At 53.0% G+C, this 40,608-nt stretch carries 36 protein-coding genes and 1 CRISPR repeat array (1 of these 37 cut by a window edge); of the genes, 14 read left to right on the top strand and 22 right to left on the bottom strand.

Annotated elements, in window-relative coordinates:
• The 4 genes from BM485_13520 to BM485_13535 all read right to left on the bottom strand — a co-directional run.
• Positions 1-257, bottom strand: the 5' portion of a protein-coding gene (locus BM485_13520; protein ID OKY74469.1) for a hypothetical protein. The gene continues 145 nt to the left of window position 1, outside the view; the window shows 257 of its 402 coding nt (coding positions 1-257); its start codon is at positions 255-257; the stop codon falls past the left edge of the window.
• A gap of 130 nt (positions 258-387) precedes the next feature.
• The gene (locus tag BM485_13525) at positions 388-2,616 is read right to left on the bottom strand and encodes a hypothetical protein (GenBank protein OKY74512.1); all 2,229 of its coding nucleotides are present in this window, start codon (positions 2,614-2,616) and stop codon (positions 388-390) included.
• Positions 2,617-2,727: 111 nt separating this feature from the next.
• Entirely contained in the window at positions 2,728-5,034 is a 2,307-nt protein-coding gene (locus BM485_13530) for a hypothetical protein (protein OKY74470.1), read from the bottom strand.
• A 13-nt stretch (positions 5,035-5,047) separates the two neighbouring features.
• Positions 5,048-6,358, bottom strand: a complete 1,311-nt coding sequence (locus BM485_13535) for a hypothetical protein (protein OKY74471.1) — start codon at positions 6,356-6,358, stop codon at positions 5,048-5,050.
• 274 nt (positions 6,359-6,632) lie between these two features.
• Here BM485_13535 and BM485_13540 point away from each other — a divergent pair, with 274 nt between their 5' ends.
• The 6 genes from BM485_13540 (at position 6,633) to BM485_13565 (ending at position 11,580) form a co-directional block, all read left to right on the top strand.
• Positions 6,633-6,944: a 50S ribosomal protein L21 gene (locus BM485_13540; protein ID OKY74472.1), complete on the top strand. Its 312-nt coding sequence runs from the start codon at positions 6,633-6,635 to the stop codon at positions 6,942-6,944.
• A gap of 78 nt (positions 6,945-7,022) precedes the next feature.
• Complete coding sequence (locus tag BM485_13545) at positions 7,023-7,286, top strand: 50S ribosomal protein L27 (protein OKY74473.1); 264 nt, start codon at positions 7,023-7,025, stop codon at positions 7,284-7,286.
• A gap of 38 nt (positions 7,287-7,324) precedes the next feature.
• On the top strand, positions 7,325-8,353 hold the full coding sequence (locus BM485_13550) for a GTPase ObgE (GenBank protein OKY74474.1): 1,029 nt from the start codon (positions 7,325-7,327) through the stop codon (positions 8,351-8,353).
• Positions 8,350-9,567 carry a glutamate 5-kinase gene (locus BM485_13555; protein ID OKY74475.1) on the top strand — a complete coding sequence of 406 codons (1,218 nt, stop codon included), beginning with the start codon at positions 8,350-8,352 and terminating at the stop codon, positions 9,565-9,567. Before BM485_13550 ends, BM485_13555 begins: the two co-directional genes overlap by 4 nt.
• Before the next feature lie 21 nt (positions 9,568-9,588).
• Positions 9,589-10,848 carry a glutamate-5-semialdehyde dehydrogenase gene (locus BM485_13560; GenBank protein OKY74476.1) on the top strand — a complete coding sequence of 420 codons (1,260 nt, stop codon included), beginning with the start codon at positions 9,589-9,591 and terminating at the stop codon, positions 10,846-10,848.
• A 78-nt stretch (positions 10,849-10,926) separates the two neighbouring features.
• Positions 10,927-11,580, top strand: coding sequence for a nicotinate (nicotinamide) nucleotide adenylyltransferase (locus tag BM485_13565; protein OKY74477.1), 654 nt, complete (start codon positions 10,927-10,929; stop codon positions 11,578-11,580).
• Here BM485_13565 and BM485_13570 read toward each other — a convergent pair.
• On the bottom strand, positions 11,577-12,320 hold the full coding sequence (locus tag BM485_13570; protein OKY74478.1) for a GTP cyclohydrolase: 744 nt from the start codon (positions 12,318-12,320) through the stop codon (positions 11,577-11,579). The genes BM485_13565 and BM485_13570 overlap by 4 nt on opposite strands.
• Positions 12,317-12,496 (bottom strand): hypothetical protein, encoded by a 180-nt coding sequence (locus BM485_13575; protein ID OKY74479.1) that lies wholly within the window; start codon positions 12,494-12,496, stop codon positions 12,317-12,319. Before BM485_13575 ends, BM485_13570 begins: the two co-directional genes overlap by 4 nt.
• 15 nt (positions 12,497-12,511) lie before the next feature.
• Between BM485_13575 and BM485_13580 the strand changes: the two genes are divergently transcribed.
• The 7 genes from BM485_13580 (at position 12,512) to BM485_13610 (ending at position 19,919) form a co-directional block, all read left to right on the top strand.
• A complete protein-coding gene (locus BM485_13580) occupies positions 12,512-12,910 on the top strand; it encodes an RNA-binding protein (protein ID OKY74480.1) in 399 nt (132 codons plus the stop codon).
• A 105-nt stretch (positions 12,911-13,015) separates the two neighbouring features.
• Positions 13,016-13,630, top strand: coding sequence for an IMP cyclohydrolase (locus BM485_13585; protein ID OKY74481.1), 615 nt, complete (start codon positions 13,016-13,018; stop codon positions 13,628-13,630).
• Between the two features lie 11 nt (positions 13,631-13,641).
• Positions 13,642-14,208: a phosphoribosylglycinamide formyltransferase gene (locus BM485_13590; protein OKY74482.1), complete on the top strand. Its 567-nt coding sequence runs from the start codon at positions 13,642-13,644 to the stop codon at positions 14,206-14,208.
• A gap of 48 nt (positions 14,209-14,256) precedes the next feature.
• The gene (locus tag BM485_13595; GenBank protein ID OKY74513.1) at positions 14,257-14,778 is read left to right on the top strand and encodes a bifunctional pyr operon transcriptional regulator/uracil phosphoribosyltransferase; all 522 of its coding nucleotides are present in this window, start codon (positions 14,257-14,259) and stop codon (positions 14,776-14,778) included.
• Positions 14,779-14,807: 29 nt separating this feature from the next.
• Complete coding sequence (locus BM485_13600; protein ID OKY74483.1) at positions 14,808-16,163, top strand: hypothetical protein; 1,356 nt, start codon at positions 14,808-14,810, stop codon at positions 16,161-16,163.
• The gene (locus tag BM485_13605) at positions 16,160-18,346 is read left to right on the top strand and encodes a hypothetical protein (protein OKY74484.1); all 2,187 of its coding nucleotides are present in this window, start codon (positions 16,160-16,162) and stop codon (positions 18,344-18,346) included. Before BM485_13600 ends, BM485_13605 begins: the two co-directional genes overlap by 4 nt.
• A gap of 352 nt (positions 18,347-18,698) precedes the next feature.
• Positions 18,699-19,919, top strand: a complete 1,221-nt coding sequence (locus BM485_13610) for an IS256 family transposase (protein ID OKY74485.1) — start codon at positions 18,699-18,701, stop codon at positions 19,917-19,919.
• 34 nt (positions 19,920-19,953) lie between these two features.
• Here BM485_13610 and BM485_13615 read toward each other — a convergent pair whose 3' ends face one another.
• The 16 genes from BM485_13615 to BM485_13690 all read right to left on the bottom strand — a co-directional run bounded on the left by BM485_13615 (position 19,954) and on the right by BM485_13690 (position 38,751).
• Positions 19,954-20,565 carry a hypothetical protein gene (locus BM485_13615; GenBank protein OKY74486.1) on the bottom strand — a complete coding sequence of 204 codons (612 nt, stop codon included), beginning with the start codon at positions 20,563-20,565 and terminating at the stop codon, positions 19,954-19,956.
• Positions 20,565-21,809 carry an ATPase gene (locus tag BM485_13620; protein ID OKY74487.1) on the bottom strand — a complete coding sequence of 415 codons (1,245 nt, stop codon included), beginning with the start codon at positions 21,807-21,809 and terminating at the stop codon, positions 20,565-20,567. Before BM485_13620 ends, BM485_13615 begins: the two co-directional genes overlap by 1 nt.
• A 364-nt stretch (positions 21,810-22,173) precedes the next feature.
• Entirely contained in the window at positions 22,174-23,727 is a 1,554-nt protein-coding gene (locus BM485_13625; GenBank protein OKY74488.1) for a transposase, read from the bottom strand.
• A 198-nt stretch (positions 23,728-23,925) separates the two neighbouring features.
• A complete protein-coding gene (locus tag BM485_13630; GenBank protein OKY74489.1) occupies positions 23,926-25,167 on the bottom strand; it encodes an AAA family ATPase in 1,242 nt (413 codons plus the stop codon).
• 98 nt (positions 25,168-25,265) lie between these two features.
• On the bottom strand, positions 25,266-26,258 hold the full coding sequence (locus BM485_13635) for a hypothetical protein (GenBank protein ID OKY74490.1): 993 nt from the start codon (positions 26,256-26,258) through the stop codon (positions 25,266-25,268).
• Positions 26,259-26,518: 260 nt separating this feature from the next.
• Positions 26,519-26,794, bottom strand: coding sequence for a CRISPR-associated endonuclease Cas2 (locus BM485_13640; protein OKY74491.1), 276 nt, complete (start codon positions 26,792-26,794; stop codon positions 26,519-26,521).
• A 2-nt stretch (positions 26,795-26,796) separates the two neighbouring features.
• Positions 26,797-27,798 carry a CRISPR-associated endonuclease Cas1 gene (locus tag BM485_13645; protein ID OKY74492.1) on the bottom strand — a complete coding sequence of 334 codons (1,002 nt, stop codon included), beginning with the start codon at positions 27,796-27,798 and terminating at the stop codon, positions 26,797-26,799.
• Between the two features lie 294 nt (positions 27,799-28,092).
• A CRISPR array of direct repeats spans positions 28,093-29,374; the repeat unit is 37 nt; unit sequence GTCTCAATCCCTTCGTAATCAGGTCAATGTCGCCAAC.
• A 223-nt stretch (positions 29,375-29,597) separates the two neighbouring features.
• Positions 29,598-30,188, bottom strand: coding sequence for a hypothetical protein (locus tag BM485_13650; GenBank protein ID OKY74493.1), 591 nt, complete (start codon positions 30,186-30,188; stop codon positions 29,598-29,600).
• Positions 30,160-30,564, bottom strand: coding sequence for a hypothetical protein (locus tag BM485_13655; GenBank protein OKY74494.1), 405 nt, complete (start codon positions 30,562-30,564; stop codon positions 30,160-30,162). The genes BM485_13650 and BM485_13655 overlap by 29 nt, the downstream gene beginning before the upstream one ends.
• Positions 30,551-31,615 carry a hypothetical protein gene (locus BM485_13660; protein ID OKY74495.1) on the bottom strand — a complete coding sequence of 355 codons (1,065 nt, stop codon included), beginning with the start codon at positions 31,613-31,615 and terminating at the stop codon, positions 30,551-30,553. The genes BM485_13655 and BM485_13660 overlap by 14 nt, the downstream gene beginning before the upstream one ends.
• Positions 31,616-31,648: 33 nt before the next feature.
• Positions 31,649-32,533 (bottom strand): hypothetical protein, encoded by an 885-nt coding sequence (locus BM485_13665; protein ID OKY74496.1) that lies wholly within the window; start codon positions 32,531-32,533, stop codon positions 31,649-31,651.
• A gap of 3 nt (positions 32,534-32,536) precedes the next feature.
• The gene (locus tag BM485_13670; protein ID OKY74497.1) at positions 32,537-32,956 is read right to left on the bottom strand and encodes a hypothetical protein; all 420 of its coding nucleotides are present in this window, start codon (positions 32,954-32,956) and stop codon (positions 32,537-32,539) included.
• On the bottom strand, positions 32,949-34,094 hold the full coding sequence (locus tag BM485_13675) for a type III-B CRISPR module RAMP protein Cmr4 (GenBank protein OKY74498.1): 1,146 nt from the start codon (positions 34,092-34,094) through the stop codon (positions 32,949-32,951). Before BM485_13675 ends, BM485_13670 begins: the two co-directional genes overlap by 8 nt.
• Complete coding sequence (locus tag BM485_13680) at positions 34,087-37,221, bottom strand: hypothetical protein (GenBank protein ID OKY74499.1); 3,135 nt, start codon at positions 37,219-37,221, stop codon at positions 34,087-34,089. Before BM485_13680 ends, BM485_13675 begins: the two co-directional genes overlap by 8 nt.
• Positions 37,205-38,446 carry a hypothetical protein gene (locus BM485_13685; GenBank protein OKY74500.1) on the bottom strand — a complete coding sequence of 414 codons (1,242 nt, stop codon included), beginning with the start codon at positions 38,444-38,446 and terminating at the stop codon, positions 37,205-37,207. Before BM485_13685 ends, BM485_13680 begins: the two co-directional genes overlap by 17 nt.
• On the bottom strand, positions 38,443-38,751 hold the full coding sequence (locus BM485_13690) for a hypothetical protein (protein ID OKY74501.1): 309 nt from the start codon (positions 38,749-38,751) through the stop codon (positions 38,443-38,445). Before BM485_13690 ends, BM485_13685 begins: the two co-directional genes overlap by 4 nt.
• Before the next feature lie 265 nt (positions 38,752-39,016).
• Between BM485_13690 and BM485_13695 the strand changes: the two genes are divergently transcribed.
• Positions 39,017-40,282: an IS110 family transposase gene (locus BM485_13695; protein ID OKY74502.1), complete on the top strand. Its 1,266-nt coding sequence runs from the start codon at positions 39,017-39,019 to the stop codon at positions 40,280-40,282.
• The last annotated feature ends 326 nt before the right edge of the window (positions 40,283-40,608 follow it).

Below are 40,608 nucleotides of genomic sequence, written 5' to 3' on the forward strand. Positions count from 1 at the left end.
GCCATCCGCAGATCGACATAACCCAGGGAAAAAGAACCGTCCACGGCAAAGGCACCGATGCCGTCGAGAGAAAGCATGTAGCCGTCAGCGCCTTGCGGCGCGTCAATGGTAATTACGCCGATTCCGCGGGTGACTTCGGTCTTTCCCGTTTTGTCGTGGACATGGACGACGGCGCAACCCGATGTGGTCCATAGCAGAAACAAGGTCAGGTTGAGATGACAAAATACTTTTTTTCGATTCCAGTTGCGCCCCGGCAAAGTCGTTTCCCCCTTCTCTTTTTCTACTTCATTTTGATGGTATATGGCAAGGGCGGAAAGAGACGGGCAAATGTTTGCGGCCAGGTGCGGCCAAGCTCAGGGGTTTGGCGACGCCGTCGTTGCCCTGGCGTTATTTTTCCGTGAAGACGAAAACGCCGTCCCAGTCCGGAGGGGGAGGTGAATGGCGGAAGAGTTCGATTCGTTTCAGATACAGGAGGTACACCTTTTCTTCATGTGTCCGGCAGAGGGATTGGAGGATCGTGGCCGACCGATCAAAATCCTGCCCCTGATAGGCATGAATCGCCTCCGAAAACAAATCGGCACGCTTGCGATCATTTTCCTCCGGTTCCCCTTCACACAGGGGTTCGTAAATGGTGACCGGCAGTTTTTTTCCTTTGACCCGAACCCGGTCGATGAAGCGGCAGAAAAAGCGGTCGCCCAAGGCAGCCCTGGTGGTTTCACTGATAAGGATGCGACACCCGTAAACCTTGGTCAGGCCCTCCAGCCGCGAGGCCAGGTTGACGTTGTCGCCGATTACCGTGTAGTCGAAGCGCTGGCTGCTGCCGAAGTTGCCCACATTGACATCACCGGAATTCAATCCGATGCCGATTTCCACCTTGGGCAGTTGTTCCTTGTCCAGTTCCAGCTGCAGTTCCTGTAAGCGTTTGATGGATGCAAGCGAGGCCCGCACCGCCTTGGCCGCATGGTTGCCGTCAGCAAGAGGCGCACCCCAGATGGCCATGACCGCGTCGCCGATATATTTATCCACCGTGCCGTCATGGGCCAGCAGCACGTCGGTCATGGCGGTGAGATAGCGGTTCATGAAGCGCCCGAGCTGATCCGGGGTCATTTTTTCGGAAATGGAGGTGAAATCACGAATGTCGCTGAAGAAAACAGTAAGGTTTCTCACCTGGCCGGACAGGGAAAGGCTGGCCGGGTCCTTGATGATTTCGTTCACCACCTGGGGCGAGACATAGTGGCCGAAGGCGTCACGCAAAAACCGCTTTTCCCGTCCGGCAAAGAAGTAATTGGACAGGGTCACTCCCAGAAAAATCGTGCTGAGGGACAACAGGGGATAGGTGATACCGACAATTTGATTGTGGCGGAAGAAGAAATAGGAGCCGCCTAGCGTTGCCAGAATGGCGAACATGCCGCCGATCCCTCCGGCCAGGGGGGTGGAGTAAGACAGCAGGGCGCTGAGCAGGATGCCGATGACAACAACAAGGGTATAGGTCATGCCGATTTCCGTGTAGCGGTCATAGGTCAGCGGATCGGCCTGCAGGAGGTTGTCGATGATCGTTGCCTGGATTTCCACCCCGGGGAAAATATTGGAAAAGGGGGTGGCTCGCAGGTCAAGCAGTCCGGCGGCCGAGGTGCCGATAAGAACGTATTTGTCGCGCAGTTGATCGCGGTGCCGGCCTTGCAGGATGTCGGCGGCGGAGAGAAAAGGAAAGGTGTGGACCGGACCACGGAAGTTCACGGTAATCTGTCCCTGGTCGTCGGTTGGGATAAAACGCCCGCCGACGGTAATGCCCAGGATGGCGTTCCTGTTGTTTTGCAGCTGTCGGGAAAGATGGATGGTGATTTCCTCTTCCCCTGCTCCGACCCGCATGGTTTCGAGCGCCAGGGAGGGATACGGGACATTGTCCAGGATCATGAAAAGCGGGACTTTGCGGATGGTGCCGGACGGGTCGGGGAAGACATTGAAGAATCCCTCGCTTTCACTTTGCGCCACCTCGCTGACGTTGACAATGGCGCGCCCGGCAGGGATGAAGTTTATGGCGGCAAAAGGGGGAGCGGTGGGAGCAAGGCGGATGGTGCAGGAAGGGAAGGGTTTGGGGTCGGCCGAGCCTGCATGCCGGTCCGTCTCGAAAACGTAGCCGAGAACACTTGGTATCGCCGCCAGGGTATTGCCGAGAATCAGGTCATGGTCAAGGGCCGGGTTCTCTAGCAGCAGCTGCCGTTTTTCCCCGGAAACAGGGGAGTCGAGCAGGCTGATTATGTTGTCAAGGTGATTTTTGGGAGAAGTCCGGTCTGCTTCGGCAAAAACAAAATCAAAGCCGATGACCCTGGCGCCGGCTTGTGAAATCCTGTCCGCCAGGTCGGCGATGATATTGCGGGGCCAGGGCCATTGGCCGATGCGGGCCAGGCTGTCATTGTCGATGTCGACGATAACCACGGCGTCGCTGGTGGCTGTTTTCCCCCGCATGGAAAACAGGGCGTCGGTCAGACGGTTGTCAAAGGAGGCGAGCAGTTGCGGTTTGTTGCTGCCGAATGAGTAATAGAGCACGACCGCGGCAAGAACCAGCAGGCAGCCGATTTTAAAGGGTGAGGGTTTGAGAAGTGTGGGAAGTTTCAAATCGAACACTCAATCTTTTGCGTCATGGTCTGCCGCCGTCAAGCGGAGGGCGTGGCCCGTTTCCCCCGGAGCGGGAAGACCGGCCGATGCGGGGCCGGGACTCCGGTTTTTCTAACGATTACCGCCGAAGATGCCCACGTAGCTCCTCGTGTCGAATCCGGCATGGAAGTTTCCACCGATGGATTCGGCATGGGGGCCGAAAAACGCCCCGTTGAATTCGCTGTCGTAAACCGTCTTTGTCGGATGGGAGACAAAGCCGTGAAAGCCGCCGGTGGTGGCATAGTCCATCGCTGTGTTGGCAACATTAAAAGTGGTGCCGTCATCAATTTTGATGACCCCTTGAATCGCGCTTGCCGCATTTAAGTTGGCGAAATCCACATCAATGGCAAATGAGCCCTTGAACTCTTGCACATCGGTGTCGATCCGGGTGGCAAGAACAGGGCCGCCATAGTGACCAATGAAGTGGGTATTCGCCAGATTCTGCAATTCGGTGAGCGGGGTCGGTTCGCCGGCGATCCATCTGGAGCCTGGCGCATGGGCGTGGTAGGGCTCGCGGCTTGCCGGATCGGTATAGGCAACCTCCCAGAAACCCCAGGAAATGTAGTCGCCGATCTCGTTGATGTCCGGATCGGCCGTGACCAGGTAATTGGTGTATTTTTTCAGTCCGCCGGTGGAGCCGTTTGTTTCAACGCAAGCGCCGGATGGGCATCCCATCACGGCGGCAAAGTTGTCTTCCAGGATAAAGGCTGAGGGCAGGGCGCCGCCGATGTCGATGCCGACGAGGGCCGCGCCGCCGCCGGTCACATCCGAGGCGGAAAGTTTGCCGGTTATCGTGCCGTTGTCCTTGTCCAGGGTGAAGTAGAATTCGTTAAATCTTCTGTTCATGAACAGCCGTCGGTTGGAGTCGATATTCGTCATGTTTTCGGCGACACTTGTCACAAATCCTTTCCATGCCCGGATTTCACGGGGTGAAACGGCGTCATCCGGGGTGTCTTCCACTTCCCTTGTGGTCGTTCCCTGGGCCGACCAGGTGTCAAAAAGCGGTTGGCTGGGCGGCGCGATTTCATAGCCGGAGCCCGAGGCGCTGAAATTCAGAAAGTCGTAGTTTTCCCCGAGAATGAGGCCGCTGCCGCTGCCGTTCAAGGCGGTTATCGTCGGGAAGGGTTGCGTCGGATCGGCGGAATCCAGTTGGTCCGCCCCGGTTCCGAGGATTTTCACATTGACGATCTCGTTGCCGCGGATGTCCCCGATAAAGAAGACGGACGGGCCGGCCATGAGTCCTCCGATCCGGCCCAACGCCTTGCCGGAATGCCAGTTGATTTCTATCCAGACGGGATCGGAAAAGGTGTCGATCGTGCCATCCACCAGATTGGCGGTGCCGCTGATATCGCCCACGTAACCGGTGAGGCCGTCGGTGGGAAGCACGGGCGCCGGTGCAACGGGGTCAATGATCGGACTCGTCTCGTTGGGTGGCGGCACTTCCACGACGGGAGCGACAACCGGTTCGGTGGTGACCGCCGCAACGGTTGTTTCTCCCGCCAGGGCGATATCCGTTGTCGTGGCCGCATCATCGGTTTCCGGCAGCGCAGCCGGTTCCGTTTCCCCCGTGCTTTCATCGGTGGAGGCTGTTTCTTCGGCCACGGCAGGCGCGGCCTCCTCTTCATCGGTTGTTTCGTCAGCGGCAGCCGAGGATGATTCGCCTTCCTCCTGTTCTTCTCCGGTGGTTGTTTCCTCCGTTTCCTCCCCGTTGTCTTCCGCCTCATCACTCGCCTTTTTATTCAAAGAGGCAACTTCCTGTTCGCTGAATTTCGCGGGAGGTGTCGGGGCGCTTTCCGTCGACGCCTTGGTGCCGAAGCCGGGCTGGGAAATCTCAACCGTGCCGAAGGGATTGGTCACCGTAATTCCCTTGCCGCCTTGAAACACCACGGAAAGCGATTTCCCGGTCACGGTACCGGCATACATCGAGCCCCTGATGCCGATGGTGGCGGCCGGCGTTTCGGTGGTGAAGTTTTCCGGGGAATGCTTGGTAATGGCGCCGCCCATCACCCGAAAGACCCCTTCCTTCACTTTTGTTTTCAGTTCCCCCTCCTTCTTGTCCGGTTGCCAGCTGTACTGGGAGATCTGCATTTCGCTGTTGTCGGAGAGGCTGTAGATGGTGTTGTCGGTGAAGAGGATCTGGATGCGTCCACGCGGACCGGTTTTGATGCTGTCCGCGGCATGGATCGGGTCTTTTACGGCAAGCGGTCGCGATTTTCCGGCGGCGTCAATGGCCTCCACCTTGCCCCGTAGGGCCACCACGGTTGCGACCGGGCCGGCATTTTCCTCCGCCCGGCATATCGGCGGTAAGGAAAAGAAACAGAGCAGCAGGCCGAAAAGGAGAACGGAGAAGAGAGGGGAGCGCGGTTCGGCATTGTTCATGGCTGATTCTCCTTTAGAAAAATCCCAGGGTCAGGCCAAGGGAAACAAGATTTTTACGGTAGGTATAGAGGCTGATATTGGAATCGGAATCAAGATAGGTATAACTGAGTTGTCCGGAAAGATTCGTCCGTTTTTTTCCGGATTGCCAAAGCAATTTTGAAACACCGACCTTCAGTTCCTGAACGGTGTCGTTGCGTTTTTTGAGAAAGAAGATGTTTTCGCCGTCGTATTCGGTCGTTTTTGCGCCGATCCCGGCGAAAATCGTTGTATCCAGGAACATCAGGCGTTCATAGCTTAGGATCCAGCCGATACGATCATAACTGTTCACCTCGTCGTCGGCGTTTTCAATTTCATTGAACAGGTAAGCGCTTATCCGGTTCGGGCCGATGGTCAGCACCGGGTTGAAATTGATGTTGATATTGGTGGCGTCGAGATAGGGATCGGAATGGTTGTCTTTTTCCTCGATCTGGCCGCCGAAGGTTATCAGCATCCGGGGCAGCAGTGGAACAGTCAGCAGGCTGCCGAGGCCCAGCGAGTCGAGATAGCGGTCATGTTCCACATCGATATGCTTGATGATGCCGTGGTTGTTCCACATGAACCGGTCGGTTTTCCACACCGGCCCGCTTTTCATTTCATAGTAATAAACATCCAGGTCATGCCATGTTTCATAAAAGGCGTTGTAGTTGGTGAAGGCCGTTTTCCAGGTGTATGCGGGCGTGTTGGGGCGATAAACATGATTGATCACCGTTGTGGTCGAGAAGATCTCGTCATCCCGGGGTTTGGCGGTTGCCCCGGTGAGCTGAATGCCGCCCAGGACGATATCGCTTACCGGCGACAGGTAGACGTTGTCATCCAGGCTGAGGCCCAGGGAAAAGCTGCCGCTGAAGAGATGGCGTTTTTCCATCTCGTCAATGGCCGTCATATAGTGCTCGATATTTCGCCAGACCGCTTCCGGCGGTTTGGTCGCCAGCACTTCCCGGAAATATTGGCGGGCCAGCTCCCGGAAACCCAGGCGGAAATGACAGCGGGCTATTTCGAGTTTGACCCTGGTCGCATTGGGATCCGCGATAAGGACCCGTTCAAAGGCCATCAGGGCGGCTTCATAATCTCCCAGCTCATACAGGACGAGGCCGAGATAGAAGTTGATGTCGGGGTTGGCGGGGTCATTCCTGAACGCCGCGGAAAGGAATCTGTCGGCTTCCCGGTAATTGCCGGCGAGGAAATTTTTTTTCCCTTCCTGAAAATCCGCGGATTGTGACGAAGCCGCCGCAAGAGATGAAAGAGGCGCGAAGATGAAAAAAAGAAAAATAAAGAAGAGGCGCATACGTTCACTTTTTATAAAATAGTTGTGTGTTGCAATGGGTAAAATACTTTGATTCATAACATAGCAGAAGGCAACGAGGAAATAAACCGGGTGAGGTTGAAATTTGTCGGATCACAAGGCGGAGAACAAGAAGAAAAATCAAACTTGACAAATCCGTCCATTGTGGTATTTATCACTGTTTCTGTGTCTTAGTATATAAATCTGCGTTTGCGGAGCCGGTTCAGTTGGTTGCGCTCGGGATAGAAATCATTTCGTTTTGAAGTTGGAGGATAATATGTACGCTATAATTCGTACCGGCGGTAAACAGTATCAGGTGGCGGCAGGCGAAAAACTTCGCGTTGAAAAGCTTGCCGGTGAGGTGGGCGACACGGTGGAACTCAATGATGTTCTGCTGGTTGCCGCCGGTGATGATGTCAAGATCGGCCGGCCTGTTGTTGACGGCGCCAAGGTGACGGCCCGTATTGTCGAGCAGGATAAAGACAAAAAGGTGCTGATCTTCAAGAAGAAACGCCGCAAAGGATACAAGTTGCGAAAAGGCCATCGCCAGCCGTATACGGCGCTGGAAATTAAAGAAATAACCATTTAATAAACGGAAATTCTTAATCATTGCGTGGCAGGGTGCCGTTCATGGCCGCTGCCCGCACTATTTTTAAGAGGTTGCATTGTGGCTCATAAGAAAGCAGGCGGTAGTTCAAAGAACGGCAGGGACAGTAATGCCCAGCGTCGTGGTGTGAAAAGATTCGGTGGCCAGGAAGTTCGGGCCGGAAACATCCTGGTGCGTCAGCTCGGCACCAGGATTCATCCCGGCACCAATGTCGGACTGGGCCGGGATTATACTCTCTATGCAATGGTCGATGGTGTTGTCGCATATGAGAAATTCGGTAAAGATCGCAAAAGAGTGAGCGTCTATCCGGTCGAAACCGCTTAAGGTTTTCTGATGTTTTCCTCCGTCAAGGTGACGTATACATGGCATTCGTGGATGAAGCCAAATTTTTTGTCAAGGCCGGCGACGGAGGAAATGGATGTATCAGCTTCCGTCGGGAGAAGTTCGTGCCCAAGGGTGGACCTGACGGTGGTGACGGTGGGCGTGGCGGTTCGGTCATTATGGAGGCGTCCGACCGACTCAACTCACTGATCGACTTCCGTTACCGGTCCCACTTTATCGCCCAGAACGGGACAGGTGGGCAAGGCAAGAAGATGCATGGCCGGAAGGGCAGCGACTGCCTCGTCACTGTTCCTGTCGGCTCAATTATCAAGGACGCGGAAACAGGCGAAGTCATAGCCGATTTCGTCACCAGCCACCAGCGTATCGTGGTGGCGCAGGGCGGCAAGGGCGGCGGCGGCAATGTGCATTACGCCACCGCCACCAACCGGGCCCCGCGCAAGGCCGGTAAAGGTCGCCCCGGCGACGAACGCTGGCTCCTTATCGAACTCAAGCTGCTCGCCGATGTCGGTTTGATCGGCCTTCCCAATGCAGGAAAATCGACCCTGCTTTCCCGGCTGTCCGCCGCCAATCCCAAGGTTGCCCCATATCCATTCACGACGCTGGAGCCGCAGCTCGGCGTCCTGCGGTTTGAATATGGCCTGCAGTGCATTATCGCGGATATTCCAGGCCTCATCGAAGGCGCGCATCACGGTGCGGGCCTTGGGCATAAGTTTCTCCGCCATATTGAAAGGACCCGTATTCTGCTGCACGTCATAGACGCTTCCGGCCAGGAGGGTGATCCGCTCGATCAGTATCATACCCTGGAGCAGGAGTTGCACCTCTATAATGAAGCCTTGCTCGGCCGGCACCGTCTTGTCCTTTTAAACAAAGTCGATCTCATTGAGGAACAATCCGCTGTTGATGAGCTGCGTGACAGGTTCGGCAAAGAAGGCATCGATGTGCTGCCTATTTCCGCCGTCACCGGACACGGCTTAGGTGAATTGCGGGATCAGATTGCCCATCTCCTGGAGGAGATGCGCGAAAGTGAGGACGTGGAAGAACCGACATGACATTTCAGGTGGCCCGGGAAAAGGGCGGCGAATTGCGTAAAAGTTATCTCAGTGCGGCAAAAAGGGTAGTGGTCAAAGTAGGCAGCGCCGTGCTCACCACCGGATCAGGCCTTAATCAGGCCGTACTTGACAATCTGGCCGAGGAACTGACCTTTCTCAAGGAAAGCGGCCGGGAGGTTATTCTGGTCAGTTCCGGAGCAGTGGCCTCGGGCCGGAAAAAGCTGGGCCTCGGCAATCGCGTGCTGCGCATGCGGGAAAAACAGGCTGCCGCAGCCGTGGGGCAATCGAGCCTCATGCATTCATACGAAGATCTGTTTGACCGCCATGATCAGAAGGTGGCCCAGGTACTGCTCACCCATGACGATTTCGCCCATCGGGATCGTTATCTTAATGTCAGAAACACCATCTTTACCCTGTTTGAATGGGGAATTCTCCCCATAATCAATGAAAACGATACCGTATCGGTCAAGGAACTCCGTTTCGGCGACAACGATACCCTGGGCGCCATGGTGGCCAATCTCATCGATGCCGACGCCTTTATCTGTCTGACCGACGTTGATGGTCTGTATACCGGCAATCCCTGTACCAATCCCCAGGCAACCAGGGTGCATACCGTGGCCGAGGTTGACGAGGAAGTGGAAAACATGGCCGGAAATATCTGCGGTTCAAGCCTCGGTACCGGCGGCATGCGCAGCAAGATACTTGCCGCCAAAATGGTGGCGGCCAAGGGCGGATGTTCGTTTATCGGTCCGGGCCGGGAGCCGGGGGTTCTGCGCAAGCTTTTTGCAGGTGAGCTGGTGGGCACCTTTTTTCTCCCCCTGGAGCGGAAGTTGGCCAGCAGGAAGCACTGGATCGCCTATACCCTTCGGCCCAAAGGCTATCTCGTGCTTGACACCGGCGCCTGCCGGGCCTTGTCCGATCAGGGCAAGAGTCTGCTGCCCTCGGGCATCCGCGAGGTGCGGGGGAAATTCGGGGTGGGAGATCCGGTGCACTGTCTTTCGCCTGAAGGAAAGGCCATTGCCGCGGGTCTGGTCAATTACGACTCAGCGGATATAGAAAGGATTCATGGCTGTCATACCTCGAAAATAGAGGAGTTGATCGGCTACAAGGACAGCGACGAGGTGATTCACCGGGATAATCTGGTTATGCTCGGCATTCGGAATTCAAACACGGTGAATCAGGAAGAAGTTGAAGCAACAGGCTTCAAGGAATAATTGAATTGCCGGGAGCAGAAGATGAGCACGATCCAGGAAACGATTAAGAAGATGGCCGGGCAGGCAAAGGCCGCCTCCCGTAAAATGACCGCTTTATCCACGGAAAGCAAGAACCGGGTTCTCCTCCGCATGGCCTGCGCCCTGGACGAGCAGAAGGATTACATCCGCCGGGAAAACGACAAGGATCTCGCTGCCGGGCGCGCCAAAGGGCTGTCCGCCGCCATGCTTGATCGTCTCAGCCTTTCCGACAAGGTCATGTCCTCCATGATAAACGGCCTCAAGGAGGTTGCCGCCCTGCCGGATCCGGTGGGGGAGGTGACGGAAATGATCAAGCGGCCCAACGGTATCATGGTCGGGCGCATGCGTATTCCTTTGGGCGTTATCGGCATGATTTACGAGTCCCGGCCCAATGTCACGGTGGATGCGGCGGCGCTGTGTCTCAAGGCGGGCAACAGCATTCTGCTGCGGGGCGGCTCCGAGGCCATCCATTCAAATCTCGCCCTGGCCAAGGTGCTGCAGGACTGTCTGGCTGCGGAGAAGATCGACGCCGCGGCAATCCAGGTAATTCCCGTCACCGACCGCGAGGCGGTTACTTTCATGCTCGGGCTGGAGGAAGAAATCGATCTCATCATCCCCCGGGGCGGCGAAGGGCTCATTCGTTTTGTCGCGGAAAACTCCCGCATCCCGGTACTGAAACATTACAAAGGGGTGTGTCATGTCTTTGTAGATGAAACCGCCGATCTGCAGATGGCAATCAATATCGTCATGAACGGCAAGGTGCAACGCCCCGGAGTCTGCAACGCCCTGGAGACGCTGCTGGTCCATGAGAGGATCGCCGCGGCATTTCTCCCTTTGGTCGGCGCCGAGCTGATCAAGGCCGGAGTCGAAATCAGGGGTTGCGGGAAAACCCGGGCCCTGGTGAACCAGGCGAAAGCAGCCGGTGATGCGGATTGGGGCATGGAGTTTCTTGATCTGATCCTGGCGGTTCAGGTGGTGCCCGATCTTGACGCGGCCATGGCCCATATCGTCAGATACGGTTCCCAGCATACGGAGGCCATCGTCACCAACAGTTATGCCAACGGCCAGCGTTTTCTGCGGGAAGTTGACGCCTCGGCGGTGATGATCAACGCTTCCACCCGGTTCAGCGACGGCGGTCAGTTCGGGTTGGGGGCGGAAATCGGTATCAGCACCACCAAGCTGCACGCCTACGGGCCCATGGGGTTGAAAGAGCTGACCACCAAAAAATTCATCGTCTACGGCGAGGGTCAGGTGCGGGCGTAGGATTTTTTGAGAAGGCGGGAGTCAGGAGTAAAAATCTTCTGACTCCTTTGTTTTTCGTAAAAATACAGGAGCCGACGCATGAAAAAGATCGGCCTGTTCGGCGGCACCTTTGATCCTGTCCACAACGGTCATATGGCGGTGGCAAAGGCTGCGCTGGAGCAGCTTGCGCTTGATACCCTTTACTTTATCCCTGCTGCCGAGCCACCCCATAAATCCAGTCGGTTCATCACGTCATTTGCCCATCGGGTGGCCATGCTGCGCCTGGCCCTGCAAGGGGAGCCGCGTTACATTGTCTCGGACATCGAGGGGCTGCGCCGCGGCCCGTCCTATACCATTGACACCCTGGCCCAGTTTCGGCGCAAACTGGGCCGGGAGGCGGATCTTTTTTTCATCATCGGCCTGGACGCCTTTGCCGATATAACGAGCTGGAAATGCTACCGGGAGCTTCTGCAAGGCAGTTCTTTCGTGGTCATCGACAGACCGACCCATGGGCACCATGTTTTGTCCGAGGTTATTGCCGGCAATTTTCCCGATTACCGGGAAACGGGTGCGGGAATCTGGTCAAGGAAGGGGGGCAAAAGCATTCTTGCCCTGTCCATGGAGCCGGTTGCCGTTTCTTCCTCTTTGGTGCGGGAAAGATTACGACAGGGCAGCCCGGTGGAAAAGCTTATTCCACCGGCGGTGGTGCGCTATCTGCGGTCTGAACGGTTATATGGGGAAATGGGACGTTAGGCTTCAATGCCGCTGCTGTCGACATAGGCATAGGCGCTGTGCTTGTGAATCGATTCGAAGCTTTCCACCCCTACCGAGAACCAGTAGATGTCAGGGTGGGCCTGGGCCATTTCCGCTACCTTGCGCACCACATCCTCAACAAACATCGGATTTTTGTACGCCTGTTCGGTAACGAATTTTTCATCGGGTCGCTTGAGGATGGAATAAACTTCGCAGGAGGCCCCGGACTCCACCAAACTGATCAGGTCCTCCACCCAGATGAAGCCTTTTGACTTGACGTTCAGGTTGATTTCCGCCCGCTGATTGTGGGCGCCGAATTCGCTGATTTCCTTGGAGCAGGGGCATAAGGTGGTGCTGGGCACCCAGACGGAAAGAATAAAATCTTCATCCTCGCCGATGCCGCCGGCAAAACGGCAGGTATACTCCATCAAGCCCGATGTTTTTGTCACCGGCGCCTTTTTTTCCAGAAAATAGGGAAATGTCATCTCCAGATGGGCGGAGTTGGCCTGCAACTGGTCCCTGGTTTCCACCAGCAGCTTGGGGAAGATGGTGACGCTCATGTCCTCCTGGTATTTGCGCAGGACATCGAGAAAGGTTGCAACGCAGGTTTCCCGGAAGCGCCGGGGCATGTTGGCCTGCAGGGTGATGCTCGCCACCGTGGACTGCAGGCCGCCTCCTGATTTTTCCCTGATCATGACCGGATAGCGAATGTTTTTGATACCCACTGTTTTCAGCTTCATAAGAGACCCTTTTTACCTTTTTTTGTCCACATCGCCAACAGGTTTCTTTGGCCGCCGTTTGTTCCGGGATTTTCGCCGTCATCAAAGTTTTCAGGTTTGCCGGAACATCTCGAACTTTTTTGCAGCCGGTGGTAAAATATGGTAATTTTTTCGCTACTCTCGGAGCGTTGAATCAATTATTATGGCATGCTGTGACTGAAGAAAAAGTGCGGATTGATAAATGGCTGTGGGCCGCCAGATTTTACAAGACACGTTCCATGGCGGCCAAGGCGGTGAGCGGCGGTCATGTCCATGTCAACGGGGATCGGGTCAAGTCGGCGCGCGGCGTGGGTGTCGGCGATGCGCTGCGGATTGTCCGGGATGAAACGGAGTTTGTCGTCATTGTCCGGGCATTGTCTGATCGTCGTGGACCGGCACCCATTGCCCGCACGCTTTATGAGGAAACCGAAGCGAGCATCGCCGCCCGGCAAAAACAAGGTGAAGACCGACGCCTGATGCGGCTTGCCGGCGATATGCCCCCACCCAAACGGCCGGGCAAGCGGGACAGGCGACTGATCCGGAATTTTACCAGAAAAAGCGATACGGAATAAAGTCCGGACGGCGGAAGAACGGAGAGCTGCTGAATCCTTTCACTTCTGCCTGCCGGCTTTTCCCATCGACTTTTTTTGATTTTAAATAACACAGGGGAGATTGACATGAAAAAAGCGGAAAGGGCGCTTATCAGCCTGACGGATAAGTCTGGAATCGAGGGATTTGCCAAGGAGCTTGAAGCTCTTGGTATTGAAATTCTCTCCACCGGCGGAACAGCCAAAAAATTGCGCGACAGCGGCATCAAGGTCAAGGATGTGTCGGAATTTACCGGCTTTCCCGAGATGCTCGACGGTCGGGTGAAAACCCTGCATCCCAAGGTGCACGGCGGTATTCTGGCGCAGAAGGGCAATCCCGACCATCTCCGCCAGATGAAGGAACATGGCCTTGAGGCGATCGATATCGTTGCCGTCAATCTTTACGCCTTTGACAAGGCCACCGCCGACCCCAATTGCACCCTGGCGCATGCCATTGAAAATATCGATATCGGCGGACCCACCATGCTGCGCTCCTCGGCCAAGAATTTCCAGGATGTCACCGTTATTGTCGATCCCGCCGATTATCCGACGGTCATCGGCGAAATCAAACAGCACGGCAACACCACCCTGAAAACCCGTTTCCTGCTGGCCAGGAAAGTTTTCGCCCTGACCGGCCGGTACGACAGCCTGATTACCGCCTGGCTTGATAAGGTGAATGTTGATTCCGACCCTTCTTTCCGTTGAGGAGACAATTCATGAAAATGGCTGTTCTTCTTTCCGGCAGCGGCCGTACCCTGGATAATTTTCATCAACGAATCCAAAACGGCACCATGCAGGGCAGCATTGCCGTCGTCATCTCAAACGTCAAGGACGCCCTCGGTCTGCAAAAGGCTCGCAACTACGGCTATCCCGCCGTTCATGCCGCTGATAACGCCATCATCAATCGCACTCTTGCCGACTATGATGTGGAGCTTATTCTGCTGGCCGGTTTCCTGAAACTCTATGAACCGCCTGCTCATCTCAGAAGAAATGTGATCAATATCCATCCGTCGCTTATTCCTTCTTTTGCCGGCGCCGGTTTTTACGGCATGAAGGTGCATCGCGCCGTGCATGAGCGCGGAGTGAAGGTGAGCGGCTGTACGGTCCATTTTGCCAATGAGGTGTATGATGAAGGCCCGATCATTGTGCAGAAATGTGTTCAGCTCACGGAAAACGACACCCCGGACGATATAGCGGCAAAGGTGTTTGCCGCCGAGTGCGAGGCGTTTCCGGAAGCGATCAACCTGGTGCATGAAAAGGGTATTGATGTTTTCTGGCGCTAGTCCGGAAAACAGGGAGAATGGAACGTGGCCGAGAAAAGAACTTTGATCATGAGCGCCCAGGATATCGAGCGATCCCTCACCCGCATGGCCTTGCAGATCATGGAGGACAACCGCGGCATCAAACGACTGGCGCTGATCGGCATTCATACCGGCGGCGTCTATCTTGCCGACCGTTTGCGGAAAATAGTCAGGGAGCATGAGGGGTTGGAGCTGCCCGTCGGTTATCTTGACATTACCCTTTACCGTGATGACTGGAGTCTGGTTTCGCAGAATCCCATTGTCAAGACGACCGATATCCCCTTTTCGGTGGAAGAGCATACCCTGATTTTGGTTGATGATGTCCTGTATACCGGACGCACCATCCGTGCGGCGCTTGACGCCATCATGGATCTGGGTCGGCCGCGGGCCATTCAGCTGGCGGTCCTGATCAACCGGCAGTGCGGCCGGGAGCTTCCCATCCAGCCCAATTACTGGGGGCTTGAGGTGCGGGAAAACGTCACCGATCATGTCCATGTCATCCTTCATGAAAAAGAAGGGGAGCAGGATGAGGTCAGACTAACTTTTGACTGATTTTTTGTGAAGGCATGACCAATTCGACGATGGCAGTCAAGCGGATGGCGGAAATAAGCAGTCGTATCGTCCAGAAAAGAGAGGACTACAAACGCTATAATTTCACCAGCGAGCAGAATGATATCCTGAAGACTTTTTTTGACTTGGCCCAGGAATACGGCTCCCTGGAAGATTTTTATCGGATCTCCGTTTCGGTGCTGAAAGAGTTCATGGGGGTCGAGACCAGGCTGTATCTGCGCAATGAGACGAGCCAATCTCTGGAATTGGCGTGCGACAGCTCGGAAGGGGTTTCGGCCGGCCCTGTTGCCGCACCCGCTTATGTCAAACTTGTTGATCATATGTACTCGGCTGATGGTTTTTTTCTCGTGCCGATTGCAAGTCGACAAAGTGATCCGGTTTCGGCCCATGCAAATCACGATATTCTGCTGCTGGGCATGCTCGAAATCGAAACATCGCGGGAACTCAGTGAACAGGAACAGTTTTTCCTCGGTAAATTCGCCAACCGTATCGGCTTTAATCTCTATAACCGGAGGATGGCCATCCAGAATATCAACCATCTGAAGTTCATCAACAACCTGGTGATGGATATCGAGCATAATGTCATTATTCCCAACATGTACTTTAAACATCTTTTTAACCGTGTGCGAAAAAAAATTAAGGATGTCGAGGAACTGGAAGAAAAGATGATGGGAATGAAGCGGGTGCTTGGGGTGGAAGACAGGATCTGTCAGGAGATCATCGGCAAAGTCACGGGCCTTCATCAGGATCTGACTGATTACCATCAGGAAATGCTGAAGCACCACAGCAATTGCAGCCTTTTTCTGGAAAGCCTTTTTCGGCGCGATCATTTCGAAAAGGGCCATCTCGTCCTTCATTCAAAGAAGTGCATGGTGGAGAATGAGATCATTCTTCCCCAGCTTGAGCAGTTTGCCAGAAGACTCGCCGATCGGGGAATTATCGTTGAGCGGCCGGAAGACATGGCGGCGGAGCAGATTCCGCTTCGAGTTGATATCGGGCTGCTGTCCCAGGTATATGCCAATTTTTTTTCCAATGCGGTCAAATACACCGAGGAAATCATCGACCATGAGGGCCGGCCCCGCAAGGCCATCGCCTATGGCCGCACGGTTCTGCCCGATTACTTCGGCCCCGGAAGGCCGGGGGTTAAATTCAATATTTTCAGTACCGGGCCTCATCTTGATAAGGATGACGCGTTTGGCGTTTTCACCGAAGGGTATCGGGGGAAAAACAGCGGGCAGCACAGCGGCACCGGTCATGGACTCACCTTTGTGAAACAGGTGGTGGAGATGCATGGCGGCGAGGTTGGCTACGAGCCGACCCTGGAAGGCAATAACTTCTTTTTCATTCTGCCGCTCGAAGAAATATGAAAGGGAATTTCGTCGGCAAACCGGAACTCCTGGCACCGGCAGGATCGCTTGATGTTTTTGCCACGGCGGTGGAGGAAGGGGCGGATGCGGTTTATATCGGCGCTCCGGCCCTGAATGCCCGCGCCCTGGCCAAACATTTTACCCCGGAAGAGCTGGCTTCCATGATCGATTACGGCCGGAGGTCGGGCGTCAAGGTCTACCTTGCCATGAACAGCCTGGTGAAGGAAGAGGAAATCCCCCAGCTTGTCGAACTGCTCTCCCTGCTCGAACAGCTCGCGCCGGATGCCTTGATTATTCAGGATCTCGGTTTGTATTCCCTGGTCAGAAAATATTTTCCCTCCTTTACCCTTCATGCCAGCACCTTGATGGGTGCCCACAATTCTCTTGCAGTCCGTCAGTTTGCCGACATGGGATTTAAACGGGTGGTTCTGGCCCGGGAAGTAACCCTGGCGGAGACGGAAAAAATTCACGGACAGTGCCCGGTGGATCTGGAGGTGTTCGTGCACGGCGCCCTTTGTTTCAGCTATTCCGGGCTTTGTCTTTTCAGCAGTTATCTGGGCGGCAAAAGCAGTCTGCGGGGCCGATGCGTACAGCCCTGCCGGAGAAAGTATGGGTGGGCCGGGGAAATCAAGGGGCCGCGGGAAGGTTACTTTTTTTCCATGAACGATTTGGAGGGGGTGGGCCTGTTGCCCCGGCTTGTCCGGGCGGGCGTCGTTTCCCTGAAAATTGAAGGACGAATGCGCAGCCAGAGCTATGTGGGATCGGTGGTTCGGGCCTATCGGAAGATGATCGATGCCGGGGACAACGCGGCGGACGTTCTGCCGGAGGTGCAAAACCTGCTGCATCAGGCCATGGGGCGCAAGTCGACCGGCGGATATTTCCTGTCATCCCAGCCGGCTGATGCCGTTACCCCCTACACCTCGGGCAACATCGGCCATTTTCTCGGCCGGGTTGAGGCGGTGCAGGCCGGACGTCTGACCCTCACCCTGCATGAATCGATTGAAACCGGTGACCGGGTGCGCCTGCATCACGAGGATTCAGGTGACCGGGCCTCATTTACGGTCAAGGACGTCCACGCCTCCGCGGGCGGGAAAAAAGGGCGAGGGGAAAAGGACGACAGTGTGACGCTGCTGCTCTCGGGTGCCACGGCCGAACCCGGCGACATGCTCTACAAGGTTGACGTGCGCAGTCGACGGCAGATGGAGGCCAGTAAGGGCCGATTAACCCCGCCTCCGCGTTTTCGGGCTCTCATCGAAAAGATCAAAAAAGGCGACAAGGCAAACAAGGTCCTCAAGTCCCTTGCCCTGGTGTCCTCCTCAACCGCGCCGGCCGCGAAAAAACGGGGCGGCCCGCCGCCTGCCCAGGCGCGATCGGCGGATCTTCCCCTCTGGGTGCGTGGTGACCTGCGGATCCTGACGCAACCGGTTGTCGACCGCCCGGACAGGCTCATTGTCCTTCTTGACCGGGAAACAGTCGGCCGGTTGCAGGGGGAAAAAATGATGCGCCATGTGGCGAAAACCGTGACCTTCTCTTTGCCGCCGGTCATCCTGGAAGATGATGTGGACTTTTACCGGCAGGTGGTGCGGGAACTTGTGCAAAAGGGCTACCGTTCCTGGATGATAAGCCATATCGGCCAATTGCAGCTTTTTCCCTCGACCGGGAAAAATTCCCGTGAAGGGGGGCGGCGGCCTTTGCATCAGGGACCGGCCCTGGTGGGGGACTATACCCTGAATGTGCTGAATTCCCTGACCATGCAATTTTTGCGGGAAAGCGGGATTGCCGCGGTTCAGATCTCCATTGAAACAGACCGGGATAATCTGCAGAAGATCTGTGAAAGGAAAAAGAAGGGTGGGGCGGGACTGACCGTTTTCGGCCGTCCGGCTCTTTTCACCGCCCGGCTTCATCCTGATTTCTTTCAGTTCAACAAGACCTTTGTCAGCCCCAAGGGTGAACGCTTCTCCCTCCAGCAGAAATGGGGGCAGACCCTGGCCTTGCCTGATAAGCCTTTTTCTCTGCTTGGGCAACTGGCGGAATTGAAAAATTCCGGGCTTGATTTCGTCGTTATCGACCTTGCCAATGTTTCCTTTCACAAAAAGGAAATGGCCGCCCTGCGCCGCACCCTTTCCGCCCGCGCCAAGAGCCGCTCCCAGGATAGTTTCAATTATTTCCGCACGCTTCAGTAAGTGGTCGGTTTGGGAACAAATCGAAGCAAGGGCGGCTGTGGAATGAAACGTATAATCGCGACGAGTACAGACTGTAAAAATAAATCTGTTTCCTTTTCCTTTTGCGGTCCGGTGAAATGAATCGTTGGGCTTTTTCTTCGGGCTTGCGAGGGCATTTTCCAGAGCCAAGGCTTTTTTCATGTCGAAGCCCAAGTCCGCCGCGCTCGCCTTGTCCGCGCCCGAAGCCAAAGGACCTCTTAAAACTCATTAACTCAAATCCATGCTAGTGCGGCAGAAACGAGGGTGTAAAATAGTTTGTGTAAATGGCTATGACTGAGTAAGTCAAAAAACTACCCTTTAAAAAGGAGCTCATATGGCCATTGATAAAGAAATTTTGGATCGTTTACTTGCCGACTACAATTACCAGAAGCCCGAAGAACTGATCGGTGAAAACGGGCTGCTCAAGCAGCTCACCAAGGCCTTACTGGAGCGGGCGTTACAGGCGGAAATGACCGTCCACCTGGGCCACGAAAAACATGGAACCATCGTCACCAAAGGCGGTAATGCCCGAAATGGTAACTCTGCAAAGACCATCAAGGGCGACTTCGGTAAAATGCCGATTGAGGTCCCGCGCGACCGCGACAGCAGTTTCGATCCGGTCATCATTCCCAAAGGGCAAACCCGCTTTCCCGGCTTTGACGACAAGATTATCTCTCTCTACTCCCGAGGGATGACTACCAGGGAGATTCAGGGGCACTTGGAAGACATTTACGGAGTTGATGTCTCTCCCACCCTGATTTCAACGGTCACCGATGCCGTTGCTGACGAGGTTAAAGTTTGGCAAAATCGCCCGTTGGACCCCATTTATCCCATTGTTTACATGGACGCTATCCGGGTTAAGGTGCGCGACAATGGGCATGTTAAGAACAAGGCGGTCTATCTGGCTATTGGCATCACCATGGACGGCGTCAAGGATGTCCTGGGAATGTGGGTTGCCGAAAACGAGGGCGCCAAGTTCTGGTTGCAGGTAGTGACTGAGCTAAGAAACCGTGGCGTGCAGGATATTTTCATTGCCTGCGTCGATGGCCTCAAGGGTTTTCCTGAAGCCATTGAGACGGTTTTCCCCTTCACCCAGGTCCAGCTCTGTCTCGTCCACATGGTGCGCAATTCCCTGAAATATGTCTCATGGAAACAGCGCAAAGAGGTGGCTGCGGATCTCAAGGCCATTTACCAATCGCCAACAGCCGAGCAGGCCGAAATGGAACTGATGACCTTTGAAGAAAAATGGGACAAAACGCATCCGTCCATCGGCCAATCCTGGCGAAGAAATTGGGAAAGAATCACCCCATTTTTTGCGTATTCGCCCGAGATACGCAAGGTGATATATACCACCAATGCTATTGAGTCGTTGAACATGTCACTGCGCAAAGTTACCAAGAACCGGGGTTCATTTCCCAATGACGAGTCGATGCTTAAACTGCTTTACATGGCGCTGAACAATATCGCCAAAAAATGGACTATGCCAATCAGAGACTGGAAGGCTGCCTTGAACCGCTTTTCAATCTTGTTCGGCGACAGAATGCCTGCATATTGAAAATTAAAAATGAAAACCATTTACACAAAATTCTTTACAGGCCCGCAGAAACCGCCTTGTCGAATTCTTGAAAACTTTTCGAAGTGTTTCTCTCCGGCACCATGTGATGTGCCACTGCTCGTGCACACTCAATCTTTCGTAGCCCTGTAGAGAAATAGCCTCCTTTTTTTAGTACTCTTTCCAAAGCCTCCCAAGTGCCGCCAAGTATGGCATCCGGGATGCGATACCCAGCTTTATGCGGAATACTGTGTGGCAGACGAGGATAAGCTGCTTGTGCGGCTAGCCAATCACCAAAAAACCACGCCTCCAACTCTTCGATGGCAATACGGTTGGCCACCTGAAAGGGCCTGCCATAACCAGCTCTGGTTTTACTGATCAACCCAGCTCTTACCGCCATCCTTTCCAAGGTCTGCTTCAATGTCAGACAGTCATCGTCATCTCGGTCAACCAAAACTAAAATTGCCCAGCTTTGCGATAACCAGGCGCTGTAAGCGCACAGACGATCCGGTAGTTTTTTGAGCAACTCGTCCTTGCATTGAAATCTTCTGATTTCGAAATCTACATTACCCAGTATCTTGGGCAGCAAATGCTCAAGAGCCGCTTCCATAGAAGGCTCTTCGACGATAACAATCAATTTTTCCAACATCAGCCGCGCCCCCGCATAATAGTACGTGGTGCGCCTTGGTTGACCAAGGGATCGCCAATGCCAAAATGTCCTTCCATCCACAAATGCCCTAACGTAGCACCCGCTTGGATGAATTCAGGAATGCCCTGAATCTCACTAGCGCGTACCGCTTGGGTAAATCCCAGTTCGTCACGGTATAGCACACGCACTTCTTCAGCCCGCATCGCGTTTAGAAGGAACGGCGAGTGGCTAGTAATCAAAAGTTGTGAACGTTCAGAAGCTGCGCGACACTCTTCTGAAAGTTCCGGCAACAAGCGGGGATGCAGGAAATTCTCAGGCTCCTCAATACCGATGAATCGAGGTGGCTCTGGGTCATATAGCACCGTCAGATATGCCAACATTTTCATCGTGCCATCGGAAGCAAATTTTGAAAGCACGGGCTGCTCGAAAGGTGCGTCTTTGATTTGAAGCAACAAGCGGCCATCAGGCATTAAATCAGCATCGACACGTTCAAGCCGTGGAATACGCCTCCGAAGAACGGAAAATATCTGTTCCAACCGTTCGGGATGCCGTTCCTTTAGAAACTGAATCACATTAGGAAGATTTTCTCCGCTTTTACTCAAGCGTTCTTGCGGCCCTGCTTCTGGCTGATTACGGGCCTGATCAATAGAAAGGTAAGAAACATACCAATCAGTGATAAACTCGCGTAACGCGGCAACTCGTGGATGCTCGGTAAACTGGCCTAATGTATTCACCGCGATCAAATCGGGTGAGCGTAGATTCGTGTCTATGCGCACATCCTCAGAATCCGGCGCCTCACCACTGGCCGCCTTACCAATACCTCGACGAAATTCTAAGAACCTAAATGGCTGTCCCGTTTGACCACGCCGCCACTGCAACCATTCCTCGACAATCTCCGGTCCCTTGATGCCCTCATCGATAGCCAAGTGATAGGTAATGACCGGGGTTTTAGGCCGCTCACGGTATTTCAGCTCAAACACAATTGGCCCAAGCGCACCACGTGTTTTTAATTCCTTACCACGTCCACGCCGATCCCACGCATAGCGCAGACCAAATTGAAAACATTCTGATAAAAAATTGAACACATCAAAAATCGTCGACTTGCCACTACCGTTTGGTCCAAGCAGCACAGTCATAGGGGTGAGCTTGTCGAGGTCCACTTTTTTTAGAGCCCGGTAATTCTCGACTCGCAGTGATTCAATTCGCGGAATACCGTTTTTTTTTATTTGCCTAAAATTTGGCATTATTCGTCTCCGTAATCTCAGTTTTGAGTAAGGAAGTGGTGGTCTACAATTTCAGCATCCAGTTTTCTTGTCCTGCTTTTTATCGAAGTCAGGAAACGCCGCGCTCGAACTATCCGCTCCCGAAGCCTAAAGGACTTCTTAAAAATAATGCTGATGTTCCCATTTGAGGCTGCGGCATAACGATTCTGCAGAAAAAGCCGTTTTTTGCGAAAACCGGCGTGGCCGGGAGAGTTTTATTTTAAAAAATCTCCAGCCATCCTCGATCCAGTTTTCTGTCTCAGCTATTCAGCTTTTTGGCGCGTTTATGTTGCTTTCATGGTGTTTCTTTCCCCTGTTCCGGGCTGCTTTTGCCTGATGTCCGCTTCTACGCGAACCCTTCGCCGTAGCGGTGGATCTTTTTCAGATTATGCACGATACAGAACAGGTTCCACTGGCTGTTGACCTTGTCTCGGCCGCGCAGGGTAAACCGGTTCAGTCTCATTACCCGGCAGATGTGGGCAAAGGGTGGTTCCGCGATTGCCAACCGCATGGCATACATGGCCCGGCCTGCTGCTGCGGAGTCGATCTTGCGTTTCATCTTCTCGATGCATGAGTCCTTGGCCTTTTCCGTCCGGCCTTGAAAAGAGGCAACCTGCCTGATCTCGGTTCTTTCCGGATGACGCAGGCATTGGCTTCTGAGCGCGCAGGGCAGGCAGGCTGATTTCGGGCCCTTGAACCGCACCGAGCGCAGTCCCTTGGTAACAACATTGCCGCCGCTTCGGTACAATCGCTTGCCGGCGGGGCAGAGACAATAACTCAGGTCATCCGCAAAGGTGAAGTCTTCGATGGTAAAGAGCCGGGTATGCCCGGACCGCCTTGCCCTTTCTTTCCTGGTCCGTTCTTTGTACCGATCCACATCGGCAAAGCGGGGATCACGTTTCCGGAAGCCGGTATCCGCCACATAGGCGTCAATTTCCTGTTCAGAGAGCATTTCCATGTTCTTGCCGCTGTGGAAACCGCTGTCAGCCGCAAGCTTTGTCTCGGCAAAAATGTTCTCTTCCTTGCCGATGGCCTGGAAATTCTCGCGGGTGCCGTCAATCATCGGTTCCAGCAAGTCATGCTCCTGCCCCTGGCCAAAGGCCTCGGCATGGACGATGATCTGGTGCTTGCCGTCCACCGCCGTCACCCCGTCATAACCCTGGATAACTCCCTTGGAGGTTTTCATCTTGGCCGAATCATTATCCGTGATGTTGCTTTTACGCGGCTTGCCGGTTTTACCCGGTTTGTCATCATTGCCATTCAGCCATTTTCTTATTTTCGTAAGCCGGTTGCGCAGGGTGGCCACATACTGCTCATCACGGCCGGTCTGTGCTCCCTCGCCCTGATTGCGGTCGCTGACATGGTGGTTTTTTACCATCGACTCAATGGCCTTTTCCATCTTGGCCGCCTTCTTCTTAAAGTCCGCCTTGGTACCGCTCCACTCCTTGGCGGCATTGGACGGCGGTTTGCAGCCGTCGATGGCAAACATCTCCTTGCCGATCAGGCCCATTTCATCACAGAGCAGCAGCACTTCCCGGAAGATGGTAATGGCCTCCTTGTCCATGGAGGAAATAAAATCGGAGATAGTGGTGAAATGGGGCCGACTGTTGGCGGACAACGCCATGAAGACGACGTTCTCCTCGCAGCAGCGGGCGATCTTGCGGCTGGAGGTGATGCCACGGGAATAGGCGAACCGGATGATTTTTAACAGGATGCGGGGATCAAAGGCCGGGGCGCCGGTTTCATCGTTCGTAAACCGACTGTCAAAACAGGTAAGGTCAAGCTCGTGGTCGATGAGGTGATTCAAGGTGAATTCGAAGGTGCCGGGCTGGATCTGTCTGGAAAACATCACCGGGATGAGCTGACCCTGGGCATAGCAGTAAGGTTTGTATTTGGCCACTGCAATTCCTCGTGCTGAAGTTACGCGGTCTTACTCCTTTCATCTGTTGCAAGATTACAATAAATCAGCCTGAAATGCCCGTATTTTATCAATGTTTTTACCTTTTTCTACAGGCTCAACGCGAACATCTGCGGCTTGACCGCAGAATGTTATTGTTGGAATTTAGTATCATGTTCCCCGAATTCCCCACTGCGATGCTCACCGGCCCCACAAAGATGACAGCGGAGCCGCCCAAAAGCCGTCTCCAAGGGGCAGGGTCTCCGAGCCATCATAAAGAATTACGCACATCTTGAGCTGTTCTCCAGCGGCACTCGATAGTCGTTTCAGACCTCTGAGGTCGCCAACCGTCACTGTCGCAGCAGCCTTCACCTCCACTCCAACCAGGTTGCCTGCTGCATTCTCAATGATGAAATCGACCTCGTATTGGTCGTGATCGCGGTAGTAAAGAAGCTGACAATTGCTCTCCGCTGTGGCCATGTGCTTGCGCAATTCACCGTAAACAAAACACTCCAGAACATTTCCAAAGCAATGACGATTCTTTTGTGCAAGTGTGGGTGTAACATTCGCCAGCGTAGATAAAAGACCGGAATCGACAAACTGTATTTTAGGTGTTTTAACGATGCGATTCAGTCTATTTTGCGCCCAGACTTCAATGCGCCTCAGCAAATACATCTGTTCGAACACGCCAATGTAGCGGGCAGCGGTCTTGTGATCCAGCCCGACTTGCCCTCCAAGCTGGGAATAGTTACACATCTGTCCGGAAACTTGTGCCAGCGCCCGCAAAAATCTGGGCAGATGATCAAGTTTTCCGACATCCGCCACATCACGCACATCACGTTGGATAATGGAGTTGATGTATTGCCTGCTCCATTCTGTCCTGCGCCGGGTTGAAGAGCGGAATACAGCTTCGGGATAGCCTCCCCGCAAAACAGTCTCGATCAAGTCATTGCCCAGAAATGGTTGTGTCGCGGTTAAAAGATGACCGGTAAAAGCGCTGTCGACCCAATTTGCGTTGCTACCGTGAATTTCGCTTTGCGACAGCGGCAGCAGAGTCAACGTTTCCATCCGCCCGGCAAGCGAGTCGGCCACCATCGGCAGAGCCATCAAATTGGCGGACCCCGTCAGAAGAAAACGGCCGGGGCGTCGATCCTCATCGACTGTTTTTTTTATAGCGAGCAACAATTGAGGGGCACGCTGGATTTCATCAATCACAGCACGATCGAGACTTCTGATCAAGCCCACGGGATCCTCTTTTGCTGCCAGCAATGTAAGTTCATCGTCCAGGGTGAGGTAGCGCATCTCTTGGGCTGCTATCTGCCGCACAAGCGTGGTTTTGCCGGCTTGGCGAGGACCGGCTACTAAAACAACGGGTGTATCAGCCATTGCCTCGGCGATGCGTGTCTCAAGAAGGCGAGGGTAGAGAACTTGAGTATTATCCATGGTCAAAAAATACCGTATAATCGGGAGGCAGTAAACTGAAATATGGGATTATGATGTCGTGCGTATGGGAATATATTACTGCATTTTTGGGGACGTTGTTACTTACGTTGCGCTGTAGCCTGTTTCTGCGACTTGGCGACCGCCCGCGTGATACTTGAGGTAGCTACGCCGAGATGCCGTGCGATTTCAGCCGCCGATAAACCAAGCTCTTCCATTCCGCGCCGGGCGATCTCCGCCCGCGTCCGGCTCACCATCGATCTGCGACTGCCACTTTCCAACTCGTTGCGGCCAACGTTCACCCTTTTGCATTCCTGCTCGATGATTTTTGTAAGCGTCAGACCTGATCTGTTGAATTTGATCTGCCGCAAAGACTTTTTTTCTGCTTCCTGCGTCACGTGATGCACGAAATCGCCGCTGCCAAGGATCCGCTCATCGGCCTTTTCCTGCTGATCTTTGCGCCTCATGGAAAGTACGTTTGACCATCCCCCGAGACTTCGGACAAGTCCGCCTCCAGAAAACTGTGGATCATGGCCCTGGTCACTGCCTTCCAGCATAAACTGCCGGTATTCTTCTATGGCTTTCCGTTTCGTGTCTCCGAATTGTGTCCATACCGTTGCAGTATCCATCCACGGGAATTTCTCCTTTTCAATAATTGCCCGATGGCCACTCCAGGGGAATGTGTCCAGTTCTGCCATGGTCTTGATGATATTTGCCCGAAGGGGATTCAGATGGATATATCGGACAAGGGCAAGGAGATAGTTGTCTTCGTCGCAGAGAATGGATTTATACCTGTTCTCAAAAAGGTGGCCTTTTCTCAGATGCTTGCGATTGAAATATTGTGCGTACCAGGTAAGCAGTTTTCTCATGACAGCCGAGATGCCGACTTGCCCGCTCCGCAACAAAAGGTGAACGTGGTTGTCCATCAGCACCCAGGCATAGATGACGCCTTGCGACTCTTGAACGGTTTGCCCCAAGCGCACAAGGAATCGGGCTTTATCTTCGGTGTCGCGGAAGATGTTGGCCCTATCGATTCCCCGGACCATAATATGATGTAATGCGCCTGGAATGTCTAATCTGGCTTGGCGTGGCATGGGGTGATTTTATCAACCCAGTAAGGCAGAGTCAAGCGTTTTGCAACGTAAGTAACAACGTCCCTGAATATTCACAACGTAAGTAACAACGTCCCTGAATATTCACAACGTAAGTAACAACGTCCCTGAATATTCAACGTCCCTGAATATTATCCCTGAATATCTCTAAATTCCTCCGTACATAATACAACATCTTGTTCCACCAACAATTTCCAACCCTCAAAAAGATTACAGCGCAACGGGCAACGCGCCTTCACACGTCACAGGATATAGACATCCTCGTTTTTCGTCACCTCTCCCTGGCCGATGATGGCGATGGCCCGTTCGCAGCCTCCGCACAGGGAATAGATTCGCACGCTGTCCTCCGCCTCGCTGATAATGTCCTGAATCCTGTCCCTCATCTTTGCCGACTGGGCGGCATCAAGCAGGCACTCAAAGACGCTGAACTGCACCCTGTCGCCGAAATCCTTGAGGGTCTTGGCAAGTCTGGTCCGCCGCCGGTCATCGGGGATATCATAGGAAACCAGATAGAGCATCCCTATCCCTCCGGCCTGAACGGCGCGTAAACCGCGTCGTCCCGGATGACGGCCGCCATCTTCTCCGCTTGCCGGCGGAAACATTTGCGTAGCGTGGTCCGCTCCCCGGTCTCGCCCAAGGTGAATTCGCCGGAAACCAGCTTTTCGTACTCGGCGAAATAACGCTTCATCGGCTCCCGCTTGAAATAAACCCCATCGCCGCCGGGATTGGCCCGGAAATCATCAGGTGAAAAAATCCGGTCATTGACCAGCCGCAGGGTCAGCCGGTCGGCCACCGGGGCGCGGAACTCCTCCATGAGATCAGCGGCCAGCGACTGCCGGCCGTAGCTGACGCTGTGGAAATAACCGAGATAGGGATCAAACCCCAGTCCGTCCAGCAGGGAGGATATTTCATTGAAGATCATGGTATAGCTGAGCGAAAGCATGGCATTGACCGGATCGGTGGGCGGTCGTTTTCGTCTCCCCGGAAAGCCGAAATCCCCCAGCAGCATCCGGCCGAAGCCCTGGAAATAGGTCCTGGCCGCATCTCCTTCAATCCCCATCAATTGCTCGATGTCCGCCGCCCCGGCAACCGCCGCCAGCTTCGCCTTCAGGTCCACGGCCGACTCCCCGAGATCAATATCCGGATGGTTGTACGAAAAATTGCGCAACATCCGCAGGCAATTGCCGATCTTGCCGGCTACGATCTCCCTGGAAATCCGTGTCCGGAAACCCTCATCCTCGTATTTCCGGAACTGCTCGATGCGCAGGGCGATATTCTTGGTGAAGGGCGAGGTGATCTGGCCGACGAGCCTGCCGGTCCGGGTGAGGATGGCCATCTCGATGCCGTGCGTAAACAGTTCGTGCACCACCTGGGTGGTGAACTGGACATTGCCGAAGATGAGCACCGCTTCGATTTTGTGGCATTGCACGTCAAGCAGGGTTTCATCATTTTTCTGCACGATGAGCCGATCCCCTGTTTTGCGGAGGATGGAATTCTGTTCGGTCAAATAGAGGTTGGCCATGGGCGAAGCTCCAGTAATTGGGAATCGCGTACTGTAAAATTCTTATTCATTTGCCTAACGGCATGAGCGTTGATCTTTACATGAAAGGCCCTGCAGCTGCGCAGCCTGCCATTCTTACTATCCGCGCGCGGGGCAATATCCAGCGAGGCTGGACATGCTTGGGCCTTCAGTATTTTTTCACGTGATAGCCTGCGCGAAAAATAGTCCATGCCGGATGCGCCCTCGCTCGACAAGATCCTTGGCCACCACCAAATCTGCCTCTGAACTTTCCGCCAATGCGCGATTTCAACGGTTGTCTCAATCCCTTCGTAATCAGGTCAATGTCGCCAACGAAGAAATGCGCGCCCTTGACCCCGCGCTTGCCGTGTCTCAATCCCTTCGTAATCAGGTCAATGTCGCCAACGGACCCGTTTACCAAGCTCTACCAGGTGGAGTATAAGTCTCAATCCCTTCGTAATCAGGTCAATGTCGCCAACTGAGGGAAAAGATGATACTATTCAACGCAATAAAGGTCTCAATCCCTTCGTAATCAGGTCAATGTCGCCAACGTGGCAAGAAGATTGCATAAATATCCGCAAAGGCCAAGGTCTCAATCCCTTCGTAATCAGGTCAATGTCGCCAACCACAGTTGGGCGAACGAGCCCTGCCCCAGTTGCCGTGTCTCAATCCCTTCGTAATCAGGTCAATGTCGCCAACGCAGCGACGGCTTATATGATGTTCCCAGCGATTGTCCCCGTCTCAATCCCTTCGTAATCAGGTCAATGTCGCCAACGGGGAAGACCGAGGGCGAGTACGTCGGGATTAAATAAGGGTCTCAATCCCTTCGTAATCAGGTCAATGTCGCCAACACAGGAAAATCATGGTTGACCCATCTCTTCTTTCCTGGAGTCTCAATCCCTTCGTAATCAGGTCAATGTCGCCAACATCGACACGGGAAAGGGGCGGCGCCAGTTTGATCAGTCTCAATCCCTTCGTAATCAGGTCAATGTCGCCAACAAAGAACTCCATTGCCATCATATTGACCCTGTAAAGTCTCAATCCCTTCGTAATCAGGTCAATGTCGCCAACTATCTGTATCAATCTTGACTGGAACAAATACATAGTCTCAATCCCTTCGTAATCAGGTCAATGTCGCCAACGCATGATTCCCCTTACACCCCTTTTGTCTTGCAAAGTCTCAATCCCTTCGTAATCAGGTCAATGTCGCCAACGAGGAAACGTGGCATCATGCGGCGGACGGATCGTCTCGGTCTCAATCCCTTCGTAATCAGGTCAATGTCGCCAACGTGGAAACCGCTGTCAGCCGCAAGCTTTGTCTCGGGTCTCAATCCCTTCGTAATCAGGTCAATGTCGCCAACTACATGGGCGAACTGGACGACCTGGGCGAGAAGCCGTCTCAATCCCTTCGTAATCAGGTCAATGTCGCCAACTCTATCACCGGATAGGGCCAGATGGTTCGATAGTTGCGTCTCAATCCCTTCGTAATCAGGTCAATGTCGCCAACGGTATTGCCGGTATTCGTTGGCCAAGTTCGGCAGTGTCTCAATCCCTTCGTAATCAGGTCAATGTCGCCAACAGTACCCCATTTTTTGACTGTGCATCCAGATACTTACAAGGCAATTTCCTGTAACCCCTTTTTTTCGTCTCATATTACAAGCGCCACCTCCTTTGATTCCGTAGTTTTATAAGCGTTTTCCTGAAAAATAACAAAAAGTTACAAATTTCCTGTAACCGCCCCATATTTTACCCCTGTTTGAAAAAATAGCCAAACAGACATAAATTCAATATGTTAAAATCAATCAATCCGCATCCAGGGGCAAATCGTTGCCTTGTCCGGCGAGATCTTTCATTTTCTGCCGGAGATATGCCTCCATGTCAAAAGGATCAGGATAAAAGAGGACCCCGTGGTTCTTCTTCGGCCGGTCAAAGGGGGTCATGATCAAACCGCCGGCAAAGGTGACCCCGAGATAGGTAAAGCCCTGTTCAAAACTGACAATATCCTTTTCGTCAAGCGCCAGCAAGAGTTTTTCCAGAACCTGTTCCGACAGTTCCAGGGCCTCGCCCGCCTCCTGCCTGGTCCTGCAGAGCACCACATAATCATCGGCATAGCGGATGAATTTATAGCCCTTGCCCAGCATCGCCTCATCGAGTTCATCAAGAAAGAGATTGGCCAGCACCGGGGAAACCGGCGAGCCCTGCGGCAGCCCTTTGCCCAGGACCGACACGGCGGTTCCGTCCCAGACCTCGGCCCTGAGCCACATTGCAATGAGTCCGAGAATCCGCCGGTCCGCCATGATCCGGCGGCATTTTTCCAGCATCAGGCCGTGGTCAACCGTATCAAAAAAGGCGTCGATATCGGCCTCAACCACCCACCGGTACCCCCTGTTCATGAAACGCCTTGATCCGCATGACCGCCTGCCGGACAGAGCGGCCCTTGCGGTAGGCGAAACTGCATTCCTCAAACTCTCTCTCCAAAAGCGGATTGATGCGATGCAGCACCGCGGTCTGGGCCACCCGGTCCCGCACCGTGGGGATGCACAGACCGCGCGGCTCGCCGTTCTTCTTCGCCACCTGAATTTTCATGAGCGGCAGAGGGAAATAGGTCCCATTATTCAACTCTGACCGCAGCCCGGCGAGATTGACGGACAGGTCCTTCTCAAACATGCCGATGGTCACCCCGTCCACCCCGGCGCAGCCGTGGTTGTCCCGTACCGCTTCGAAGGCAGCGAGGAGGGCCGCGTGATCGACCAGACTATTTGTTGTCATTTTCCGCCTCACCGGTTTCTGTTTGCCGGGTTTTTTGGGTGACCATTTCATAAAGCTCCACGAGAAGCCGTTCATGGTCACCTTCCTGGAAGTATTCCCAGGAAAACCAACGGCGTGTTTCGGTGAGTAGAAAATCCAACCAATTGCAGTAGTTGTCTGTTTTCCTGAGCTTCAATAACGCCCAGATATGCACTTTCACCGCCACCGACACCGGAATTGCCAGCAAGGCGATTTTTTCATGTTGTTGCAACGATCTGGTTGCTATTTTATAGGTTTTTATTGCCTTTTCCGGCGCAATGACCGTCCAGTACGGCTGAATTACAATCTCAAGGGTGGCGTATGTTGATTGGAGAACGATTTTGTCAGTCGGGGTTGTTCCCGTGCCAAAAGACAGCGTGATTCCTTTTGGCAATTTGATTCGCCGCGGCAAGCCGGGGAGTCCATGCCCGATCATTTCCTCGGAGTTTAATTCCAAAGAGGCTGTTTCCAGTTTGTTATGGATATCCGCATAGTCGAGATGATATTTGCCAAGAGGTGTCTGCGTATGCTCGCCGTGCAACTTGAGCATCTTCACCAGCAAGACGATGATGACCTCGCTGACGGACTGGAAAAAATATTTATTGCCAGGTCCGCGCGTGGATCCTTGCAGACCAAGTTGCGAAAGCATTCTTTCCTTTTCTTCTGGATGGAAGACCATGCATTGCTGCAGGATGCCATCCGCCAGCCGGGTTGGCGCATAACCCGGTATTTCCGCAAGGTGAGGATGACCTCCTTGCGCGACAACAGGGAAAACAACTCGGAAATTCAGCGACCGTGCGCCTTTTTCTCGCATGAAAATAAAGAGGACAAAACAAATGACCGAAAAGAAGATAATTCCCCAGTAGCGGAAAGGATACTTTAAGCTGCGATCTGCCGTGTCGTTAATAACCTCATAGAATGCGCTGGAAAAAAGATTCAGCAATACCCCAAGAAAAAGAGCCAACAGAATGATTTCGAGAATTACCCGGCGGCGGTTGCGTAACTGGCCAAGAATATCGTTTTCGAAGTGCATGAGTGGCGGAACCTTTCAAGGGATTTCTACAGGTTATGTGTAAAGCAATCCATAGGGATCTATGTTCAATTCCATAATATCCTGGTCGCCCAGGTCGATTTTTGCGCCTGGCGCATAACAGAGCAGAGGCTCCCTGGTCAGCTTCCATTTCGATTTTCCCGCCGGGTCAGCGGCATATTCCCAGCCGACAAGCGGCTCCACGGGGCCTCGAATGTTGGCCACAGCCCCAAGACCGTTTTTCGAAACAGCGACGGCATGCGCGGTGAGTACACCATCCTTGGTCAAGGAAATTTTGGCTTCCTCTTTTTTCTCCCCCGAGGCAGGCAAGGCAACAAGGGAAACCCTGCCCCAGCCATATTTCCGTTCCGCACCTAATTGCAGATCCTTCATGGCTGCTTTCCAGTTTTTCAGAACCGGGTCTGTTTCCGCCTGATCATCAACATAGACAGTGCCACGGAGAAAAACCGGTTGGGTCGCTGAGCCCTGAACAGGCCTGGAATAAGGCAACAGGTGCTCGGTTTCATGCAGGCTTCCGTCCTCGGCGGTCTGCCCGGAATAATCCAGAGCCGTGCTGGCATAACTGCCGACAAACTGGTAATCAAAGTTGGCATGTTTCCAGCGATAGGCCGGCCCGCACAGGTCAACCGCAGAGGTGATTTCATTGTTGTGTGTTTTGGGGACCGCGGGATACAGATAGCAGAAACGAAAGCACGCCCGTACTTTCTCCCCTGTGTCAAGATACGCCTGACTGTCGGCGCCCTTGCGCAGGAAATCCCTGGTTAATCTGGCGGTCAAGGCGGCCCAGAGGATCCGGCCAGGCACGTATTCCCGGCATTGTTTGAGATTGCCTGTTTTCGCAAGCCCGATGTGCAGGGGAGAATGAAGCCGAAACGCGAGGGTATATGCTGTCCAGCCCATGGCCTACTCCTTAGCGGCTTTTGCCCCGAACCGGGCATAGATGAGGGTTTGCTCGTAGAGATCACGCACGAGAAAGAGGGTGTCCAGGTTTTCGGCAACCTGGGTGCTGAAAAAATCCAAGAGTTTTTGAGGGTTATTCGTGTCTGGCATGGAGCCGATTGCAAGACTGGGAAAGAAACTCAGGGCCTGGCATAACTGGCAGCGGATGATCGGCGCCAGTTTTTCCTCTTCACTGCTGCGCGAGAAAAGAAAAAGAAGCAAGGCGTAGACCCCCTGTTCCTGAAGAACGCCGAGGGATTTGGTCGCCAGCCGTTCCAGCGTCTCGATTGCTTTTTTCCTATCGGTGGCATCCTTCTTCACATTCGCGACCATTTGTTGCGCATGGACCGCCGCTATCTGGTCAAGATTTACAGGATTAGCCATTGGCGACCTCCTTGCCTGCTGCTGGTTGAGGTGGAGCTGGCAAGCGTCGAATCCGGCCAAAGCCTCTGGTGCCCATGCCGCCGATGCCGAAATACTCCGCCAGGTCAAGACCGGCAAACACCACATCCATGGCAGTGTCATCAGATTCAGAGCCGTTACCCCATCTACCATCAGTTGCAGCCTTCATGTCATAGTATCGTAGGCAATCATCATCAAACCATTTCCTTGACTCTTCCATAGCCTTTCCAAAAACTTTCTCATCATTTTGTTCATTTTTCTTCAATAAGTTCCAATTAATCAGAAGTGGGATTTGTTCCTTCTTTCCTTCCTCATCCGATTTGTTTAACAGCGCCTGCCACCCGGAAAGTTTCGTCATTGAGGGGAATTCTTTACGGAAATCATCCTGCACGACATCCATCCAGAGAATGGTGGCTCGGGGGATGGCCTCGTAGGTAAAGAGTGCGCCGTCGCTTGCGGCGCCGGTTTCCGGATCAATACTCACCGAGGTACGCACCTCAAGATTGGAGTTGACGATCTGGGGGAAGACCCCATCGCTCACAATGACCATTCTGTTCTGAATATCCGTGGGAATGTTTCCGTTAACAGGGGGAAGTGTTTTGTTGCCCCCTTCTTTCTCCAGCATCAGCCAGCCAAGATTGATGCAGTTCTTCTGAGTAACCTCAGATTTCCATATGGCTTTGGACTTATCGGATAGTGATGGAATGCCGGTTATACCCATGTCCCGCAGCGCCGAAGGGCAGGTCACCCATACCGGACCGGTCATGGAATAGACCGGAAACAGCAGGATTCTGGCATCGGAGAGGGAAACCACCCCGGCGGACGACTTGCCGGTGTTGGGGCTGTTGACAAACCCGAAGGTATAGCAGATCGGGCAGGTCGGCTGGCCGCAATGGCCTGTCTGGCCGGCGCATTTCATCTTATTGAAACGCCTGGCGGCATATTGGCGAATGGCGCCGCTGAGACTTGTGCCGGGGATCTTCGGCAGCCGGGTGCCCGGCTCCCGGACAATGGTATTGTCCACCCTTCCCAACCGCATGCCTCCGGTGCCGACATGCACCGGGTCAATGGTCATTAAAATGATCTGATTTCCATAAGTTACATTCAACGGATCACTCATCGTCTTGCTCCTTCTTTTCAGTTTCAGGGCGTTCCTTTTGCACCTGCATGTAAAGTTCGATGGTATCGGTCAGCAGCCCGCTTGCAGCAAAATGCGCCCATTGCGCAAGCCACGCATCCTTATCCGGATCGGCTCCCCAGTGCTTACACGGGTTTTTGTTTTTGTCCTTCCAGTCGAGCTTGGCCAGGCAATCTCGAAAAAATTGTTCAAGCTCATTGCGAAGTCCGGCATCCGATTTTTCCCATGTCGATAACTTTGCCTCGATGATACTGTGCAGTCCGTAGATCTGATTGGTCGTCAGGCAACTGAAAAGCGTCCGCCGGATGGAGTCAATTTTTTCCATCTCATCAAGCAGGTAGGGGCGGTGCCGCTGTTCCGGGTTGAGCCGGCAGCCATCCTCCCCATAACCGATCTCGAAACGACGGGCCGCGGTGTCGAGCCATACCCAGTCCAGGGTGGAGGGGGCAAAGAAGATCTTGTCACCCGCCTGAAGGGATTCGACATGACGCATGGTCACAACGTTGTCCTTTTCCGTATCTTTGTCCTGTCGGGTAACTTTCCAGTCCCCCGGCCTGCCGCTGTCGGTCTCTTCAGAGGCTGCCAGCTTGACATGCGGATACCACGCGTCTTTTGTCTCGCCATCGCCCATGCAGGCGGGCACATGCCACATGATGGTTTTGCCATGGTTTTCGTTGCGCAGCGCAACGACGCATACTTCGGCAAAATGGTCATTATCACAGCGCAGAAATTGTTTCTCATCGGGAAGATCATCAGTAATGTGCTTTAATTCCTCAACCACCCATCTGTCCGGCATGGACCTTTTCTGCGTGAGCATTCTGACGCCGGCATTGAGGATCGCCCGGAGCGGTGTGCGATGCTGAGCAAACACAATGCCAAGATGGATGGGCAGCCGGTTGAGCACCTTGCCCATTTCCCGCTCGTATTTTTCCTTGATGCGGCGGGCAATCTCCCAGCCCTTATCGCCAGGGACAAGGGCCATGAAATGCTGGGGCTCGCGGAGAATGGGAATGGCGGGGATATATTCAGAATCTGCGACTTGTTCGGTTGCCCGTATCGTGATTAAACCCCACTCCTTATCTTTACCTCCGTACCCGCTGGGTTCATAAATAGGTATGGTTTTGTTGCGAAGGAATTCCTCAATGGAAGACTCTTTTAATTGATTTGCGAGATATTCAAGATTGTCCGCGCTGATGAAGCGACCTTGACCATTGTTATGAATAGGATCCCAGACAACATTCATCTTTATGACACCTTTCAGAAGAAGCTCATAGGCATGAAATTTCCCCGGCATTTGATTTGTGTCTTCTTTCCCCGCTTCAAGCTTTCCCATGATTTGTAGGCGCGGGCCTTTACGGAGAGTAACTTTTTCGATGCTGTCAGTGATCTCCCGCCAGAATTGGCGTGTCACCTCCCAAACCCGGCGCAAGCGGGCAAAGGATTGCGAGCGGGCACCTTTCTGAAAACTGTCGGCACAGTTTTTTCGGTTTTCAACTTGAGAGGGATAGAAGTGATTGTCGAGAAAATGGTGCAGATCAAATGAGCCCGTTATAAGGGCAAGGCGTTCGTTGCGATCGGCAACCTCATCCGTCCAGACCGTAAACTCGCCAAGCTTTTCTGTGGCCCATTCTTCGGCGATGCCACGTCTTCGGTCCATGCAGATGCAGCAGATATGCCGGGATGCGGCCTTGTCACGATAATAGTCAGGGTTATGCCGGTAGCCGTCAACCTTATGGGCGCCATAGCCTTGGGGCCGGAGCCCGCAGGCAGTGCAAATCTGACGGGGGGCATGTTGCTGATTGGCCCAGGCCTCCTCCATCTCTTTTATGTTCACTTCAAGCGCGGGATCACCATGGTGAAAAGACTTAATGGCGCGGTCGATTTGCTTTCTTTCGTTTTCTCCTCGAATCGGCCATGAGGTGAAATGACCGGAAAGGATGATCTCGGGTTTTACGTCTACCTTCTCGAAGGCTGCGTCTATTATCTCCCGGGTTGTCATGTACAACCCGGAGTCCTTCGGGACATCGGGGAACACAAAGGCCGAACCATTTTCATCCCGGTACACCTCCATGGCCAGAGGGATATCCTCCAGATTGCGCCTGACACCTTCAAGGGATTCATGAAGAAGCTTTTGGCGCACCCTGATGTCCGCCATTTTGGCGGCCTGGCTCAAATAGGTCAGCCCATCAACGCTGACCCGCAATATCCGCCACGTCAGGCTGTTTGGAGAGGCGTCATTATCAAAAAACCGGTGAGAAATCGCTTGGTTCCGGTAGATCAGGCCGTTGGCAAAGGCCAGCAGAAAGGCGGTTCCGGCGTGGCCGATATCCCAGACAGACACGTCATTGATGGGCCGGTTGGTATCGGCGATGGCCTGCGACAGGGGCTTTTGCAGCTCCCCGGCGAAAAGTGTAAATGGGAATGGGGTCGCCCTGTTCAGCAAATATTTCTGGATAATCCCTTCAACTTCCAGCTTCAGTTCATCTATTTGCGGTGTGCCGTTGGGATCTGAACAGTCCTTTATTCTCCGTTCCCACCCGAAGGGGGTGGCCTGCCAGAGGTTTTTGGGGTCTTTTTGTGGGTCCTTGAGAATACCTTCTTTCTCTCCACCGGAGGCGGCGCGATGGGCGCGGTTCATGAGATGGGTGAGGCGGGACCCCTTGGAGAAAATTTTTTCAATGCCGTAAGGCCCTCCTGTTGGGATGGCGTACAATTGGCTTTCCGGTTTCCCCTGCCCGAGATATTCTATTAAATCCCCAGGACGGTAAAGACGATCATCAAAGGGGAAGGGTAACGCGAAGCAGTTACCGGCCAGTGCCTCTATCGTTTCATCGGTCAAGATAACGGAAGTGGGCATGACGTTGCGGTGTTTCTCTTCCCAAAGTTCCTCCATTGTCGAGGGAGTCGCCGCCAGATCGCAACTGACTAATCCAATTATATGCTGGAAAAGAAATGTTTTTGGTTTGCCGGACAGAATATCTTCAATAAAATGGGAACTCACCTTGCCCAGGTTGTGGAGGAGCGCCCCTGCCAAGGCAAGTAGGATACCCTCCCTATGTGATCCGATCATGCGTATAAAATTCTGTGCGTTGTCAGGTGTGGCTGCCATTTCGCTGTTCCTCGTCAAAAGTCGCTGAATCTCCGGCTTCTTTGTCAATTGGATATTGGGACCTGCAGAACTCTTTGAATCCATCGAGCAAGGCGAAAGGCTTGCCTGTACTCGGGTCTAAGATGTTTGCCAACCCGTAACCGCTGCTGGTTTTGGCTCCGAATCCATGTGTTGTCATCATGGCCCAGACCCCATCAGTCACGGTGTCGAAATCAGTCATGCGGCTTTCCGGGGTGGTGCCGCCAAAGGGGGCATACAGCAAGTTGAAGGTTCCTTCTGTGTCCTTGGGGACGCATTCCAGGTAAATGGGGTGCGTGCCTGCACCGGTTAACCGGCTGTGGGGGTTGATGGCTTCAAGGCCGATCCTGTTAAAGTAGGTGGGGTAAAAATAGAGGCAGCCTTGATATCCATCGATATCTTTATTTCGCAAATTTTCACCTTCGAGCTGATGCAGGAAATCCTCGCCGATTTTTTTTGCCTCATTCCCGATGCCCTCGCTCCATTCTTTGTATTGACTTTCATCCGACGACGCCGTTTCGATTCGGAATATGGCCAAGGCTCTGTTGAGAAAATCGCCGGAGCCATCCTTTTCATTGCCAAAAAGCCGCCAGAGACTTTGGCGTTTAGCGAAAAATTGTGCTTCACTCAGCTTGCCATCCTGCAGATCGGCCACCAGTTCCCGGATTACCACCGACCGCAAATTCCCCTTCCACTGGCTTGCGGCAATATAGGGTACCTTGAAAACCCATTCCTTTCTGACCGGATTGTCGACAGGGTAAAAGTCAGAGTCATCCTTGCTCAGATAGTTTTTTTTGAGCTTGAAAGTCAGACAGAGCGGCCATGACTGGCTGGGGATGCGTTCCGAGGGTGGTGAAGCTGGTTCAAGACCTAAATCTTTAATTAGATTTTTCCTGGCGGCAAAAAAACTCTCGGAGAAGATATTCTTGTATAGACGAGGAAGGCATTCTCTAACCTTTTTTTTTGCCCTTCCGTCCTTGTTTTCTTTCCTATTATCTTCTTGCTTTTTTTGGGTATTTGCATTCGTCTGAGCAAGTAACTGTACCCGCGCGAATGAGTCAGATATATCCCGAAATTTGTCTATCGTTGGATCTCTTCTTCCATTACCGCAAGCCAATAAGTCAACAATCTCTTCCTGAAACTTTTCCTGCTGTTCCTCTCTTTTTGAAAAAAATGTGTATTCGGCGAAATAATCATATTTCATCATATTGATGCCCCCTCTTTCTCTTGCAGAAGAGTTTCCAGGTAATTTAGGCCGTCTTCAGACTCACAACTGAGCCATTCCCGATCTGCTACCTCATGATTGCCCCAATCACCGGATATGTAATCAATAAAAGCCGAGGAGCACATTTCCTGCTGCAAACAGGCCAGCAAAAAATGCTGCATGTCTTCATCCGGCATCACCTCATCGTTGATGGGCAGCCAGCCCCAGATGCGGAACTCCCAGAGATTTTCCTTTAGGTCAATGCAATAGGCATGGGATACGTTGATTTTTGAGGCTAATCCCCGCATTATCTGGCAATTCTTAGGTGGAGGATATTTTTTTACGGGCAGGTATGTGTTTTGGTCCAGCTCGTCTGTTGAGCCGAATAGATAATTATCCAGACCCTCATCCAGTGTTTTTCCTCTTTTGTAACGCAACCAGTTGCGTAGTGTCGGGGATGTCGGCACTAACCCCCATCCCCGTGGACGGGAACAACGAAGCATGAAACTTTGAGAAAAATAGGCCATAGTTATTCCCTAAATTTTCCATCACGAAAACAAAAGGAGGATAACCATGGCCAGGAAGGGAAAAGATACCAGATTACTATCAGTCATACACCCAATTTGTTGTGGACTTGATGTTCACAAAGGGAAAATTTCAGCCTGCTTGATCACAATGGACCAAACAGGCAAAGAAGCATACGAAATACGCGAGTATGGCACATTCACCGATGAACTTATCGAGTTACGGGAGTGGTTGATAGATAGCCACTGTCCCATTGTTGCCATGGAAAGCACAGGAGTATACTGGCGTCCGGTTCATAATATAATTGAAGGGTACCTGGAAGTCATTCTTGTCAATGCTCGTCATGTAAAAAATGTACCAGGCCGCAAGACCGACATTGAAGATAGCCGCTGGCTTGCTGGTTTACTCAGGGTAGGACTTGTCCGTGGCAGCTTTATTCCCGAGAAGTCAGTTCGCCATTGGCGGGAATTGGGTCGGAGCAGGAAGAAATACAGTCAAAGTCTCGGAGACCACAAAAGACGTGTTCATAAGGTTTTCGAGACGGCCAATATCAAGATCGACAGTGTTGTATCAGATCTTTTTGGAGTAACGGGTCGGAATCTGATAGAGCTTCTCTGTGCCGCGGAATCACCAATCGGCCTTGAGCAAATAGAACAATGCACCAAGGGCAGTTTGAAGTCGAAAGTAAAAGAGTTGTATCGAAGCATACAGGGCTTTTTTGAAGATCACCATCGTTTCTTGCTGATGAGTTTGATGAGGATGATCACAATCATCGAGACGGAAATAGCCATCATCACAGAACGGATGCAGGCAATGATGTCCAGCCATGATGACATAATCAGCCGTCTTGATGTTGTTCCGGGGATAAATGAAGTTTCTGCTCAATATGTCCTCGGTGAACTTGGACCAACCCTGCAAGAGTTTTCCTCCTCAGGGGCACTGGCGTCCTGGTCAGGATTATGCCCGGGGAACAATGAAAGTGCAGGCAAAAGGCGTAGCGGGAAGTCGCCTGTTCGCAAGCATGTTTTCAAGACTGTCATGGTGGAGATAGCCTGGGCGGCGGTAAAAACAAAAGGGACGTATTACCGAGACAAATATTACCGGATTCGAGCCCGATTAGGTCCACGAAAAGCCATTGTGGCAATAGCCCATCGGATACTGAAGGCCATTTACGCAATTATCAAGAATGGTGAGGAATATAAAGAGCTTGGAGAGGATTATCTTTCCAGGAAGAATGCCGAGAACAAGATAACCATATTGAAAAGAAAGGCAAAAGAATTGGGTTATGAACTGGTGCCCATTGCGGCATCATAAGGGTAATAAGACCTGCGAAGAAATAAATTACGTCAGCAGAGGTCGATTGTTAACTGAAGCCATTGAGCGCGGCACTAACATGACCGACAGCCATCTGTACAACGAATTGTCAGTCCGTATTACGGAACTACGAATATAAAAATTATCTGCCAGAGGCTGATTCTGACACAATTAAAAAAAAAAGGACTTTGTTGCCCCCCAAACTGAGAGTTTCATATAAAGAAAGAACGAACACCGCAGAAAAAAAGCATAGCCCACAACGTGGCACCGCTTTTGCAATTAACCAAAACCAAGAAAAAAAACACAACTCCCCATGGAAATAGGTC

This window comes from Desulfobulbaceae bacterium DB1, from assembly GCA_001914235.1.
Lineage (GTDB): Bacteria > Desulfobacterota > Desulfobulbia > Desulfobulbales > SURF-16 > DB1.

Excerpts from the sequence above, each read along its gene's own strand:
- BM485_13530 (OKY74470.1), bottom strand. The coding sequence starts at position 5,034 with ATGAACAATGCCGAACCGCGCTCCCCTCTCTTCTCCGTTCTCCTTTTC.
- BM485_13535 (OKY74471.1), bottom strand. The coding sequence starts at position 6,358 with ATGCGCCTCTTCTTTATTTTTCTTTTTTTCATCTTCGCGCCTCTTTCA.
- BM485_13540 (OKY74472.1), top strand. The coding sequence starts at position 6,633 with ATGTACGCTATAATTCGTACCGGCGGTAAACAGTATCAGGTGGCGGCA.
- BM485_13550 (OKY74474.1), top strand. The coding sequence starts at position 7,325 with ATGGCATTCGTGGATGAAGCCAAATTTTTTGTCAAGGCCGGCGACGGA.
- BM485_13555 (OKY74475.1), top strand. The coding sequence starts at position 8,350 with ATGACATTTCAGGTGGCCCGGGAAAAGGGCGGCGAATTGCGTAAAAGT.
- BM485_13560 (OKY74476.1), top strand. The coding sequence starts at position 9,589 with ATGAGCACGATCCAGGAAACGATTAAGAAGATGGCCGGGCAGGCAAAG.
- BM485_13565 (OKY74477.1), top strand. The coding sequence starts at position 10,927 with ATGAAAAAGATCGGCCTGTTCGGCGGCACCTTTGATCCTGTCCACAAC.
- BM485_13570 (OKY74478.1), bottom strand. The coding sequence starts at position 12,320 with ATGAAGCTGAAAACAGTGGGTATCAAAAACATTCGCTATCCGGTCATG.
- BM485_13585 (OKY74481.1), top strand. The coding sequence starts at position 13,016 with ATGAAAAAAGCGGAAAGGGCGCTTATCAGCCTGACGGATAAGTCTGGA.
- BM485_13590 (OKY74482.1), top strand. The coding sequence starts at position 13,642 with ATGAAAATGGCTGTTCTTCTTTCCGGCAGCGGCCGTACCCTGGATAAT.
- BM485_13595 (OKY74513.1), top strand. The coding sequence starts at position 14,257 with ATGAGCGCCCAGGATATCGAGCGATCCCTCACCCGCATGGCCTTGCAG.
- BM485_13600 (OKY74483.1), top strand. The coding sequence starts at position 14,808 with ATGGCAGTCAAGCGGATGGCGGAAATAAGCAGTCGTATCGTCCAGAAA.
- BM485_13605 (OKY74484.1), top strand. The coding sequence starts at position 16,160 with ATGAAAGGGAATTTCGTCGGCAAACCGGAACTCCTGGCACCGGCAGGA.
- BM485_13610 (OKY74485.1), top strand. The coding sequence starts at position 18,699 with ATGGCCATTGATAAAGAAATTTTGGATCGTTTACTTGCCGACTACAAT.
- BM485_13615 (OKY74486.1), bottom strand. The coding sequence starts at position 20,565 with ATGTTGGAAAAATTGATTGTTATCGTCGAAGAGCCTTCTATGGAAGCG.
- BM485_13620 (OKY74487.1), bottom strand. The coding sequence starts at position 21,809 with ATGCCAAATTTTAGGCAAATAAAAAAAAACGGTATTCCGCGAATTGAA.
- BM485_13630 (OKY74489.1), bottom strand. The coding sequence starts at position 25,167 with ATGGATAATACTCAAGTTCTCTACCCTCGCCTTCTTGAGACACGCATC.
- BM485_13635 (OKY74490.1), bottom strand. The coding sequence starts at position 26,258 with ATGCCACGCCAAGCCAGATTAGACATTCCAGGCGCATTACATCATATT.
- BM485_13640 (OKY74491.1), bottom strand. The coding sequence starts at position 26,794 with ATGCTCTATCTGGTTTCCTATGATATCCCCGATGACCGGCGGCGGACC.
- BM485_13645 (OKY74492.1), bottom strand. The coding sequence starts at position 27,798 with ATGGCCAACCTCTATTTGACCGAACAGAATTCCATCCTCCGCAAAACA.
- BM485_13650 (OKY74493.1), bottom strand. The coding sequence starts at position 30,188 with ATGAACAGGGGGTACCGGTGGGTGGTTGAGGCCGATATCGACGCCTTT.
- BM485_13655 (OKY74494.1), bottom strand. The coding sequence starts at position 30,564 with ATGACAACAAATAGTCTGGTCGATCACGCGGCCCTCCTCGCTGCCTTC.
- BM485_13660 (OKY74495.1), bottom strand. The coding sequence starts at position 31,615 with ATGCACTTCGAAAACGATATTCTTGGCCAGTTACGCAACCGCCGCCGG.
- BM485_13665 (OKY74496.1), bottom strand. The coding sequence starts at position 32,533 with ATGGGCTGGACAGCATATACCCTCGCGTTTCGGCTTCATTCTCCCCTG.
- BM485_13670 (OKY74497.1), bottom strand. The coding sequence starts at position 32,956 with ATGGCTAATCCTGTAAATCTTGACCAGATAGCGGCGGTCCATGCGCAA.
- BM485_13675 (OKY74498.1), bottom strand. The coding sequence starts at position 34,094 with ATGAGTGATCCGTTGAATGTAACTTATGGAAATCAGATCATTTTAATG.
- BM485_13680 (OKY74499.1), bottom strand. The coding sequence starts at position 37,221 with ATGGCAGCCACACCTGACAACGCACAGAATTTTATACGCATGATCGGA.
- BM485_13685 (OKY74500.1), bottom strand. The coding sequence starts at position 38,446 with ATGATGAAATATGATTATTTCGCCGAATACACATTTTTTTCAAAAAGA.
- BM485_13690 (OKY74501.1), bottom strand. The coding sequence starts at position 38,751 with ATGCGGGGATTAGCCTCAAAAATCAACGTATCCCATGCCTATTGCATT.
- BM485_13695 (OKY74502.1), top strand. The coding sequence starts at position 39,017 with ATGGCCAGGAAGGGAAAAGATACCAGATTACTATCAGTCATACACCCA.